At 32.0% G+C, this 57671-nt stretch carries 50 protein-coding genes (1 of these 50 running past the window's edge); 30 read left to right on the top strand and 20 right to left on the bottom strand.

The window, feature by feature from the left end:
- Together N5E64_RS05075 and tsaD are read right to left on the bottom strand one after the other, a co-directional pair.
- Positions 1 to 442: the 5' portion of a 16S rRNA (uracil(1498)-N(3))-methyltransferase gene (locus tag N5E64_RS05075; RefSeq protein ID WP_125350218.1), read on the bottom strand. Its footprint begins 266 nt before the window's first position; only the first 442 of its 708 coding nucleotides appear in the window; the start codon lies at positions 440 to 442; its stop codon lies beyond the left edge, outside the window.
- Entirely contained in the window at positions 442 to 1461 is a 1020-nt protein-coding gene (tsaD, locus tag N5E64_RS05070; protein WP_038336318.1) for a tRNA (adenosine(37)-N6)-threonylcarbamoyltransferase complex transferase subunit TsaD, read from the bottom strand. The genes N5E64_RS05075 and tsaD overlap by 1 nt, the downstream gene beginning before the upstream one ends.
- Positions 1462 to 1524: 63 nt before the next feature.
- Here tsaD and N5E64_RS05065 point away from each other — a divergent pair, with 63 nt between their 5' ends.
- From N5E64_RS05065 to N5E64_RS05035, 7 genes are all read left to right on the top strand, one after another.
- Entirely contained in the window at positions 1525 to 6120 is a 4596-nt protein-coding gene (locus N5E64_RS05065) for a translocation/assembly module TamB domain-containing protein (RefSeq protein ID WP_280036092.1), read from the top strand.
- Between the two features lie 212 nt (positions 6121 to 6332).
- Positions 6333 to 6803 carry an Lrp/AsnC family transcriptional regulator gene (locus N5E64_RS05060; RefSeq protein WP_038336320.1) on the top strand — a complete coding sequence of 157 codons (471 nt, stop codon included), beginning with the start codon at positions 6333 to 6335 and terminating at the stop codon, positions 6801 to 6803.
- A gap of 32 nt (positions 6804 to 6835) precedes the next feature.
- Entirely contained in the window at positions 6836 to 7537 is a 702-nt protein-coding gene (locus N5E64_RS05055; protein WP_038336322.1) for an NrtR DNA-binding winged helix domain-containing protein, read from the top strand.
- Positions 7538 to 7546: 9 nt separating this feature from the next.
- Positions 7547 to 8029, top strand: coding sequence for a hypothetical protein (locus N5E64_RS05050; protein ID WP_114999996.1), 483 nt, complete (start codon positions 7547 to 7549; stop codon positions 8027 to 8029).
- Positions 8030 to 8236: 207 nt separating this feature from the next.
- Positions 8237 to 9652, top strand: coding sequence for an L-serine ammonia-lyase (locus N5E64_RS05045; protein ID WP_180906376.1), 1416 nt, complete (start codon positions 8237 to 8239; stop codon positions 9650 to 9652).
- A 264-nt stretch (positions 9653 to 9916) separates the two neighbouring features.
- Positions 9917 to 11794 (top strand): DEAD/DEAH box helicase, encoded by a 1878-nt coding sequence (locus tag N5E64_RS05040; protein WP_125350223.1) that lies wholly within the window; start codon positions 9917 to 9919, stop codon positions 11792 to 11794.
- 115 nt (positions 11795 to 11909) lie between these two features.
- On the top strand, positions 11910 to 13607 hold the full coding sequence (locus N5E64_RS05035; RefSeq protein WP_219034202.1) for an AMP-binding protein: 1698 nt from the start codon (positions 11910 to 11912) through the stop codon (positions 13605 to 13607).
- Between the two features lie 66 nt (positions 13608 to 13673).
- On the opposite strand, the gene N5E64_RS05030 is transcribed toward N5E64_RS05035, so the two are convergent.
- From N5E64_RS05030 to N5E64_RS05020, 3 genes are all read right to left on the bottom strand, one after another.
- Complete coding sequence (locus tag N5E64_RS05030) at positions 13674 to 14000, bottom strand: hypothetical protein (RefSeq protein ID WP_115000004.1); 327 nt, start codon at positions 13998 to 14000, stop codon at positions 13674 to 13676.
- Entirely contained in the window at positions 13990 to 14334 is a 345-nt protein-coding gene (locus tag N5E64_RS05025; protein ID WP_115000006.1) for a phage holin family protein, read from the bottom strand. The genes N5E64_RS05030 and N5E64_RS05025 overlap by 11 nt, the downstream gene beginning before the upstream one ends.
- A 63-nt stretch (positions 14335 to 14397) precedes the next feature.
- On the bottom strand, positions 14398 to 14757 hold the full coding sequence (locus N5E64_RS05020; RefSeq protein ID WP_125350224.1) for a YtxH domain-containing protein: 360 nt from the start codon (positions 14755 to 14757) through the stop codon (positions 14398 to 14400).
- Positions 14758 to 14857: 100 nt separating this feature from the next.
- Here N5E64_RS05020 and N5E64_RS05015 point away from each other — a divergent pair, with 100 nt between their 5' ends.
- Positions 14858 to 16060 carry a pyridoxal phosphate-dependent aminotransferase gene (locus tag N5E64_RS05015; protein ID WP_280036080.1) on the top strand — a complete coding sequence of 401 codons (1203 nt, stop codon included), beginning with the start codon at positions 14858 to 14860 and terminating at the stop codon, positions 16058 to 16060.
- A gap of 13 nt (positions 16061 to 16073) precedes the next feature.
- On the top strand, positions 16074 to 17093 hold the full coding sequence (gene murB / locus N5E64_RS05010; protein WP_280036079.1) for a UDP-N-acetylmuramate dehydrogenase: 1020 nt from the start codon (positions 16074 to 16076) through the stop codon (positions 17091 to 17093).
- Positions 17094 to 17119: 26 nt separating this feature from the next.
- Here murB and N5E64_RS05005 read toward each other — a convergent pair whose 3' ends face one another.
- The 5 genes from N5E64_RS05005 to N5E64_RS04985 form a co-directional block, all read right to left on the bottom strand.
- A complete protein-coding gene (locus N5E64_RS05005) occupies positions 17120 to 17431 on the bottom strand; it encodes a hypothetical protein (RefSeq protein ID WP_219034206.1) in 312 nt (103 codons plus the stop codon).
- A 4-nt stretch (positions 17432 to 17435) separates the two neighbouring features.
- On the bottom strand, positions 17436 to 18227 hold the full coding sequence (locus tag N5E64_RS05000) for a cobalamin-binding protein (protein WP_219034207.1): 792 nt from the start codon (positions 18225 to 18227) through the stop codon (positions 17436 to 17438).
- A 97-nt stretch (positions 18228 to 18324) separates the two neighbouring features.
- Positions 18325 to 22392 carry a glycoside hydrolase family 2 TIM barrel-domain containing protein gene (locus N5E64_RS04995; RefSeq protein WP_280036075.1) on the bottom strand — a complete coding sequence of 1356 codons (4068 nt, stop codon included), beginning with the start codon at positions 22390 to 22392 and terminating at the stop codon, positions 18325 to 18327.
- 262 nt (positions 22393 to 22654) lie between these two features.
- A complete protein-coding gene (locus tag N5E64_RS04990; RefSeq protein WP_280036074.1) occupies positions 22655 to 24145 on the bottom strand; it encodes an aminoacyl-histidine dipeptidase in 1491 nt (496 codons plus the stop codon).
- 101 nt (positions 24146 to 24246) lie between these two features.
- A complete protein-coding gene (locus tag N5E64_RS04985) occupies positions 24247 to 24444 on the bottom strand; it encodes a hypothetical protein (RefSeq protein ID WP_038336338.1) in 198 nt (65 codons plus the stop codon).
- A 114-nt stretch (positions 24445 to 24558) separates the two neighbouring features.
- Here N5E64_RS04985 and N5E64_RS04980 point away from each other — a divergent pair, with 114 nt between their 5' ends.
- Both N5E64_RS04980 and N5E64_RS04975 read left to right on the top strand, forming a co-directional pair.
- Positions 24559 to 25077, top strand: a complete 519-nt coding sequence (locus tag N5E64_RS04980; RefSeq protein WP_038336341.1) for a hypothetical protein — start codon at positions 24559 to 24561, stop codon at positions 25075 to 25077.
- Positions 25078 to 25086: 9 nt separating this feature from the next.
- Positions 25087 to 25320 (top strand): hypothetical protein, encoded by a 234-nt coding sequence (locus tag N5E64_RS04975; protein ID WP_038336342.1) that lies wholly within the window; start codon positions 25087 to 25089, stop codon positions 25318 to 25320.
- Positions 25321 to 25400: 80 nt separating this feature from the next.
- On the opposite strand, the gene N5E64_RS04970 is transcribed toward N5E64_RS04975, so the two are convergent.
- Positions 25401 to 26426, bottom strand: coding sequence for a M28 family peptidase (locus N5E64_RS04970; protein WP_280036070.1), 1026 nt, complete (start codon positions 26424 to 26426; stop codon positions 25401 to 25403).
- Positions 26427 to 26566: 140 nt separating this feature from the next.
- On the opposite strand from N5E64_RS04970, the gene N5E64_RS04965 reads away from it, so the two are divergent.
- The 5 genes from N5E64_RS04965 (at position 26567) to N5E64_RS04945 (ending at position 34077) form a co-directional block, all read left to right on the top strand.
- Positions 26567 to 28474, top strand: a complete 1908-nt coding sequence (locus N5E64_RS04965; protein WP_280036068.1) for an amino acid permease — start codon at positions 26567 to 26569, stop codon at positions 28472 to 28474.
- Positions 28475 to 28592: 118 nt separating this feature from the next.
- Positions 28593 to 30350 carry an aspartate--tRNA ligase gene (gene aspS, locus N5E64_RS04960; RefSeq protein ID WP_280036067.1) on the top strand — a complete coding sequence of 586 codons (1758 nt, stop codon included), beginning with the start codon at positions 28593 to 28595 and terminating at the stop codon, positions 30348 to 30350.
- Between the two features lie 140 nt (positions 30351 to 30490).
- Positions 30491 to 31942: an MATE family efflux transporter gene (locus tag N5E64_RS04955; protein WP_280036064.1), complete on the top strand. Its 1452-nt coding sequence runs from the start codon at positions 30491 to 30493 to the stop codon at positions 31940 to 31942.
- 1 nt (position 31943) lies between these two features.
- A complete protein-coding gene (locus N5E64_RS04950; protein ID WP_038336082.1) occupies positions 31944 to 32180 on the top strand; it encodes a hypothetical protein in 237 nt (78 codons plus the stop codon).
- A 121-nt stretch (positions 32181 to 32301) separates the two neighbouring features.
- Positions 32302 to 34077: a long-chain fatty acid--CoA ligase gene (locus tag N5E64_RS04945; protein ID WP_280036061.1), complete on the top strand. Its 1776-nt coding sequence runs from the start codon at positions 32302 to 32304 to the stop codon at positions 34075 to 34077.
- Between the two features lie 57 nt (positions 34078 to 34134).
- Here N5E64_RS04945 and N5E64_RS04940 read toward each other — a convergent pair whose 3' ends face one another.
- On the bottom strand, positions 34135 to 34824 hold the full coding sequence (locus tag N5E64_RS04940; RefSeq protein ID WP_115001061.1) for a zinc metallopeptidase: 690 nt from the start codon (positions 34822 to 34824) through the stop codon (positions 34135 to 34137).
- Positions 34825 to 35029: 205 nt separating this feature from the next.
- Between N5E64_RS04940 and N5E64_RS04935 the strand changes: the two genes are divergently transcribed.
- The 6 genes from N5E64_RS04935 (at position 35030) to N5E64_RS04910 (ending at position 40617) form a co-directional block, all read left to right on the top strand.
- Positions 35030 to 36151 (top strand): GNAT family N-acetyltransferase, encoded by a 1122-nt coding sequence (locus tag N5E64_RS04935; protein WP_125350449.1) that lies wholly within the window; start codon positions 35030 to 35032, stop codon positions 36149 to 36151.
- A gap of 153 nt (positions 36152 to 36304) precedes the next feature.
- Positions 36305 to 37462 (top strand): M14 family zinc carboxypeptidase, encoded by a 1158-nt coding sequence (locus N5E64_RS04930; protein WP_038336088.1) that lies wholly within the window; start codon positions 36305 to 36307, stop codon positions 37460 to 37462.
- 35 nt (positions 37463 to 37497) lie between these two features.
- Positions 37498 to 38049, top strand: a complete 552-nt coding sequence (locus N5E64_RS04925) for a thioredoxin family protein (RefSeq protein WP_038336090.1) — start codon at positions 37498 to 37500, stop codon at positions 38047 to 38049.
- The gene (locus tag N5E64_RS04920; protein ID WP_052217853.1) at positions 38042 to 38659 is read left to right on the top strand and encodes a DUF4230 domain-containing protein; all 618 of its coding nucleotides are present in this window, start codon (positions 38042 to 38044) and stop codon (positions 38657 to 38659) included. Before N5E64_RS04925 ends, N5E64_RS04920 begins: the two co-directional genes overlap by 8 nt.
- 121 nt (positions 38660 to 38780) lie before the next feature.
- The gene (gene lpxK / locus N5E64_RS04915) at positions 38781 to 39821 is read left to right on the top strand and encodes a tetraacyldisaccharide 4'-kinase (RefSeq protein ID WP_125350446.1); all 1041 of its coding nucleotides are present in this window, start codon (positions 38781 to 38783) and stop codon (positions 39819 to 39821) included.
- Positions 39805 to 40617, top strand: coding sequence for a purine-nucleoside phosphorylase (locus N5E64_RS04910; RefSeq protein ID WP_280036054.1), 813 nt, complete (start codon positions 39805 to 39807; stop codon positions 40615 to 40617). The genes lpxK and N5E64_RS04910 overlap by 17 nt, the downstream gene beginning before the upstream one ends.
- A gap of 136 nt (positions 40618 to 40753) precedes the next feature.
- Here N5E64_RS04910 and N5E64_RS04905 read toward each other — a convergent pair whose 3' ends face one another.
- Together N5E64_RS04905 and N5E64_RS04900 are read right to left on the bottom strand one after the other, a co-directional pair.
- Positions 40754 to 41188 (bottom strand): hypothetical protein, encoded by a 435-nt coding sequence (locus N5E64_RS04905; RefSeq protein ID WP_280036051.1) that lies wholly within the window; start codon positions 41186 to 41188, stop codon positions 40754 to 40756.
- 147 nt (positions 41189 to 41335) lie between these two features.
- Entirely contained in the window at positions 41336 to 42277 is a 942-nt protein-coding gene (locus tag N5E64_RS04900) for an MBL fold metallo-hydrolase (RefSeq protein WP_221856530.1), read from the bottom strand.
- Positions 42278 to 42398: 121 nt separating this feature from the next.
- Here N5E64_RS04900 and N5E64_RS04895 point away from each other — a divergent pair, with 121 nt between their 5' ends.
- The 3 genes from N5E64_RS04895 (at position 42399) to N5E64_RS04885 (ending at position 47255) form a co-directional block, all read left to right on the top strand.
- Entirely contained in the window at positions 42399 to 45275 is a 2877-nt protein-coding gene (locus N5E64_RS04895) for a S9 family peptidase (protein WP_280036049.1), read from the top strand.
- Positions 45276 to 45421: 146 nt separating this feature from the next.
- Positions 45422 to 45952, top strand: coding sequence for a YqiA/YcfP family alpha/beta fold hydrolase (locus tag N5E64_RS04890; RefSeq protein WP_219035345.1), 531 nt, complete (start codon positions 45422 to 45424; stop codon positions 45950 to 45952).
- Positions 45953 to 46019: 67 nt separating this feature from the next.
- The gene (locus N5E64_RS04885; protein ID WP_115001047.1) at positions 46020 to 47255 is read left to right on the top strand and encodes a porin; all 1236 of its coding nucleotides are present in this window, start codon (positions 46020 to 46022) and stop codon (positions 47253 to 47255) included.
- A gap of 268 nt (positions 47256 to 47523) precedes the next feature.
- On the opposite strand, the gene N5E64_RS04880 is transcribed toward N5E64_RS04885, so the two are convergent.
- Genes N5E64_RS04880 through N5E64_RS04865 form a run of 4 tightly spaced genes read right to left on the bottom strand, consistent with a single transcriptional unit; the run spans position 47524 to position 51071 of the window.
- A complete protein-coding gene (locus N5E64_RS04880; protein WP_125350441.1) occupies positions 47524 to 47883 on the bottom strand; it encodes a hypothetical protein in 360 nt (119 codons plus the stop codon).
- Positions 47884 to 47900: 17 nt separating this feature from the next.
- A complete protein-coding gene (locus tag N5E64_RS04875) occupies positions 47901 to 49106 on the bottom strand; it encodes an alanine dehydrogenase (protein WP_280036045.1) in 1206 nt (401 codons plus the stop codon).
- A 6-nt stretch (positions 49107 to 49112) separates the two neighbouring features.
- Positions 49113 to 49517: a tRNA (adenosine(37)-N6)-threonylcarbamoyltransferase complex ATPase subunit type 1 TsaE gene (tsaE, locus tag N5E64_RS04870; protein WP_115001044.1), complete on the bottom strand. Its 405-nt coding sequence runs from the start codon at positions 49515 to 49517 to the stop codon at positions 49113 to 49115.
- On the bottom strand, positions 49518 to 51071 hold the full coding sequence (locus N5E64_RS04865) for a bifunctional response regulator/alkaline phosphatase family protein (protein ID WP_280036043.1): 1554 nt from the start codon (positions 51069 to 51071) through the stop codon (positions 49518 to 49520).
- Between the two features lie 277 nt (positions 51072 to 51348).
- Between N5E64_RS04865 and N5E64_RS04860 the strand changes: the two genes are divergently transcribed.
- From N5E64_RS04860 to efp, 5 genes are all read left to right on the top strand, one after another.
- Positions 51349 to 52539, top strand: a complete 1191-nt coding sequence (locus N5E64_RS04860; protein WP_280036041.1) for an HD domain-containing protein — start codon at positions 51349 to 51351, stop codon at positions 52537 to 52539.
- 87 nt (positions 52540 to 52626) lie between these two features.
- The gene (lpxD, locus tag N5E64_RS04855; protein ID WP_280036039.1) at positions 52627 to 53652 is read left to right on the top strand and encodes a UDP-3-O-(3-hydroxymyristoyl)glucosamine N-acyltransferase; all 1026 of its coding nucleotides are present in this window, start codon (positions 52627 to 52629) and stop codon (positions 53650 to 53652) included.
- 6 nt (positions 53653 to 53658) lie between these two features.
- The gene (locus tag N5E64_RS04850) at positions 53659 to 55047 is read left to right on the top strand and encodes a bifunctional UDP-3-O-[3-hydroxymyristoyl] N-acetylglucosamine deacetylase/3-hydroxyacyl-ACP dehydratase (RefSeq protein ID WP_280036037.1); all 1389 of its coding nucleotides are present in this window, start codon (positions 53659 to 53661) and stop codon (positions 55045 to 55047) included.
- A 16-nt stretch (positions 55048 to 55063) separates the two neighbouring features.
- Positions 55064 to 55849: an acyl-ACP--UDP-N-acetylglucosamine O-acyltransferase gene (gene lpxA, locus N5E64_RS04845; RefSeq protein ID WP_280036118.1), complete on the top strand. Its 786-nt coding sequence runs from the start codon at positions 55064 to 55066 to the stop codon at positions 55847 to 55849.
- Positions 55850 to 55868: 19 nt separating this feature from the next.
- Positions 55869 to 56435 carry an elongation factor P gene (gene efp / locus N5E64_RS04840; RefSeq protein ID WP_038336113.1) on the top strand — a complete coding sequence of 189 codons (567 nt, stop codon included), beginning with the start codon at positions 55869 to 55871 and terminating at the stop codon, positions 56433 to 56435.
- Between the two features lie 287 nt (positions 56436 to 56722).
- Here efp and N5E64_RS04835 read toward each other — a convergent pair whose 3' ends face one another.
- Both N5E64_RS04835 and N5E64_RS04830 read right to left on the bottom strand, forming a co-directional pair.
- Complete coding sequence (locus N5E64_RS04835) at positions 56723 to 57268, bottom strand: DUF2971 domain-containing protein (protein WP_115001037.1); 546 nt, start codon at positions 57266 to 57268, stop codon at positions 56723 to 56725.
- A 45-nt stretch (positions 57269 to 57313) separates the two neighbouring features.
- The coding region (locus N5E64_RS04830) for a hypothetical protein (protein WP_280036033.1) at positions 57314 to 57671 on the bottom strand (358 nt) is incomplete at its 5' end.

Below are 57671 nucleotides of genomic sequence, written 5' to 3'. Positions count from 1 at the left end.
CATTGAATTTTGTCAAATCATTTACTTTTGGCAAATACGCTTTCAACGATTGTTTGGTTGCAGATTGTACAATTTTTTCAATTCGCTCGATTTTAATATTTTTTCGTTCCGAATGAAAAGTCTGTAAAAAAGTAATTTCGTCAATACCAATTTCAGTTGCTTTTTCTAAGAAAAATTCCAAACGTTCCATTGTTTTTGTTGGTGCAATTGCAACATGTAAATAGTAATTTTTCTGCTCGAAATTTACTTTTAAGTCAACAACTTTTCCTTCAACTGCTTTTTTAGAAATTGATGTAATTTCAACTTCAGCCAAATTTCCTTTTCCATCTGTCACGTGCACCAAATCGCCTTCATTTCCGCGTAAAACTTTTGCAAAATGATGACTTTCTTCTTCGTTGAGAATAGCTGTGTCATGATGAATTTCTCCAAAAAATAATTTCATTAAATATGGTATTTAGCTACAGATTTCGCTGTGTTTTCTGTAAATAACTCTTGATCAAATTTTAAACTTCCAACCATTGCAATCATCGCTGCATTGTCTGTTGTATAAGCAAATTTTGGTATAAAAGTTTTCCAACCAAATTCAGTTTCTCCATCTTTTAATCGTTGACGAATTTCAGAATTTGCAGAAACTCCACCTGCAATTGCAATTTGTTTAATTCCAGTTTCGTCCGATGCTTTTTTTACTTTTTCCATCAAAATATTTACGATAGAACGTTGAATAGAAGCGCACAAATCATCAATATTTTCTTCTATAAAATTTGGATTTGCTTTGACCTCTTTCTGAATAAAATATAAAATTGACGTTTTGAAACCGCTAAAACTAAAGTTTAAACCATCAATTTTTGGTTTTGCAAATTTGAATTTTGTAGGATCTCCAATCTTAGATTTTTTGTCAATAATTGGACCTGCAGGATATGGTAAGTTTAAAATTTTACCTGCTTTATCAAAAGCTTCACCAGCTGCATCATCAATTGTTTCACCTAAAATTTCCATCTCAAAATAACTGTTGATTTTCACGATTTGTGTATGTCCACCAGAAACAGTCAAACATAAAAATGGAAAAGTTGGTTTTTCGTCGTTGGCATCTTCAATAAAATTTGCCAAAATATGTGCTTGCATGTGATTAACCTCAATCAACGGAATATCCAATGATTGACTGAAAGATTTCGCAAAACTTCCGCCAACCAAAAGCGAACCCATCAATCCTGGACCACGTGTATACGCGATTGCTTTAAGTTCTTCTTTGTTAATATTTGCCTGTTTTAAGGCTTGATCTACGACGGGAACAATATTTTGTTGATGTGCTCTCGAAGCTAATTCTGGTACTACGCCACCATATATTTCGTGAATTTTTTGGCTTGCTACAACATTAGAAATAATTTTATTTCTGTCAATAATTGCTGCGCCTGTATCATCACAAGAAGATTCTATGGCTAAAATGTAGTTTTTATCGCTCATAATTCCTTGTAGAATAAAATTTATAACTTATTTTTACCCTGCAAATATCGTAAATTTAAACCATTGAAAATAGTCAGACGAATAGGAAGATTTTTATTGTCGTTGATTATACTCGTTTTAACCCTTGTTTTAACAGTAGCAATCGCAATACAAATCCCTGCGGTACAGACAAAAATAGCTCACTTTGCCTTAGAAAAATTAAATAAATCGTTGAACACACAAATGTATGTAGATGCGGTTGATATTGATTTTTTTGGACGTATTTATTTCTATGGTGTACACATTAAAGACGATCACAAATATGATTTTTTGAAGTCGAAGACTTTAGAAACAACAATAAATGTTTGGTCGTTAATTCCAGGAATCAAAAAAGATCATATCAATTTGAGTGAAGTGAAATTGATTGAACCTGAAATTCGTGTGATTACGTACAAAGGCGATTCAATTTCGAATTTTATCAAATTTGTGAACGGTTTTAGTTCTGATAAACCAAAAGATCCGAAAAAGATTTTCAAATTGGATGGAGATTTTATTTTGGAAGATGGTAAAGTTTCAATTGTTAATCAAAATTCTGGGAATATCTGGTTGGATTCGAAGCAGTTGAACATGACGGTAAAAAAGTTTCGATTAGTTGATTCTGATATTACGGCCGATTTAGAAAATTTCTGCTTTGTTGCAACAAAAAATAAAGAAACGTATAACGTACAAAATTTCACAGGAAAAGTTCATTATTCGAAAAAAGAAATTCGAGTTGGGAATTTAAATTTACGAACGGATACGTCTGTTTTAAACGGAAATTTATTATTGAGTTACAATCAACCTTCGGATATGTCTGATTTTAATAATAAAGTTCGTTGGGACGTTTTTTTTGATCGAGGATCTAAAATTAATTTTAAAGAAATTCGCTATTTCACTGATTTATTTGATAAAAATTCTTCGGTTGATTTATATGGAAAAGTAAATGGAACCCTGAATAATTTAACATTTACAGATTTCGAATTGAAAGGAGAAGATAATTATGTTGGTGCTTCTCGTTTACAATTGCAAGATGTGACACATGGTTCTTCGCTAAATTTTTCGACAAGAAATGTAAAAATCAATACATCCTATCAAAAAATTGTAAAGTTACTTCCAACCTTTGTTTCTAAGAAAATTCCGAATATGTTGACTCGTTTTGGAAACTTAAATTATCGTGGTGATATTTCATTAAATCCAAATGAAATTCATGCGAATGGTTACGCAGTTTCTGGACTTGGTGATGCTGATATTAAAGCTCAAATTAGGAATTACAAAGATGTAAAATCGTTAATTTATAAGGGAACTTTAGATGCGAAAAATCTTAATCTTCGTCAATTAACAAATGCAAAAGATTTGGGTTATGTAAGCGGAAAATTTAGATTTGATGGAAAAGGAACTGATCTAAAAAATATCAATTTAAATTTAGATGGAAATCTTCGTTACATCGATTTGATTGGAAAAAGATATCAAAATATTACAGTAGATGGCTTGGTCAAAAATTATCAGTTTAATGGTTTATTTGATATCAAAGATCCTAATCTAAATGCACAATTGAACGGAAAAATTAACTTCAGTGGAAAACCATATGATTTTGATTTTACATCAAACATTCGTCAAGTTAATTTAGATTTTCTTGGAGTTACAAAAAATCTAAATGCAATAGTACGTGGCGATGTTGAAGGGAATTTTAAGCTGACAAATATTAATGATTTTAGGGGAAATATTGATGTCAAAAATCTTTATTTCCGTTCTAAAAAAGATACGTTAGAATTGTCACATGTCATGTTGAATTCTCAAATAGATGGTTCGCATAAAATTATGACATTAGATGTGCCAGATTATATGAAAGCCACTGTTGATGGGAAATTTAATATTACAGAAGTTGCAAATGTTATCAATAATTCGCTTGTAGATTTGGTGCCATCTTTTCGTCATAAAAAAGTTTCGCCAAATCAGGCTTTTTCGTTTGATGTTTATGTGCAAGAAAATTTATTACAATATATCGATCCATCGATTTCTATTGAGCCAGATACACATGTTAAAGGTTATATTGATGGTACGAAAAATCAATTGGAAGCGACATTGGATACTCCAGGTATAAAATATGCAGGAATTCAATTGTTTCAGTCGAATGTTAATCTAAATACAATTGCAGAACTACCAACACTTAATGCGAAAATTGATAGTATGAAAGTGAGTGGAGTTACGATTAATGCGATTAACGTAAATTCGATTCCGAAGAATGATACAATGATTGTCAAAACAGATTTTAATATTGGTCGTAAGAATCCAATTTTATTTAATCTAAATCTTTTTCACACAGTTCAGAATAATAATGATTTGATTTTTGGATTTTCACCTTCGACAATACAAATAGATTCGACACAATGGACAATTAATCATTTGAATGATGCAAATTCTAATCGGGTAATTTTTAATCGAATCAATAAATCATTAAAAGTTGAAGATTTGTCATTAGAATCGGAAGAACAATATTTAAAAGTAAGTGGTTTATTTAATAACAATGTAGATTACAATTTCAATGCTGATTTTAAAGATTTGCATTTAGAAAAAATCATTCCTAAAACATTATTGAATAATCTAAAAATTGTCGGTATAGCGAACGGTAAAGTAGATATTATTCGTACAAAAGAAAAGTTAGAACCAACACTTGAAGCTAAAATTGATAAGTTAGGTTTAAATGATTTTGAGCTTGGTAATTTGACTTTACAAGGAGGTTATAATGTAGCGGATAAACAATTTAATTTTGAAACAAGTTTACAGAAAGAGCAAATTCAATCGTTGGTTGCTTATGGTAATATTATTAATAAACCAACAGGTCCTGAAGTCGATGTAGATGCCAATTTTGATGAGTTTCATATCGATTTCTTAGAAGGATTCTTAAAATCTGTTTTCTCTAATATGCGTGGAACGTTATCTGGTGATTTAAAAATTACTGGACCAATTGATTTACCAAATCTTAGCGGAAATATGATTGCAAAAGATCTTGGATTAAAAGTTAATTTCTTAGGAACAGATTATTTATTTGAAGGAGAAAATGAATTACTTGTTTCGAAACAAGGAAAAGGACAAGGGATTATTATGTTGAATGATATTGCGTTCAAAGACACAACTTTCAATACAAAAGGAAAAGTTGATGGAGCAATTCTTTTCCGCAACTTATCTAAATGGGGTCTCAACTTAGATTTTGATACTGATAATTTATTGGTGATGAACACATCTATTAAAGACAATGAATTGTTTTATGGAAAAGTATTTGCGAAAGGAAATGTATCTATGTTTGGTGCGGTAGAGGAATTGGAGATTGCTGGAGATGCGACAGTGGTTGGAAATTCTGAGTTAACGATAAATACAGGAAGTACAACAATTGAGTCAGAAAATAATTTGGTACGTTTTGTTCCTAACCAACATCTAGATGAAAAATCGAAAAATAACGAGCCTCACGCACCAAAAGGAATGTCGATAGATGTCAACATCAATGCGTATCCAAATGCGATGGTGAATTTGATTTTTGATGCAGCTACAAATGATAAAGCAACAGCGCGAGGAACTGCAGAAAATCTTAGATTCTTAATGAATAAAGCAGGATTGAGTATTACAGGGGTATATAATATAGAAAGTGGAACATATGAGTTTAGACAATTTCCGCTGATTCCAAAAGATTTTAAAATCAAAAAAGGATCTTCGGTACAATTTGCAGGAAATCCACTTGATGCAACGCTTAATATTACAGCTGAATATCAACGTTCGGTGTCAAATGTTGGAGACTATTTAGGTGTAGGATATTCGCAAATTTATGATGCTCTCTTATCAATTAATATTTCTGAAACGTTGAAAAAACCTATTATCGATTTTGGATTAACAATTCCTAATGCAGGTTCGGATATCAATTCGCAGTTACAATCAAAATTCCGTTCAAATACAGAAGAACAGATGCTTCAGTTTAGTTATATCTTATTGACAGGTAAATTTGGTGATGCTTCGGCTGTTCAATCTGGTGTAACAAGTACAGCTGCTGATATTGGTTTATCGACAATTGCGGGTATGTTGTCTTCTATTGCGAACAATGTAGATATACAAATGGAGTATGTCGGTGGTAGTGCGCAATCGGAGACAAATGATAAAATTAGAACTTCTGTTTCTTATCGGGTTAATAATCGTTTAAGTTTACGTGGTTCGTATGGAATTGCGGTTACAAATAATAGAAATGTACAAGAGAACTTCGATGGGAATTTTGATGTTTCTTATGATATCTCGAAATTAAACAATGGATCTTTGGTCTTAAAAGCATTTACAAAACCTACAACTTTCGGTTTATTGCCAGGAATGGAAAATAACTTAAATCAAAGTTTCGGAGTAGGAATTCAGTACAACAAAAGCTTCGATACGTTTAGAGGATTTTTAGGTTTAGATGAAAATAAACGAAAAGCAAAAGCTAAAAAAGAAGAGCAACAGCAAGAAAGATTTGATTCGATTGTACTTCCGAAACAGTTTAAAAGTGAGGAAAGAAGAATAGATTCTACTCGTCAAACTACAAAAGATACGGTCAAAGTTACGTATCAAAAAAGTACTCAACCTAAAGTGGAACAAAAACGTCGTGGTTTAGTCAAAATTAAATAAAAAAAAATGAGTTTATTGTGGTTAGACAATAAACTCGCGCAAACAAACAAAAGTGATTAGTTCTTTCTTTTTTGAACTATTATTATAACAAAAGTAAAATATTAAATAAATCATTAAAAAATATTTTGAAGTTTGTTTGTTTTATTTATAATTTTGCTAAAAATTAATTCGATTTTTTATTAAAATAATAATAATAATCAAAAATTAGGAAAATGAATTACATAATTGATGATGTTGATAAGAAAATTTTGATGTATTTGATTGACAATACAAGAATGCCATTTACAGAAATTGCAAAGAAAATGAATGTTTCTGCTGGTACTATTCACGTACGTGTCAAGAAATTAGAGGAGGCTGGAATCATCAAAGGAACTACACTAATTACAGATTATGATAAAATGGGTTATCAGTTTGTTGCGTATGTAGGATTGTTACTTACAAAAACAAACAAAACTCAGAAAGTGATAGATGAATTATATAAAATTCCTAACGTAACAGTGGTTCACGTTGTGTCTGGGAAATATAATATTTTCTGTAAAATTCGTGCAAGAGATACTTCTGATGCGAAAGATGTTATCTACAAAATTGATCAAATTGATGATGTATTGAGAACAGAATCTATGATTTCGTTAGAAGAATCTTTCAACGATAAAAATAGATTGATGCATTCAATTTTTCATTAAAAATAATTTCAATTTATTAATCATCCCACAAAATGACAGACGAAGAAAAAGAAAAATATTTTCAGGTCGCTCTATGTTCAAGTCTCGTACTTTTCGGGTTTGATGGAGAAGATCTCAAAATATTGGTGTACAAAAAACTAAACGATCCTTTCAAAGGAGCATTGGTTTTGCCAGGAAAATATATTGCGCCAACGGTAAGTAACGATCAAGCAATTCACGAATTATTGATTGAGAAAATTGCTTACGATGAGCATCAAACATATATTGAACAATTGAAAGCCTTTACAAAAGTTTTTCGTAATCCATTAGGACGTGTTGTAAATGTTGCTTACTATGCTTTGGTTAAATTGACGCCTCAAATAGAGGAAAAAGTGAAAACACAAGGTGGAGAATGGTATGCTTACGACCGTGTTCCGGATTTGGCTTTTGATCACAATGAGATTGTAAAATATGCAAAAGAGCGTGTAAAACGTCGTGTGAAGCGTCGTCCAGTAGGGTTCAACTTACTTGGAGATGAGTTTACAATTGCGCAATTGCAAAGTTTGTATGAAAAAGCCTTGAATCGTGAGTTGGATAAACGTAACTTTAGAAAGAAAATCTTTAATTCAAATTTAATTATCGAAACTGGTAATACAACAGATCCTAAACAACATCGTAAAGTATCTAAATTGTATCGTTTTGATGAAGAGAAATACGAAAAATTGAGTTTGAAAGGATATGATTTCTTATTTTAAAATAAAGCTATGACAGATCAAAAAGTAGAACAAAATCAAGAACGTGACGATATTTTTGACACAAAAGTTTTAATGTCGGATAACACCAAAACAAAAGATTTGAAACACGAAGGAAACAAAACATCATTCCTTTTCAAGTCAATGATTTTTATAATGGTTTTCTTGATTTTGAGTATTCTTTATCGTGGTTATCAATTATTGGTGACAAATGATTATTTGTTTCGCCAAATGATGAACGAAGACGCACCAGAAATGCCAAAATGGTATCCAATTTCGACTCTTGTTTTAGGAGTCATTGCATTAATTGGTATCTTTTTAGTAAGATCTTATAAAAGAATTGGTGTGTACATGGTTGTAATATCGTTGTTCGTGTCAGCAGCAATGCAGCCCGAATTTATGGCAGATGGAACACTTTTTACCATGTTTACATTATTTGTGTTTATAGGTTATGGTTTAGCGATTATCTATCCATATTGGCACAAGTTTAAATAAAAACTTAATAAAGTATAGAAAAGAGGTTACAATTAGTTGTGACCTCTTTTTTTGATGCTGAATTATTTGTGTTAATATCATTCAATATGAATATTTTAAGCTTGTTAATTGTTTAAGTTGATAAAAAAACTGCTTAAATAAAGCGAATATGAGAATTTAACGGCTATATTTGTCTTGTGTGGAAAAAATATAAATTAAAAGTACAAAATGGATTGTATTTCAGTATTTGATATGCTCAAAATTGGCGTTGGTCCTTCAAGTTCGCATACTTTAGGTCCTTGGCGCGCTGCAGAAGCTTTTCTGAAAGAATTGGAAGCTGCATCTATCTTTAATAAAATTACTAAAGTTCGTGTAGATTTGTATGGCTCTTTATCGCTTACAGGTAAAGGACATGCAACTGATTATGCAGTAATGTTAGGGCTAAGCGGTGCTGATCCTGAATATATTCCTGTTGATGATATCTCGAATATTATTAATACGATCAATACAAATAAACAATTAAATTTTGGAAATAAATTTTTAATTGATTTTAATCCCGAAACTGATATCGTTTTCAATCGTGAATTTTTATCTTTTCACGCTAATGGAATGATGTTTACAGCTTTCTATGAGAACGAAGAATTTTCTTCTACGTTTTATTCGATAGGAGGAGGATTTATTACAAAAGAGGATGATAGTGCTACCAATACAGATGTCACTTGTGCCTTTCCATATTTATTTAATACATCAACAGAGTTATTAGAATTTTGTTCGAAAGAAAATAAATCGATTTCTGAAATCATGTTTGAGAATGAAAAAACAATCCGAACTGAAGATGAAATTCACCACGAATTAATGCGTGTTTGGAATACCATGTTAGAGTGTATGTACATTGGTTGTCATACAGAAGGTATTTTACCAGGCGGATTGAACGTGAAACGTCGTGCTTACGATATGCACAAGAATTTGGTTGGAACAACACCTTATTCTAATCCACAAGAATGGATTGCTTCAATCCGAAAAACCAAAGTATATTTTCGTCAAATTTTGAAATGGGTAAGTTGTTTTGCTCTTGCTGTTAATGAAGTAAATGCTTCATTAGGTAGAGTAGTAACAGCACCAACAAACGGAAGTGCAGGAGTTATTCCAGCAGTTTTGATGTATTATTTGGTGATCGAAAATCATAAAGCTGGTCAAAAAGAGATTGAACAATTCTTAACAACAGCAGGAGTTATTGGTTCTATCTTTAAGAAAGGAGCAACTATTTCTGCAGCAATGGGAGGTTGTCAAGCTGAGATCGGTGTATCTTCGGCTATGGCTGCAGCTGCATTATGCGAATTAATGGGAGGAACTCCTGCGCAAGTAACAATGGCTGCCGAAATTGCAATGGAACATCATTTAGGTTTAACATGCGACCCGATTGGTGGTTTGGTACAAATTCCTTGTATCGAACGTAACACAATGGGAGCGATTAAAGCGATAAATGCAGCAGAATTAGCATTGGATACAGATCCATTGACTGCGAAAGTTCCGTTAGATAAAGTCGTAAATACGATGTGGGAAACTGCAAAAGATATGAATAATAAATACAAAGAAACTTCTGAAGGAGGTTTGGCAGTTGCTGTAAATATTGCAGACTGTTAGTAATTTATTCATTATCAATAAAATAATATTATGTGTATTAATTGTAAGGATTATGAATGTGTGTTGTGTATTTCAAAAATAATCCTTACATTTGCACAGCCTTTTAGAGTTAAGGTACGGATGTTAAAGAATATTCATTTAGGGATTTTTTAGGCTGCTCAGCCATTTAATTTTATTCTTTCATATCTGTTGGTTAAATAATTTAAAATAAAACCGGTGATATGGAATATAAATGAATTTCATTATCTCGGTATCGTATCTAACATGATTACATTCAAAGAATTAGGACTTCAAGAAGAAATCCTAACTGCAATTGAGAAAATGGGCTTCGTTAACCCATCTCCAATCCAAGAAAAAGCTATTCCTCAAATCCTTTCATCAGATCAAGATGTTATTGCATTGGCGCAAACAGGTACAGGAAAAACTGCAGCATTCGGGCTTCCGGTTTTAAATCAATTAGACAGCAATTCAAAATCAGTACAAGCAATTATTTTGTGTCCTACTCGTGAATTATGTTTACAAATTGCAAAAGAATTAGAATCTTTTTCTGCAGATATGCGTGGAGTACGTGTACAGGCAGTTTACGGTGGTGCTGACATCGTTAAACAAATTAGAGGATTAAAAGATAATCCACAAATCGTTGTAGGAACACCAGGTCGTACAATGGACTTAATCAAACGTGGCGCATTAAAAATTAATGACATCACATGGACAGTTTTAGATGAGGCAGATGAGATGTTGAACATGGGATTCCGTGACGAAATCGATTCTATCTTAGAAACAACTCCAGAAGAAAAACAAACTTTATTATTCTCAGCTACAATGCCTTCTGAGGTTCGTCGTATCGCTTCAGAATATATGCACAATCCAGTTGAGATTGCTGTAAGTAAAGTAAATACTGCATCAAAAAATATCGAGCACCACGTTTACTTAGTACGTTCTTCTGATCGTTACTTAGCTTTAAAACGTTTGGCCGATTATTACCCAAATATTTATGGTATCGTTTTCTGTAGAACTCGTCGCGAAGCGAAAGATGTAGCAGATAAATTGATGCAAGATGGTTACAATGCAGACGCATTACACGGAGATTTATCACAATCACAACGTGATCACGTGATGGAAAAATTCCGTAACCAAAACATTCAAATCCTTGTTGCAACAGACGTTGCTGCTCGTGGTATCGACGTAAATGAGTTGACTCACGTAATCAACTTCAATTTACCAGATGATCCTGAAGTTTATGTACACCGTTCAGGACGTACAGGACGTGCGGGTAACAAAGGGATTTCTATCATTATCTCAGGAGGACGTGAAGCGCGTAAAATTAGAGATTTAGAAAAATTAATTGCTTCTAAAATTGAGCCTAAAAACGTACCAACTGGAGCAGAAATCTGTGAAAAACGTTTAATTTCTTTAATCGATAAAATCGAAAACATCGAGGTTGATGAAGAATTAATCGAGCCTTACATGGAAACTGTAAATGAAAAATTGGCGAACTTAGATCGTGACGATTTATTAAAACGTTTCATGACAGTTGAGTTCAATTCTTTCTTAGAATATTACAAAAACACGAAAGATATTTCTTCTGAAGGAGATCGTGGTGATAGAGGAGATCGTTCTTCTAACCGTCGTGGTGGACGTGATTTCTCTCGTTTCTTTATTAATATTGGTCAAAAACACAATTTACGTGTTCCAAACTTAATTGGTTTAATTAACGAGCAAACTCGTAATCGTAACATCGAAATCGGAAAAATTGAAATTTTACGTAATTTTTCTTTCTTCGAAGTTGATACACAATTCGAATCATTAGTGTTAGAATCTTTCAAAGATGCACAACGTGATGGAGTAGACTTAGATGTTCAAATCTCTAAACCAGAACCTAGACGTGGTGATGGTGAGCGTCGTGGTGGAGATCGTCGTCGTAATGACAGAGGAGATTCTCGCGGACGTGGTTTCAATAGCCGTCGTGATAATGACCGTGAAAGAAGTGGAGGTTATCGTGGTGGAGATCGTGATCGCGGAGGAGACAGAGGTGGATTCCGTGGAGGTGATCGTGACCGTGATTCTAGAGGTGGAGATCGTGGTGGTTACCGTGGAGGAGACCGTAATAGAACAGGAAACTCAAGAAGAGGTAGAGATTAATATATTCTCAATAAAAAATAACAAAAAGGATGATTTTATAAAATCATCCTTTTTTATTCATAAAACTTCTGTTTGAATAAATAATTTTTCTATATTTATTCAAAACCACAAATAAATGACAGTACAAGAATTGTTTAGCTCTATTCGATTATCCATCGAAGAAGAGAATTATACGCAATTAAAACAGATTAAAATTTTCAAACCAGAGAAATTCAATTGGGTGAAGGATATTTTTGAGCCTTATAATGTTGCTCAATTAGGAACTCAAAAAGGTTTAATTTGGAAGTATAATGAAGAACGAGAAGATTATACTTTTCAGAATTTAGCTGATAAATACAATCAATTTTTAAACTATTTAAGAAACAAAGGAATTGTACAAGGAGACAAAATGTTTTCTCAAGTTCCATTATTACCGATTACTTGGATTGGTTATTTGGCTTCTATCAAAGGTGGATTAATTATTATTCCAGCCGCAACAACTTTAGAAGCAAGGGATTTAACGTTTAGATTCGAGTCTTCTTTTCCAGAAGTTGCTTTAGCAGATCAAGCAAATGCATCGAAAATAGATGAAGCAGAAGCAAAATTTGATAAAAAGATTAAGGTAAAATTAATCACAGAAGGCGAGCGAGAAGGTTGGATAAATATCAATGAGTTATGGAAAGAATCTATTCAAGCTGAGGCTGCAGATACAAAACCAGACGATGATTTATTCTACTTTTTTACTTCAGGAACGACAGGAATGCCGAAAGTTGTGGTGCATACGCATTACACTTATCCGCTTGGAGGTTTCACGACTTCTTCTTGGGTTGGAATGAAAAAAGGTGATTTACATTATAATATTTCTCAACCAGGTTGGGCGAAATTCTTTTGGAGTAGTTTTTTTGCTCCATGGAATATGGGTGCGACAATTTTGGGTTATCATTCAGATAAATTTGTTCCGAAAGAACAATTACAAACCATTCAAGATTTGGGTGTAACAACTTTTTGCGCACCACCAACAGCTCTGCGTGTATTGATTTTAGAAGATTTGAAAAGTTATGATTTCAAACTTCGTCAATGTGTTGCAGCTGGTGAACCGCTTAATCCAGAAATTATAGATGTCTGGAAAGAAGGTACAGGAATTACGATTCGTGATGGTTATGGACAATCAGAATCAACTGCGATGATTGCGAATTTGCCAAATGAGAAGATTAAATATGGATCGATGGGAAAACCTGCGTTTTTATACGATATTGTGATTGCTGATGATGATGGAAATATTGTACAAGATTGCGAAGAAGGAAATATTTGTGTTGTGCATAATGAAGAAACCATCAATGGAATTTTCAAAACTTATTTGATTCAGAAAGATAAAATGGCGAAAGTTTTCAAGCATGGATTATATTATACAGGAGACAAAGCTTATAAAGACGAAGATGGTTATGTTTGGTTTGTTGGGCGTGATGATGATGTGATAAAAGCGTCTGATTTCCGTGTAGGACCATTTGAAGTAGAAAGTGCTTTGTTAGAGCATGATGCCATTATGGAAGCTGCTGTTGTGGCAAGTCCGCATGATTTGAGAAGTAATGCTGTAAAAGCTTTTGTTATTTTAGCACCTGGAAATGAAGCTTCGGAAGAATTAGCAAAAGATATTTTTAGATATACAGAAGAGCATTTAGCACGTTACAAAATTCCACGTATTGTGCAGTTTGTGGAGAGTTTACCAAAAACAATTTCAGGAAAAATACGTCGAGTGGAATTGCGTAACCAAGAAGCTGTTGATAAAAAGAATAAAACGATTATACCAAACGAATATTTTCACGAAAAATATTAGTCGAGCTTAAAATTAACACACAAAAAAACCACTTCAAACGAAGTGGTTTTTTAATATCAAATAATTTTATAATTTTTCTTCTATATATTCCTGAATTTTATTCGTAATAATTGGAACCGCTATCATAATCAATCCAGAAATTAAAATTTTTGTAATTCCCTTCATTGGATATTTTTTTGAAGCTTTATCTCCAGCCCAATTTAATGCACTTTCAACTTTAGAAGAAGTAAAACTTGTATCGGATTTTAAGTTTGTTACAAGATTAACTGCTTTATTTACAAATGAATTTTCATGTTTATTTTCAGCAACTTTCATTTGTAATTTTAGTTTACGTTTTGCCATTCGCAAATCGTCTAAATTTTTTATCGCAGACATTTGTTCTTTATTCTTCATCGTCGTCATCTTCCTGGTTAGACATAGCTTCCATCGCGTTTTCTACGGCAATATTTGTCAAGAAAAGTTTTAATTTCTTTCTAAATAGAATAGAAAAAACCATCATTAAGAAATAAATTCCAGTTACAGCAAGAAAACCTAATCCTGTATCATTAAAATAACCTCCCAAAATAAATCCTAATGCTAAACTTCCTAATAATAATAGAAACAAAGAAAATACGGCAATAATTAATACATAAATACCGCTCGCCAACATATTACTCAGCGAATCTACGAGATCGTATTTAGCTAAAGTTATTCTATTATTAATATAAACTTTTAGTTCATTAAACATAAAATTGATTTATTTCAGACAAAGTTAATTATAAATTTTAAGGAATGTTGTATTTCGAAGAAATTAAACTCCTACGTTTTCTTGAAATTCGTCTTTTAAATCTTCTTTTGTTTGGTTTGCTTTAGATTTTAAATCTTTTCCAGCTTCTTTCGCTTTTGCTACAAACTCGTCTTTTTGTTCTGCTAATTTTGATTTTACTTCGTCTAATTTAGCTTCTAATTCTTTTTTTGTTTTTTTCGCTTTATCAGAAAAATCATTCGCGTATTTGTCTAACTCTTTTTTGTATTTGTCAGCTTCTTTTTTTAATTTTTTGCGAGTGTCTTTCCCTGATTCTGGCGCATATAATAAACCTACTACTGCTCCGATTGCTGTTCCAATTGCTAAACCTGCTAATAATTTAGTTGCATTATTTAATTTACTCATAATAAAGTTTTTTTTGAGATTAAACGTTTTTTATATTTACACTTTAAAATTACAAAAACAATACCAAAGAATTCAAATCAAATTTTAAAAATTACAATAAATGTTAATATTATCTGAAAAATCACAAAATATGCCAGCTTCTCCAATCAGAAAGTTGGTGCCATACGCAGATGCAGCGAAAAAAAGAGGAACGAAAGTTTATCACTTAAATATTGGACAGCCCGATATTGAGTCGCCAAAAGCTGTTTTAGAAGGATTGAAAAATTTTCCTTCAAACATTATTTCTTATACGCACTCAGAAGGAACGTTGGAATATCGTCAGGCTTTGGCAGATTATTTTACAAATCGCGGAATTGAATTAACGCCAGAAAATTTTATTGCAACATTAGGAGGTTCGGAAGCTTTATTATTTATTTTCGGAATTATTGCAAATCCAGGAGATGAAATTATTATTCCAGAACCTTTTTATGCAAATTATAATGGATTTACATGTGAAAACGATGTAAATATTGTTCCAGTTCCATCTACAATCGAAAATAATTTTGCTTTACCATCTGTTGAGGAGTTTGCAAAAAAAATTACAGATAAAACACGTGCGATTTTAATTTGTAATCCAGGGAATCCAACAGGTTATGTATATTCGAAAGAAGAATTAAATCAATTGAAAGATTTGGTTTTAGAGCATGATATATATTTAATTGCGGACGAAGTTTATGCAGAATATTTATATACAGAAGAAGAATTTACATCTGTTTTAAGTTTCCCAGAACTGAAAGATAATGCAATTGTAATTGATTCTGAATCGAAACGTTTTTCTTTATGTGGAGCACGTTCTGGAGCTTTGATTACACGTAACGAGAAATTCTTAAAAGCTGCGATGTTATATGCTCAAGCGCGTTTAAGTCCAGTTGAAATTTCTCAGTACATTGCAACATTAGCACACAGAAACGTAGGAACTTATTTTGAAGATTGTCGTACAGAATATTTAAAACGTCGCAACACTTTGGTAAAAGGTTTACAACAAATTCCAGGTGTTGTTTGTCCAAATCCAAAAGGAGCATTTTATTGTATGATTCAATTACCTGTAGATAGTGCAGAAAAATTTGCAATCTGGTTATTAGAATCTTTCTCATCAAATGGAGAAACAGTAATGTTGGCACCAGGAGCAGGATTTTATTCAACTCCAAATTCAGGAATTCAAGAAGTTCGTTTGGCTTATGTTTTGAAAGAAGAAGATTTGGTTCGTTCTGTCGAAATCTTGAAAGAAGCTTTAGAACAATATCCAGGAACAATTAGATCATAAGAAAAATACGAAGATGGAAATCATCGAAAATTATTCATTAAAATTATATAACACATTTGGAATAGAAGCGAAAGCAAAATATTTTGCTGATGTTGCAACTATTCAAGATTTGCGAAAAGTTTTGGTTTTTCGTCGTCAAAAAGATTTACCTATTTTATTTATAGGAGGAGGAAGTAATATGCTTTTTGTAGACGATTTCCCTGGAATTGTGTTAAAACTGAATTTGAAAGGAATCGAAATTATCAATGAAGATGATGATTTTGTGTATGTAAAAGCGCAAGGAAGCGAGAATTGGCATAATTTTGTTGAATGGACGTTGCAAAATGATTTCGGAGGATTAGAAAATCTTTCGTTGATTCCTGGAAATGTTGGTACTGCACCGATGCAAAATATTGGTGCGTATGGCGTAGAGGTAAAAGATTATATCGAAGAAGTTCAGACATTAGTTCTGGAAACGGGTGATGAACGTACTTTTACAAATGAAGAATGTCAGTTTGGTTATCGCGAATCTGTTTTTAAAAATGAATTGAGAGGTCAATATGTCTTGGTGGCAGTTACGTTTAAACTGACAAAGAAAAATCATAAACTTCATGTTGATTATGGTGCAATAAAATCTGAATTGGAAAAGGAGCAAATTTTTGATCCAACGATTCAAGAAATTAGTGCAGCTGTGATCAAAATTCGTCAAAGTAAATTACCAGATCCTTCGCAAATAGGGAATTCGGGAAGTTTCTTTAAAAACCCTGTGATTTCGAATGAAGAATTTGCTGAGATTGAAAAACTTCATCCAGAAATTTCTCATTTCAAAACTGATTTAGGTGTAAAATTAGCTGCTGGTTGGTTAATAGAACACGCAGGTTGGAAAGGAAAACGTTTTGGAGATACGGGAGTTCACGACAAACAAGCTTTGGTCTTGGTGAATTATGGAAATGCAACAGGACGCGAAATATATGATTTGTCTGAACGAATTATAGAAGATGTGAAAGCCAAATATGGCGTAACATTGGTTAGAGAAGTCAATATTATACAATAAATTAAATCCCGCTTTCAGCGGGATTTTTATTCTTCTTCTTTATTGATTTTTAATTTAGAAATTCCAATTATTAATATAATTCCGAATGCTATGTATAAAAGTTTTTCGAGAATATTTGTTACTATATTTAGTTCATAAATTGAAACACCAAGATATTCTTTTATAGATAATCTTATTATTGATAATAGTAATATAGAAATTGTTATGAAAATTAGATAATTACTAAAACTTATTTTTTTTCCGTGAGCAACAATAGAAATAATTAATAATAAAATATCGAATACGAAGTGAAGGACTAAAATTACTTTAGTATACAAAATTAAAAAATCCGGATCCATATATTTATTTATAATTTGTAATAATCTCCACAATTTTATCCAAACCATCGGTTAAAGCAGCAGGACCAGGTTGTAAAATCAATTCAGATTTTATTTCGTATAAATGATTTTGTTGAACTGCTTTTACATTTTCGAAACCAATACGTTGTTTTACTTTTTCTGGTTTGAACATTTTACCACACCAAGAACCAATAATAATTTCAGGGTTACGTTCAATCACTTGTTCAGCCAACAAAATACGATCTTTAGCCAAAGCTTTATTTTTGAGTTCTGGAAAAGCTAATTTTCCTCCAGCAATTTCTATCAAATCATTTACCCAAGCGCTTCCCGAAATAATTGGTTCGTCCCATTCTTCAAAAAAAACTGTTGGATGATAGGGAAGGAGAGCAGCTTGTTGTTTTACTTCTTCGAGTTTCTTTTCATAAGATTCAACTAATTTTAATCCTTTATCTTGGCAACCAATCAATGAAGTAAATTGCACAATCATATTTAAAATTTCATCAACTGTTCGGTGATTAAAGATAAACACATTGATTCCTCTTCTAATTAATCCTGCTGCAATATCTGCTTGTAAATCCGAATATCCTACAACTAAATCTGGTTTCAAATTGATGATATCTTCAAATTTAGCATCTAAAAAAGTTGAAACTTTAGGTTTTTCTTTTCTTGCTTGTGGCGGACGATAGGTAAAACCACTAATTCCTACTAAACGATGTTGTTCATTAATGTTATACAGAATTTCAGTTCCTTCTTCGGTTAAGCAAACAATGCGTTGAGGATATCGATTTGATGACATTTTGGCTTGATGTTAAATTGATGTGAGGTATAAAAATAAGAAATTCATACCATTTGTATGATATGAATTTCTTTTGAAAAAACTATGAGTAAAAATGTTAGTTAACTAAAACTCCAAATTCGGATCCAGCAGCGTAATCTTGTCCATTCTGAGAACTTAAAGCTGTGAAACGGATATATCTTCCGCGAATTGGTTTGTCGAACAAAATTGTTTGCAGTTTAGTGTTTTTCTCGAAAGAACCTTCTTTGATAGGGTTACTCCAATTTTTTCCGTCTAAACTAATCTGAATTCTATAATCTTTTATATTTCCATTAGCTCCATCTTGACGAGGTAAATATGTAAATCCTTTAATCATCTTGAATTCTCCTGCATCAAAATCAACCCAATGAGGATATTGCGCAACAGTGACAGAATACATCGTATGCCAAATAGAGCTTGGATTACGATCTACAAGATTTGCAGCATCTCCTTCTCCAGTTTCTTGACTTGAAGCAAAAACAACTTGTAACGGAATCGTTTCTATTTTAGTAAATTTTGAAGAAACTTTAATGTTCGGATTATTTTTATCCCAAGTAACAATTGTATTCGCATCTCTCAATTTGAAAGGTTCTGTATACTTCGTTTCTTTTCCATTCCCGATTTTGTAATACAAATCTGCATGTTGATTTTGGCTCAAAATTGTAACTTCCCCAATTTTGTTTCGTGTAATAAGAAGTGGAGAATCTCCTGCTCCTTTTACTTTTGCTTGCGTTGAATAATTATTGCTTTGAACAGGACGAATAATAAATCCAAAAGTTGTTGCGTTTGGTTTTACACGATCTTGTTCTAATGGTGGTCCTTGCCCACAACTATTTCCTCCAAGCCCTGTAACACCAGCATCTAAATGCATATACGTTCCATTACTTTTTGGTAATTGATAGAAATGAGGCGTTTGCGTTAATTCTAATTCGCTCCAAGGCAAAACAGAAGTTGACATCAAATCTTTGCTTACAAAAACAACCCCATTTCCAGAAGTATCAGTTAAAGAACTCCATCTAACTTCCTCATTATTACTCATACTTTGCGGATTTGGCCACGGTACAAACTGATCTTTCACTGTACTTTTATGAAATTCAATATTCTGAGCGGTTTTACGATCTGCATAATTATTAATCGGACCGCGTCCGTAATAGTTGTAATTGCTCAAATTTTCTGGTAATTTCAATTCATAACCTAAACGCGCTAAAGCAAGCGATTCGTCATTTGAAGTAATACTTGACGATAATTCGATTGAACCATCTGGATAAATCGTCCAAACTTGATTTGAAGTAAATTTGAAATCATTTTCCCCAAATACTTGGTCTTTGTGTTCTTCGATCTTATATGTTCCAGAAGTACCTCCTAAAAGTGATGCGCTATTTGGCGCTTGTGATTCTACAACATACGATAATACAATTGCGCCATCTTTTCTTGTGTAAGAAGTTGATGATAAAACTTTGTGTTTTAAATTATGTAAACCTTTTTGAAACCATTGCTGATACGCCCAGTTGTCATTATCCATTGGTGCACGATAAGCATCTAATTTTGGACCGTCACCATCTTTAATAATCGTTTGGTTATTATAATTTAAACTATAAATAGTTCCAGTTTGATTATCAAATTTTACAGCGAAACCATTTCCACTAATTGTTTTTAGTTTTTCTGAATCTGTTATGGTAATTTGATTTGTTTTTTGAACTTCTTGAATTGTCGGAATTTGTTCTGCAGCTTTCACAAAAATTTGTTCTTCCATTTGAACATAATCTTTCTTCGCCCACAATTGATCATGATTTTGCTTGAATTGAATTTTTACAAAATACTCTGATGTAGGTTTTAATTTTGATTGATTAATTGGTAAACGAACGATTTGTTTTTCGCGAGGACTAATGATTTTTTTAGGCTCAATAAAAGCTGTACTTCTTTCAATTTCGATTCCATCTTCGTATAAAGCCCATTCTGGCGTGTAATCTTCTAACGAAATGAAATAATTTTTATTAAAAATTTCGATTTCACCATTCAAGATATTTGCAGGTTTTACACCAACATTTTGATAGACTTTTTTAACTTCCCAGTAAGAAGGTTTTTCCTTTAAATCAGCGAAAACTAATCCATTGTTTACAAACGTTCCGTCATTTGGTTTATCCCCGAAATTACCTCCGTAAGCGAAGAATTTTTCGCCTGTCTTTTTATCATAATAATACATTGCTTGGTCAACCCAATCCCAAATAGCACCTCCCATAAAGAAGTTGGTAGATTCCATTGCTTCCCAATAATCTATCAGATTTCCAGCTGCATTTCCCATTCCATGCGCATATTCAGAAATATGGAAAGGATATTTTAACTTATAATTTCCTTGTACAGCACCACGAACCCAATTGATAGAAGGGTATTGATTAGATCCCATATCAACAATTGCATTATTTCGCTCGTATTGAACAGGACGAGAAGTATCAATTTTTTTGATTGCATTGTAGGCTTCAACAAAATTATTTCCAGGACCAGCCTCATTTCCTAAAGACCAAATAACGATAGAAGGATGATTGATTGTTGCATGAACCATCTCTACATTACGTGCCACGTGCGCATCTCTCCACTCTTTTGGATGAGAGATTGAAGCTTCACCGTAGTAATATTGGTGACTTTCTACATTGGCCTCGTCCTCTAAATAAATCCCATATTTGTCGCATAAATAATACCAATAAGGATCATCTGGATAATGTGAGTTACGAACATGGTTAATATTTGCACGTTTCATCAACTTAATTTCTTCTTCCATCTGTTGACGTGTCACAACTTTTCCTTTTTCAGGATTTGTTTCGTGGCGGTTAACACCTTTCAGTTTTACTGTTTTTCCATTTACATAGAAATAACGTCCAGCCAAACCAAACTCATCATCTTCAGCTTTTGTATCTTTAATTTCAACCTTTCTAAATCCTACATTCGTCGAAACTGTTTCGATTGTTTTGTTCTTTACATCTTTTAATTCTCCAACTAACGTATAACGATAAGGACGCTCTGCTGACCAAAGATTTGCATTCTTTAGTTTTAGTTTTAGTTTGTAAATAGATGAAGAATTAGGATTGATTGTAACTGCATCAGAATTGATAATATATTCAGTTGTTGCAATTTTTTCAGTTTCGTCGCTGTATAATTTATTTTGATAAAGTGTATAAGCAATTTTATAACCTTTTGCGACTTTATTTGATAAATTTCTAATATCAGCCGAAATATTTAGTTCACCATCTTTATAGTTATTCGTTACATCAGGAATTACAACCAAATCTCTAACTTGGATTTTCGGTTTTGATGTTAATGAAACTGTACGAAAAATTCCTGGCAATCTAAACATATCTTGTGCTTCTAAGAATGAAGCGTCAGAATTCCTATAGACTTCAACTGCTACAGAGTTTTCACCTTTTTTATTTAGATAAGGTGTAATGTTAAATGAAGCTAAATTTCTAGAATTTTTAGAAAAACCAACATATTTTCCATTAATCCATAAGTAGAAAAATGAATCTACTCCATCAAAATTCATGTAAATATCACGTCCATCCCAATTTTTAGGAACATCGAATGTACGTTTGTACGAACCAACTTCATTTCTATAAATATATGTTGTCCAATCTTTATTTGGCTCTCGCATTACACCTCCTTTCCAATCATCAACTTTTACAGCATGCTGAAAAATAACTTTTTGATTGACATAAATTGGAACACCATATTTTAAATCTCCATTTTTCTGTATTCCAAAAATATTCCAACTCATCGGGACAGGAACATCAGCCCAAGAAGAGGTATCAAAATTGTTTTCGTAAAAATTTTTCGGTCTTTCGTTTGGGTTTTTAACCCAATTAAATTTCCAAGTACCGTTTAAATTCATCCAGTATGAGCTATTTTCTGGTAAAAGTTTTACAGCTTGATTTTGATTCTCAAAAGAGAAAAAATAGCTTTTAGGTAATTCTTTGTTGAAGGATAAATTCATTGGCGATTCCCATTCGTTACCGTCTGGAGAATCTTTCGTTCCGTAATTGAAGCCCCCTAAATTATGCGTAAAAGGATTTTCAATTGGCGGATTTGTTTGTGCAAAAGTTGTCTGAACAACAAGTGCAGAAACAATAACTTTACTGTACTTTGTTATAAGATTCATTTTTCAATAAGCATTTTTAATCACGTGTTAAACAAATATAGTCTAGATTATTAAATGATTATGCTTATTTGAAGAAGTAAAAATAAGGTGATAAAATTGTAAATAATTGTTTTTTAATCTTATGAATGATTAATGATTTTTTTTCTAAAATAAATAGAATTATAGAAAAATTTTAATTTGATTAAAAGAATTGTTTAAAAAGTATTATTGTAAAAAAAGACCACTTGCAAAAGTGGTCTTTGGATTAAGTTTTCAGCTTAAATTATATATTTTTTGAATTTGCACAGCTGTAATCAACTGAACCATCGTTTGGAATATCTTTTAAAATATCTAATAAATAATTCCAGAATTTTTGTACAGAAGCAATTTCTACTTTTTCGTCAGGAGAGTGAGCACCAGAGATGTTTGGACCAAAAGAAATCATATCCAAACCTGGATAATTTGTTCCAATAATTCCGCATTCTAAACCTGCGTGGCAAGCCACAACTTTTGGTTCTTCTCCAAATTTTGAAACATAAATTCCTTTCATCAATTCTAAAATTTCAGAATGAGTATTTGCTTTCCAACCTGGGTAAGAACCAGAGAATTTAACCTCAAAACCACCTAATTCGAAACCAGCTTTTAATGTTTGTGCTAATGCTTCTTTACCTGATTCTATAGAAGAACGCGTTAAACATAAAACACGAGCGTTTCCGTCAATAACTTCTACGCGAGCCACATTGTTAGATGTTTCTACTAAACCTTCAACATCTGGACTCATTCTGTAAACACCATTGAAAGCTGCCATAATTGTTTGAACAAAAACTTTAGAATCTTGTGCTGACATTGCAGAAGTCGCATTAGTAGATTCTAATGTAATTACCATTTTAGGCTCTTTTGTTTCGTATTCTTCAATGATTTCTGTACGTAAAGTTTCGTAAGACGCTTTGAAAGCATCTACTTTATCCGCAGGAATCACAACTTTAGCCCAAGATTCGCGAGGAATAGCGTTACGTAAACTTCCACCTTCCATGTGCGCGATTTGTAAACCAAATTCAGTTGCAGCATTTAATAAACGAACAATCAATTTGTTCGAATTTCCTAAACCTTCGTGAATTTGCATTCCAGAGTGTCCACCGTTCAAACCTTTTAATGTTAAGGTAAAAGCAGTTCCGTTAGTAGCTTCTGTAGTGTAAGCTTTTGTCGCCGTTACATCAACACCACCAGCGCAACCAATGTCTAATTCATCATCTTCTTCGGTATCTAAGTTCAACAAGATTTTCCCAGATAAGAATCCAGCTTTCAAACCTAAAGCACCAGTCATTCCAGTTTCTTCGTCAATTGTAAAAAATGCTTCAATAGCTGGGTGAGGAATATCTTTCGATTCTAAAATAGACATAATTGTCGCAACTCCAATTCCGTTATCTGCACCTAAAGTTGTTCCATTTGCTGTAACAAATTTATCATCTTCAATGTACATTTCAATTCCTTGTGTTTCAAAATCGAATGTTACATCGTTATTTTTTTGACAAACCATATCCAAGTGCGATTGCATGATCACTTTTTTACGGTCTTCCATTCCTGGATAAGCAGCTTTTTTGATTAAAACATTTCCTACTTCGTCCGTTTCGACAGGTAAACCTAAATCTTCACCAAATTTGATGATAAACTGACGAACTTTTTCTTCTTTTTTAGAAGGTCTTGGAACTGAGTTCAATGCTGAAAAGTTTTTCCAGATTGCTTTTGGTTCCAAATTAAGAATATCGTTATTCATTGTTTGTTTTTTTATTGTTCCTCAAAGTTACGGAATTGCAACAATATAGTTTTTAAAAAAATGATGATATTAAACTTACATGTGTAAGTATCTAGAGTTAATTACTTTTTGCTTTTCTCATTTAATTCAGATAACAATTCATTATTCCTTGTAAGTTCTTTTTCAATTTTAGTAAGTTGATTATTTTTCTCTATTTCAAATTGATAAACAGCATTTTGTATTGCATATTTAATTACAAAATATAGTATAACTATACTAATTAATAATCCAACTAAAATATAAATTATTGTATCTCCCATGTTATTATATTAAAATTCAAAATTAATTGAATTATTAATATAATAATTACGGTTTTACGTAAATTCAATTATTGCTTTATAAGTATGTTTGTAAATTAATTATATAAACAAATTATGAAGAAGAATCTATTATTTTTAGTAACATTTTTTATCAGTTCAATTGCTTTTAGTCAAGATATTATTAAAACTCATAAAGATGAGGTTATAAAAGGAAAAGTGATTGAGGTTAGTGATAAAGAGGTTAAATTTCAATATGAAGGCGAAAGTATGATAAATACTTTATCTAAAAATTTAGTTTCTGAAATTGATTTTGAATCAGGTAGAAATCAAAAAATATCAGACAAAGTAATTATTAATGATGAAAAAGATTGGGAGAAAGTTATAATTACAAATTTAGAATCTGATGTAAATGGATTAACAAGAGGAGAGGAGATTATGGCTAAAGCAAGTAGTGGTTGGAGTACAACTGGTGAAGGGAAAATGCAAAAGCTAGCTATGGATAAGCTAAAAAAAGAAGCTGCTAAAAAAGGTTACCACGTTGTATTGATTTTAACTTCTACAAGTAAAGGAGGTAGTTATGGAATCAGTGGAGGTACTAAAGCGAGTGTTACAGGAGTTGGATATAAATATTAAAAAAGTATAATGACAAAACCTTATAATCCTAGAAATCCATATTCTAATAGTAGTTATTCTAAAAGGCGTAGAAGAGAAGAATCTCAAAGAAGAATTCAAGAGTTTAGAGATAAAGGTATTGATGTAGATAATACTGATATGACAGGAGCTTATATTCTAATAGGAGGGCTATTCTTAATAATTCTTGGTTTTATATATTTAATAGGAGGTTCAGAAGCTGTAATTGATTGGTTTTTAATGTAAAATATCATTGATTAATTTCGTTATACTACACAAAAAATCCCTTCAATTGAAGGGATTTTTTGGCTTTATATTCTCAATAACTATCTTGTCGAAGGCATTGGAGATTCTTTGTCTACAACTGGTCTATTTTCGGCGTTTGCTAAAATCCAAATTGTATTGAAAGCCAATTTTGTACGACGCGTCAATAAATCATATTCAATTTTATCTGGCGTATCGCCTGGTTTGTGGTAATCATCGTGCACTCCGTTAAAAAAGAAAACAGATGGAATGTTATGTTTTGCAAAGTTGTAGTGATCCGAACGGTAATAAAAACGATTTGGATCATCTGGCGTATTGTAACGCATATCTAAATCAATTCCTAAACCATTGTTTGCAGCTAAAACAGCTTTGTGTAAGTCAGAAGACAACATTTCAGATCCAATAACATACACAAAATCTCTTGTTTTTTCGTTGTGCTCATAATCTACGCGCCCAATCATATCAATATTAACATTCGCAACCGTGTTTGCAAGAGGAAAAATTGGATGCTCCGAATAATATTTAGAACCTAATAAACCTTTTTCTTCACCAGAAACATGTAACAATAAAACCGAACGTTTTGGACGGATTCCTTTTTTCTCAGCTTCGCGGAAAATACGACCAATTTCCATCACAGCAACAGTTCCAGAACCGTCATCATCAGCGCCAGCATATAATTTTCCGTCTTTTATTCCTTCGTGATCATAATGAGCAGAAATCACCACAATTTCTTCTGGTTTTTCTGATCCTTTGATGAATCCCATTACATTTCTCATTTGACCTTTTACACGGCTAAAAGTACCTGCAGGAATAATTTGGAAATAATTATTATTTGGTCCATTAATTCCTAACTCTTTGTAATAATTAGAAATATAATTCCCCGCTTTTATTTCGCCTTCACTTCCAGCATTTCTACCTTCCATATCAGGCGCAGCAATGATGTAAAGCTGTTTTTTCAATTCAGCTTCAGAAATTTTGTCTGTATATTTTACAAGACTCTTTTGATATTTCTCCTGAGAAATTGGTTTTGTAGAATCACAACTTACTAAAGTAGCAGTTAAAGCAATTGCAAATAAAAATTGTTTCATGTTAATTTTTTGAATTAAATTTAAAATTAATCTAACCAAGCAGAATAAAAAAGAAAATTTGAATAAAAAACCAATATTTATACGGATTCTATCCGAATTTGGGATTGTCTTTTTTATATTTGCCCGTTTTTAAATAAATTATGTCACAATTATTCAGAAAAAAATCTGTCGAATCCATTTTAGCAGAATCTGCAAAGAACACGACTACAATGAAAAGAACGTTAGGTGTTCGAGATTTAACAGGTTTTGGTATCGCCGCAATTGTTGGAGCTGGTATTTTTAGTACTATTGGTCGAGCAAGTTTTGAAGGTGGACCAGCAGTTATCTTCTTATTTATTTTTACAGCAATAGCCTGTGGTTTCACAGCATTTGCTTATGCAGAATTTGCTTCGTTAGTACCTGTTTCGGGTAGTGCGTATACATATAGCTATGTTGCATTTGGAGAATTATTTGCTTGGGTAATTGGTTGGGCATTGATTATGGAATATGCGATTGGAAATATTGTTCTCGCGATTTCGTGGAGTGATTATTTTACCACCTTGCTCTCCGGAATGGGATTGCATCTGCCAGAATGGATGACAATGGATTATTTCACTGCGAGAGAAGGTTTTGAGTTTGTTTCGAATGAATTAGCGAAAGGTAAAACATTAGAAGGAATTGCGAATTCGCCTTATGCGCAAGAGATTCCAAAATATTTAGCCTTTAAAGATGCTCCATATTTAGGATTTAATTTAGTGGTGGATATTCCTGCATTAATCATTACTTTTTTGATTACAGCTTTGGTTTATCGTGGAATTAATGAATCGAGAAAAGCAAGTAATGCAATGGTTGTGTTAAAATTAGCTGTGGTACTTTTGGTAATTGTGGTTGGTGCTTTTTATGTGAATCCAGATAATTGGAATCCTTTTGCACCGAATGGAGTAGGAGGTGTTTTGGCTGGAGTTTCGTCTGTTTTTTACGCTTATATTGGGTTTGATGCGATTAGCACAACTGCGGAAGAATGTAAAGATCCGAAGCGAGATTTGCCTCGTGGAATTTTTGCGTCTATCATTATTTGTACTGTTTTATATGTGCTGATTGCTTTAGTAATTACGGGAATGGTTCATTATTCTGAATTGAATGTTGGAGATCCTTTGGCGTATGTTTTTGATAAAATTCAAGATTTAAAGTGGTTGGCAGGAATTATTGCTTTTTCGGCTGTAGTAGCGATGGCGAGTGTATTTATTGTTTTTCAAATTGGGCAACCTCGTATTTGGATGACAATGTCTCGTGATGGTTTATTACCAAAGAAATTTTCTACTATTCACCCGAAATTTAAAACACCTTCTTTTGCAACTATTTTTACTGGATTTGTAGTTGGAGTTCCTATTTTATTTACAGATTTGGAATTGGTTGTTGATGCTTGTTCTATTGGAACTTTGTTTGCTTTTGTGTTAGTTTGTGCTGCTGTACTTCGTATGGATGCCGATCCAAATGCGAAAAGAGGAAATTTTAAAACGCCTTTTATCAATGCAAAATACATTATGCCAATTGTAACTGCCGTGATTGTATTTTTATGCGCAACAACATTTAAAGATGATTCGATTGATTTCTTTACGAATAAACCGCAACCTATGCCAATTGAACATTTTGTAAATTCGTTATCGCCAAAAGAATTAAAAGATTCTTATGCAACAATTAATGAATTAACAGGATCTGAAATTGAATTTTTGGATGATTATTTGGCACAATTATCTCCAGAACAATATAAATCTACTTTGAGCAAATTACCAGTTTACGAAGATAAGAAGATGGAAAAAGGATGGGATGTTTTCAAACACAAAATTCCAATGATTCTATTCTTAATGATTTATGTTTTTATGGTAGTTAGAACATTTTTCAAAAGAACTTCTATTATTCCGTTAGCTGGTATGTTGTGTTGTTTTTATATGATGGCGCAATTAGGATTGAAAAACTGGATGATTTTCTTGATTTGGATTGTAATTGGTTTGACAATTTATTTCACCTACGGTTATAAACATAGTAAGTTGAGAAATCAAAATTCATAATAGTTAAAGCGATTCAATTTTGAATCGCTTTTTTCTTAAAATTATTTCATCAAATAAGTTATATAACTTCTTTATTTCACCTCAAAACTCTACCTTTGTCTTATAAATTTGACGACAAATGTTTAGAACTCATACTTGTGGTGAATTAACACAAGCCAACATTAATGAAAAAGTAACGTTAAGCGGTTGGGTATCAACGCTACGTGACAAAGGTTTTATGATGTGGATCGATTTACGTGATCGCTACGGAATCACACAAATCATCTTAGATGAAGAACGTTCTTCGAGAGAATTATTTGAAACTGCTCGTCATTTAGGACGTGAGTTCGTAATTCAAGTTACAGGAACTGTAATCGAAAGAGCTTCAAAAAATCCAAACATTCCAACAGGAGATATCGAAATCTTAGCAGAGAACATTACAATTTTGAACGCATCTGCATTGCCTCCATTTACAATCGAAGATAATACAGATGGTGGAGAAGATATCCGTATGAAATATCGTTATTTAGATATTCGTCGTAATCCAGTAAAAGAAAAATTAATCTTCCGCTCTAAAGTTGCGCAGGAAGTTCGTAAATATTTAGATGCACAAGAATTTGTAGAAGTTGAAACTCCAGTTTTAATCAAATCTACACCAGAAGGTGCACGTGATTTTGTGGTTCCTTCTCGTATGAATCCAGGTGAATTTTATGCATTACCACAATCACCACAAACATTCAAACAATTATTAATGGTAGGGGGTCTAGACCGCTATTTTCAAATTGTAAAATGTTTCCGTGACGAAGATTTACGTGCAGACCGTCAACCAGAGTTTACACAAATTGACTGTGAAATGTCGTTTGTTGAACAAGAAGATATCATGAATGTTTTCGAAGGTTTAGCAAAACATTTATTACATACTTTCAAAGGATTAGAATTTGAACAATTCCCACGTATGACATTTGCAGAAGCAATGCGTCGTTATGGAAATGATAAACCAGATATTCGTTTTGGAATGGAATTCGGTGAAATCACAGACTTAGCTAAAGGAAAAGATTTCAAAATCTTTGATGAACAAGAATTAATTGTTGGTATTGCTGCGGAAGGTTGTAATGCTTACACACGTAAAGATATTGATAAATTAATCGAATGGGTTCAACGTCCACAAATTGGGGCAACTGGTCTTGTTTGGGCGCGTTATAATGAAGATGGAACATTTAAATCTTCTGTAGATAAATTTTATTCGCAAGAAGATTTAGCAGCTTGGGCAGAGCGTATGAACGCAAAACCAGGAGATTTAATGTTGGTGATGTCTGGTAATACAAACAAAGTTCGTGCGCAATTATCGGCTTTACGTATGGAAATCGCAGAGCGTTTAGGATTACGTAATCCAGAAGTTTTTGCTCCATTATGGGTTGTAGATTTTCCTTTATTAGAATGGGACGAAGAATCTGAAAGATATCACGCGATGCACCATCCATTTACTTCTCCAAAACCAGAGGATATGGAATTAATTGCGACTAATCCAGGTGAAGTTCGTGCAAATGCATATGATTTAGTTTTAAATGGGAATGAAATCGGTGGAGGTTCTATTCGTATTTTCGATAAAGAAGTTCAAGCAAGAATGTTCGAATTATTAGGATTTACGCCAGATCAAGCAGAAGCGCAATTTGGTTTCTTAATGAACGCTTTCAAATATGGTGCGCCACCTCATGGAGGTTTAGCATTCGGTTTTGATCGTTTTGTATCGATTTTAGATGGTTCAGAAACAATTCGTGATTACATCGCATTCCCTAAAAATAATTCGGGTCGCGATGTCATGATTGATGCACCTTCTCCAATTGATCAAACACAAATGGATGAACTGAATATTGCGTCAACATTTGTTGCAAAATAAAAAGAAAAATTTTCTATAAATATTAAAGACTACTTATTTAAGTAGTCTTTTTTTATTGATTAATTTTAAATTACATCACAATTTCTAAATGTAGAAGCAAAACCTTTGCTGTATCTTTGCAATTGTAAATAGAGAATAAATTGGAATTAAAAGAGCATTTAAGGCGTAATATCAAATTAGCATTTCCTGTAATGATTACTCAAATGGGGCAAATTTCTGTCAACATTATTGATAACATTATGGTTGGTGGTTTAGGTGGAAAATATGATAATATAGAAGATGAGGTTTTGGGTAAAACAGCTCTAGCAGCAGCTTCTTTAGGAAATTCATTGTTTTTTGCAGTTTTAGTATTTGCTTTCGGATTTAGTTTTGCGTTGTCACCATTGATTGCAGCAGAAGATTCGAAAGGTGATAAAAAAATGGCTGCAAATTATTTTTCGCACAGTTTGGTCTTAAATATTACGTTATCAATCGGTTTATTCTTATTGATTACATTCCTAAAACCGCTGATGTTCTACATGGGACAACCCGCTGATGTAGTAGAAAAATGTATTCCATATCTTACGATTATGACATTTTCGATGATACCGTTGATGATTTTTCAAACGTTTCGTCAATTATCAGAAGGTTTATCTTTAACGATTCCTGTTACAATTGCAACTGTATTGAGTAACGTGATTAATATTACGTTAAATTATGGTTGGATTTATGGAAACTGGGGATTCCCACGTTTAGAAGTCGCTGGTGCAGCTTGGGGAACATTCGTTGCGCGTTTGGTGATGATGATTTTCTTAATTCTTGTTTTATTTAATTTTAAGAAAACGAAATCAGTTTTGCAAGAAGTTCAATTTAAGGCAAGTAATTTTCAGAAAACTATTTTCAGAAAAATTGCTGGAATTGGAATTCCAACCGCGTTAACTTCTTTCTTCGAAATGAGTGCATTCTCTTTGGCAGCCTTTGTTTGCGGTTATACATTTACAAATTCTATTGCAGATCAAGAATTAGCTAAAGTAAATTTAGCAGCGCATCAAATTGCGATAAATTTAGCTTCCACAACTTTTATGATGTGTACAGGAATTGGAGTTGCAGCAACGGTTCGTATCGGAAATCAATTAGGTTTAAAAGATTATAAAACCTTAAGAGAGGCAGGTTGGTCTTGTATTTTAATGGTTTTATCATTTATGATTTTGTGTGGAATTTTGTTTATTATTTTCCGTTATCAGTTACCAACAATTTATTTAGACAATCCAGATGTTATCAATTTAGCTGCATCCTTATTAATCATTGCTTCGCTTTTCCAAATGTCAGATGGCGTACAATTGGTATTACTAGGTGCTTTGAGAGGAATGACTGATGTTAAAATCCCTTCTATTCTAACGTTTATTTCATATTGGTTAATCGCAATTCCGATTGGTGTAGTCTTAGCTATTGTATTTGAAATGCGAGCATTTGGGATGTGGATTGGTTTAGGAACTGGATTAACAGCTTCGGCAGTGTTTTTGATGATTCGTTACAATCGTCAAACGAAGAAAATGATTAGGGAAAATCCTAATGCAGAAATAATTTTAGAAGATAAATTAAAAAACATATAAAATGGAATTACCAAAATTTTTATTGGCTGATAACTCTACAATGCCAGACAAAATCTTTATTTTACATACAGATTATCCTCGATTTTTATTAGATGTAGAAACTGACGATATTGAATGGTTTGAAGATATTTCTGAAGAAGAAGATAACGAAGAATTTAATACTGAAATTGCTAATTTAATTGAAGACGCTTTAGATTTTTATGATCAAGAAATGTCTTTGTTAGATGACGAAGAATAAGTCTTAAATTAATAAAATTTCCATGTTTTTATTGGTGTAAGATTTACACTAAAATAATTTTATATGCTTGCATTATAATTTTTTTATTAGTATTTTGCAACTAAGAAAATTATTCAAAACCATGGAAATAAAAAGATTATTTGATTTTCCACAAAATCAATTAGAAAATAATCCTCGAGAAGATGCATTGGTGTCTAAGGTGAACGGAACTTGGGTGAAAACATCTACGCAAGAATACGTTGCCAAAGCAAATGCATTTAGTCGAGGATTATTACAATTAGGAATCAAGCCACAAGATAAAATTGCAATAGTCACTTCAACTAATCGTACCGAATGGAACATCTGTGATATCGGTATTCAGCAAGTTGGAGCGATTTCCGTTCCATTATATCCAACACTTTCCGAAGACGATTTTGATTATATCTTAAACAATGCTGAATGTAAATTTATCATTGTTTCTGATAAAGGTTTATATGATACGGTTGCAGCCGTAAAAGATAAAGTGTCAACATTGGTTGGTATTTATAGTTTTGATGAAATTGCTGGAGTTCCAAATTATAAAGAAATTTTAGATTTGGGTGAAGATAATTCAACGCAACATGAAGTGGATAGTATCAAAGAGATGATAAAACCATCTGATATGGCGACTTTGATTTATACTTCTGGAACAACAGGTCGTCCGAAAGGTGTTGTATTAACGCACGAAAATATCGTTTCTGATGTTTTAATGTCCGTTGATCGCATTCCAGATTTTCCAAATCATGCGATTGCATTGAGTTTTCTTCCGATTAATCACGTTTTCGAACGTATGTTGATTTATTTGTATCAACATTTGAGTATAGGAATTTGGTATGCAGAAAGCATTGATAAATTAGGAGATAATATGAAAGAGGTGAAACCGCATGTAATGACGGTTGTACCACGATTAGTAGAAAAAGTTTACGATAAAATTTACAATACAGGTGCTTCTGCAGGAGGTCTTAAAACGAAAATTTTTATGTGGGCTTTAAGCCTTGTTGAAGATTACGATCCTTACAATCCAAAAGGTGGATTATTTGGTTTGAAACATTCAATTGCGAAAAGTTTGGTTTTCAGTAAATGGAAAGAAGGAGTTGGTGGTAATTTAGTATGTATGGTTTCGGGATCTGCGCCTTTAGCAGCACGTTTGAATCATATTTTCTGGGGTGCTGGAATTCCTATTTTAGAAGGTTATGGTTTGACAGAAACTTCTCCCGTAATTTCGGTGAATTGTATGAAGAAAGACGGTTTTGGAATCGGAACTGTTGGTGCTCCATTAAAAGGAATCGAGGTTAAAATTGCAGAAGACGGAGAGATTTTAGTCAAAGGTCCTAACGTTACACAAGGTTATTACAAAGATCCTGAAAAAACTGCTGAAGCATTCACGCCAGATGGTTATTTCAAAACGGGTGATATTGGAGTTCTTGAAAGAGGTTTACTTAAAATTACTGATCGTAAAAAAGAGATGTTCAAAACTTCTGGAGGAAAATATATTGCACCTCAAATTATTGAAAATAAGTTTAAACAATCTCGTTTTATCGAGCAAGTAATGGTTGTTGGAGAAGGAGAGAAGATGCCTTGTGCGATTATTCAACCTAATTTTCAAGTGTTGAAAGATTATTTACGTATCAAAGGAATTGCTGAACCTGCAACGAAGGCAGATTTAATTAAAGAGCCTGCAATTTTAGATATTATAGGTCGTGAAATTGAAAAAATGAATAAAGGTTTAGGACATTGGGAACAAATCAAAAAGTTTGAATTAACTCCTGATGAATGGACAATTGATGATGGATTATTAACGCCAACATTAAAATTGAAACGTAAAAATGTCTTGGCTAAATATCAAGATTTATACAATAAATTATACGATAAGAAATAATAAAAAATCCCTTCAAAAATTTTTGAAGGGATTTTTTAATTTTATAATAATTAAGTTTTAATCTCGTCGTCCGCCCATTGCCATCATTACAAAATAAAGTAATTGCGCTAATGAACCAATCGCCGCTACTACATAAGTTCTTGCAGCCCATTTTAATGAATCTTTTGCGCCTTCATATTCGTTTGGCATTACCATATTGTTTCCTTTTAACCAAGCTAACGCACGGTTGGAAGCGTCATATTCTACAGGTAAAGTAACAAATGCGAAAACTGTTGTTACCGCAAATAAGAAAATACCAATCCACAATAAAGTTGCATTTTTAGATGAAGCCATTACGATTAATCCTAACATCAAAATCCATTGATTTAAGCGAGATGCAACGTTTACCATTGGAACCATTTTCGAGCGTAATTGCAACATATTATATCCAACCGCATGTTGTACTGCGTGACCACACTCGTGCGCTGCAACTGCCGCCGCCGCTGCATTTCGTTCGTGGTAAACAACTTCCGATAAGTTTACCGTTTTATCAGCAGGATTGTAATGATCCGTCAATTGTCCAGGAGTAGATATAACACGAACATCGTGAATGTTATTATCAGAAAGCATTTTTTCGGCAATCTCTTTTCCTGACATTCCGTTTGCTAAATGTACTTTCGAATAATACTTAAATTTACTTTGCAGTCGGTTACTAACAAACCAACTAATCAGCATAAATAACCCAATAATAATGTAATAACCTGTCATCTATTTTCTATTTTATTTTTTAATCAATTTTAATATTTATTCAAAATTCAAAAAGTATTCCAATAAGTGAATAGAGACAAAAATAGCAGAAAAGTTAGTTTTTTTGGCAGAGTTCTGTATTAAATCATATAAAAATGAACAAAAACTGACATTTTGCTCAAAAATTTTTGAATTGAAATTACAAAACTCATTACCTTTGTAAGCTATGAGTATTCGCATAATAGAAGTACAATCAAAACACGATTTGGAAGCATTTATTAAGTTTCCGATGAATTTGTATAAGGATAATCAATATTACGTTCCACCCTTTATTAATGAGGAGAAGGAAACATTAGATGTTTCTAAAAATCCCGTTTTTAAAGATGCTGAAGCGCGTTATTTTCTTGCTGAAAAAGAAGGTAAGATTGTGGGACGTGTTGCGGCAATTATCAATTGGCAAGAAGTCAATAATCAACAAAAACGTAAAATGCGTTTCGGCTGGTTTGATATGATTGATGATATCGAAGTCACGAAAGTACTTTTGGCAAAAGTCACGGAAATAGGTAAAGAAAATCAATTAGAATATATAGAGGGACCAGTTGGTTTTTCGAATTTGGAAAAGGCAGGTTTGCTAACTTTCGGATATGATAAATTGGCTACAATGGTTGGTTTATATAATTTTCCGTACTATGCGCAACACTTAGAATCATTAGGTTTTGAAACGGCTAATGAGTGGGTGGAATATGAATTGGCTGCACCAACAGAATTGCCAGAAAAGGTTATCAAATTTAATAAAATTATTCGAGAACGTTACAAATTACGAGAATTGAAGTTTACAAAAACTTCTGAAATTATTCCGTATGTCGACGAAATGTTCGATTTGTTAGATAAAACTTACAGCGAATTGGATACTTATGTGCCAATTGCGGATTACCAAATAGAATATTACAAAAAGAAATATATTCCGTTTATCAATCCAGATTTTGTGAACTGTATTGTTGATGAAGACGGAAAAATGGTTTCGTTTGCAATTACGATGCCTTCTTACTCGAAAGCGATGCAAAAAGCGAAAGGTAAAATTTTTCCTTTTGGTTGGTGGCATTTGATGAAAGCAAGTAAAAATAATGATTCTGCTCAATTTTATTTGATTGGAATTGATCCGAAATTTCAAGGAAAGGGAGTTACAGCATTGATTTTTAATGCAATGTTTGATACGTTTAGAAACAACGGGATCAAATTTTTGGAAACAAACCCTGAATTAGCGGACAACGAAAGTATTCAAGTTTTATGGAAAGCTTATGATCCTGTAAATCACAAACGTCGCAAAACTTTCAAGAAATCAATTTAGTATAAATAATAATGTTATATATTTTGAATTAAAATTTGTCAATTCGAGTGATTTTTAGAAAGATTATTTCTGAAAATTATATCGAGAATTAAGATGAATTATATTTTCTAAAAATTTATAGCATAGAACTTATAAACGTATAACGTAAAAAATATGTTTGATATTCATCAATTAGAGAAAGAATATTCAACTTTCAGACAAGAAGGTTTTGATTCGAAATGGTTAAATTTTGAAGCTTTAAATCAATATTTTTCATTAAAATCAACTCAAAAAGAACAAATTGGAACATCTTTTTTAGGAAACGAGATTTATAAATTAAGTTTCGGCACTGGAGAAAAACGTTTATTAATTTGGTCTCAAATGCACGGAAACGAATCTTCTGGAACGCGTGCAATGTTTGATGTGATTAATTTTTTTGAACAAAAATCTGAATTAGCTCAAACCATTTTATCTCAATTGACGATTGATTTTATTCCGATGCTAAATCCTGATGGTGCAAATGTTAATACACGTAGAAATGCGGTTGGAATTGATATTAACCGTGATTTTTTAGCAAAAGAATCAACAGAAATTCACGTTTTGTTAAATCAAGTGGAGAAAGGAAATTATCAAACCTTATTCAATTTACATGATCAACGTACGATTTTCAATGTTGGACAAACCGCTAACCCAGCGACTTTATCATTTTTAGCTCCTTCTTATAATGTTGAAGAAGATGTAAACGAAGTTCGCGAGAAAACTATGGGAATTATTCAGGCAATGAATACAGAATTGCAAAAAGTAATTTCTGGTCATGTAGGTCGTTATACATCAGAGTTTTATCCGATGTCAACTGGAGATAATTTTACAAAAATGGGTTATCCTTGCGTATTATTTGAAGCGGGACATTTTCCGAATGATTATCAACGAAATACAACAAGAAAATACAATGCATTGGCTATTTTAGCAGGATTGAATGCTTTAGCTACGCAAGAAAATTTTCCGTTTGATGAATATTTATCGATTCCTCAAAATGGACAAAAATATTTGGATGTTGTCATTCATAATGTTCAAATCCAAAATGGAGAAAATTCTTCTGTTGTTGATTTGGGAATTTATTTTGAAGATGAATACAACGAAGAAAATAATTCGGTAGTGCAAATCGCGAAAATTATTGAAATTGGTGATTTACGAAAATTTATTGGTCATCTCGAAATTGATGCTGAAAAACAAGTTTATAAAGGAATAACTAAAAATTATCCTTTTTTGAATCAATTGGCGACTTTCGAAATTGGCTCAATTAAAGTTGAAAATGGTCAAATCATTTCATAATTATTTATACATTTAACCTATAAACTAAAAATACAATGAAAAAAATATTGGCAATTGCACTTGTGGCAATGTTAGGATTTTCTACACAATCTTTTGCTCAAAATAAAGTGTTGAATCGTACGATTACAGCTGAAAATGGGAAGAAAATGTTGACAGGAGAATTCACTAGAAAAGCGTTGGAAGAAGATGATTTTAAGGAATGGTACCACCACGAATATGACACGTACGAAGTTGAAAAAAGTAAATTAAAAGGTTTAAAAGATTTACGCAATTATCGCTTGGAAGTTTTTGTAGGAACTTGGTGTCCAGATTCTCGTCGTGAATTGCCACGTTTGTATAAAATTTTAGATGATATTAAATTTCCTCAAAATCGTTTGAAAGTGATTGGTGTAAATCGTCAAAAGAAAAGTTTCAACGGAGAAGAAATCAATAAAAATGTGACTCACGTTCCGACAATTATCGTATATAATAATAAAAAAGAAGAAGTTGGTAGAATTGTAGAATCTCCAGTTTCTGGCTATTTAGAAGAAGATTTGGCACAGATTGTGAATGGTACGCCATTGACTCCAAATTATGCAAATGAATAATTTAAAGAAAATAATTCTAGTCGTTGTAGCCTTCATTTTTGGTGTGATGATAACGTATTTCATCATGGATAAATTCAAATCTGAAAGTTATACCGAACAATCTCATGTGATTGCGTATCAAATCGAACGAATGAATAAAATGATTGTTGCAGAACAAACCTATTCAGATTTATACAATCACACGTCAAAGAAATCGTTGCCAGGTTTAACTGATATTTTTTCTGCGGATAAAAAGGTGACACTTTTGGTGAAAGCCAAAGCACAAGCAACGTATGATTTGAAAAAAATGGATATTGAATTGGATTCGGTGAATAAAAAAATTATCATCAAATCTATTCCTCCAGTTGAAATCCAAGTGTATCCAGATGTTAGTTTTTATGACATGGATCAAAGTGTTTTCAATAAATTTAGTAAAGATGATTTGAACGGAATTAAGAAACGTGCTGTAGAGCATGTAGAAAAAACCGTTGATCAAACCAAACTAAAACAAGAAGCACATCAACAATTAATTCAAAATCTTGGCGATTTGTATTTCCTTGCCAAAACCTATGGTTGGAAGATAGAGGATAAAACGAGTTATGCCAACGAATTGAATAAATTATACGATTAATAAATAATTAAAAACCTGTTCCGATAGAATAGGTTTTTTTTCGCTGAATAAAGAAATGAAGTGTTTCTTTTTTTAGAATTAAAATTGAAAATAGTATTTTCGCTTAATATTAAAAATAAAAATGAATTGGCGTAGATTTTTACTTCCATTTTCTGGTTTATATTGGATTGGAACTTCGGTTCGAAATCTGTTTTACAATATAGGAATGATGCGTTCATCATCATTCAAAATTCCAATTATTAATGTTGGAAACCTGTCTGTTGGCGGAACGGGAAAGTCACCTCATATTATGTATTTAATTGATTTGTTGAAAGACGAAAAATTAATTGCAACATTGAGTAGAGGATATGGACGAAAAACAAAAGGTTTTTTGATTGCAAATTATTCATCCAAAGTTTATGATATTGGAGACGAACCAATGCAGTTTTTTCAACGTTTCAAGAATAGAATCTTGATTGCAGTTTGTGAGGACAGAGCTTTTGGTGCGCAAAAATTAATTGATCATTATAATGCGGAAGCAATTTTGTTGGATGATGCTTATCAACATCGTGGAATTAAAGCTGGTTTCAATATTTTGTTGACAGATTTTAATAATCCATATTATAAAGATTTTTTATTGCCAGCAGGTGATTTGAGAGAGAGTAGAAGTGGAGTTCGTCGTGCAGATATTATAATTGTAACGAAATGTCCAGACAGAATTTCGGAAGAAAAACACAAAGAAATTTCGAAAAAGATTAACTTAAAATCTCATCAGCAATTATTTTTTTCGAAAATTGTTTATGATAACAAATTGATTGGGAAATTGGATAATGTTGAGAAATCGACTTGGAAAAATCTGAATGTTATTTTAGTTACAGGAATTGCTAAAACAGATGGTTTGGTAAAATTTGCGGAAGAAAACTTTGCAAATGTCTTGCATTTAGAATATCCAGATCATCATAATTTTAGTCAATCAGAAATTGAGTATATTTACAAACGATACGAAGATACGGAAGGTAGAAAGCGTTTTGATAAAATTATCATGACAACGGAGAAAGATTATATGCGTTTGATGGAAGAATCCATGATAAAAGACGATTTATACTACATTCCGATTAGTATCGATATTAACGATAAAGAAAAATTTAATCAAACTATTTTAGAGTATGTTGGACAGAATTAATGAGGCTGTAAAGTACATCAATAATTTATTGCCAGATCAACCAGAATTTGTAATTGTGTTAGGGTCTGGATTAGGAAAATTAGAAGACGAAGTAGAAAATAAAGTTGTTATTAGCTACAAAGATATACCAAACTTTCCTCAAGTAACAGTAGAAGGGCATAAAGGTCATTTAGTATACGGAACTATTTTAGGTAAAAAAGTTTTGATGATGGCTGGTCGTTTTCATTACTACGAAGGATATTCGATGGAAGAAGTAACTTTCCCAATGCGTGTTTTCAATGGATTAGGAATTAAGAAAGTTGTTTTATCGAATGCTTCTGGAGGTGTTAATCCAAATTTCCAAGTTGGAGATATTTGTTTGGTAAAAGATCATATCAATATGATGCCAGAACATCCTTTACGTGGAAAAAATATCGATGAATTAGGACCTCGTTTTGTGGATATGTCTAAAGCATATGACAGAGAAATGTTGAATGAAGCGGCAGAATTTGCAAAAGCAAATGATATTTTGGTTCATCAAGGAGTTTATGTAGGATTACAAGGGCCAACTTTCGAAACACCATCAGAATACGGATTGGTTCGTTTTATTGGTGGAGATTGTGTTGGTATGAGTACAGTTCCTGAAGTTATTGTTGCTCGTCACATGGATATGCGCGTTTTCTGTTTATCTATTATTACAGATTTAGGTGGGCCAGAAATTTCGTTTGATGTTTCGCACGAAGATGTATTAAATGCAGCAAATACAGCAATGCCAAATGTAATTCGCGTGGTAAAAAGCGTAATCGAGAATTGTTAATTTTTGATTTGATGATAAAAGAAAAAACCAACTGAAAAGTTGGTTTTTTTATTTTATAAAAATCGGTGAATTCGAAAGAATAATAAGGTCAAATAACAAGACGAATTCACCGACAAGTTTTGAAGTATTCGATTGATTAGATCTCAACTTCTCGTTCAGAATTTGCGCAATTGCTATGAACGATATAATCGATTAGTTTTCCATTTTCAAAACATAACATCAAATCCTCTTCATAAATTGATGTATGTGTCAATTGATTAAATTGTAATAATTTTCCTTGAGGAATTTTAATAATTCCAGAATACCAGCTCGCAAAAACTTCTTCTCTTTTTGGAAATAAATAATTCAATTCAACTTCATCCAAACCATCCAAATATCCTCTGAAATTAATTAAAAACAATTCGTCATTTCTCAATTCCCATTTCCCATAATATCCTCTCCAGCATGTTGGCGAAGGTGGAGTAAAATAAGGTGGATGATTTAATTCTCTAAAATAATGATGTAATGGTTGTTCGGCTATAATATATTGTTGGTTGTCGATTAATAAAATTTCTCCTATTTGCGCGATCATTTTTTTATGGTTTATTCAAATGTAAAATAGCCATTCGAATAAATGAAAAATCAACAGTGCTAATTTATCAAAATAATAAAAATTGACCGACTAAAATAAATAGTTGAAAATTATTCTGTCTTTAAATGATAAATTCGTATTTATTATTTATTTAAGAGTTATTCTTTCACCTTGTTTAGGGAAAATATAATTGATGTTATATGGATTATCTTTTAACAATTCGTCTTTAATTTTTTGCTCATAATCATCTTTTGGCTTGATATGAGTAACGATAATTGTTAAACCTTTCAACCTACTTTTTCCAACTTCTTTCGCTAATTCGCCTAATTCTTCGTTCATTAATTTTGGGGTTAAATGACCAAATAATAATTTTTCGGGTTGAGAATTCGGAAAAGAAACTTCTAACATCATTGTTTTTAATTTTCCTGATTTAATTTTAGGTGAAATTGCTTTCCAAATAGTTGATAAGTTTTGAGTTTTTTCGATACGATCAGCTCCTGTATCACCAAAATATAAGACTGCATTTGAACCATTTTCGACTAATATTGCTGAACTTTTTAAAGGGTTTACATGACTCAATTCGTAAATAGTTCCTGTGAAATTAGTACCTTCTATTGTGAAAGGTATTCCTATTTCTGCGTATTTGTAGTAATATTTATTCAAAATTGGCGATTCACCTTCATTGGCAAAATTTGCCCAAGCATCATTGGTAAAATATTTATTTTTTAAAACTGAAATTGTTTCAGAAATACCATAAATAGGCTTGTTAGAATCTTCTGGAGAATTAATAATCATGCCTGAAAGATGATCCAAATGTCCATGTGAAATAAAATATCCTTTGATATAGTTTTTCAGAATTTTATTGTTTTGTTCTTCAAAAGTACCTTTCTCTATTGCTTTATTGATTCCAGAAAGAATTGTTCCTGCATCCAATGCTAAATAGCTGTTTGTTGTTTCTTCACCAATCAAATAAGATGAAAGATTGCTTTCATTGCTACCTCCATAAACACCAAGTGGAACAATCTGAATATTTTGTGCTGATGCAATCATCGAAATTCCGAATCCAATACTTAATAGATATTTTTTCATAAAAAGAATTTTAACAAAAATACAACTGAAAAGTATTATTAAACTAAAATATCCCCATAGTTTCTAAAAACTTTAGTATTTTCACATTTCTTTAAAAATTAACGCATAAAAATTAGTTAGAATGAAATCGAAATTATCTACTAAAATATTGAAAAATTATGCGACTCAACTGATGACAAAAAAAGCAATGTATGCTGCGGCAATCGCTTTATTGGCAACAAATGTTGATGCGCAAAAGAAACCATTAGATTTGACTGTTTTTGATGAATGGCAATCAATTGGAATGAAAGAATTATCGAATAATGGTTCGTGGGTTGCTTATCAAGTCAATGCACAAGAAAGTGATAATACATTGAATTTTTTTGGTTTGAAAACGGATAAAAATCTAAGTTTTCATCGTGGTGAACAAAGTGTTTTTACAGCAGATTCTAAATTTGCCGTTTTTAAAATTCGACCTTTTTATAAAGATTTGAAATTGGTTCGAATCAAAAAGAAAAAGGAACATGAAATTGCTAAAGATTCAATCGGAATATTAAATCTTGCAACAAATCAAGTCGAGAAATTACCAAATATAAAATCATTCAAAACACCGAAAAAAGGAGGTTCTCTTTTAGCTTATTTATTAGAAAAAGAAGAAACGAAGAATGATAAAAAAGACAAGTCAGATTCTACAAAAACGAAGGATAAAGTTGCAAAATCAGCTGGAAAAGATAAGAAAGATACGCCGTTAGAATTGGTGTTGAGAAATTTGATTTCAGGTCAGAGAAAATCATTCAAAAATGTGATGAATTATGAGTTTAGCGAGAATGGTAAGCAATTAATTTTTTCGACTAAACAAGAGAAAAAAGATAGTTTAGATAAAACTAAATATGGTGTTTTCTTAGTGAATACAGCAACGTTTGTTCAAAAACAATTGGTAGATACAATTGGTGATTTTAAACAATTTGCGTTTGATGAATTAGCAAATAAAGTCGCTTTTGTTGGAACTTCTGACGAAGAGAAAAAGGAAAATAAAACATATTATTTATATTATTCTACAACAAATAATCCGCAACAAATCAGGATATCTGAATTGTTAGGATTGAAAAAAGATTGGCAAGTTTCAGAAAATCGTCAACCAAAATTTAGCAAAGATGGAAATTCTTTGTTCATTGGTTTGATGCCGAAATTAGCAGAAAAAGACACAACTTTGATTGCTGATGATCATGCAAAAGTGGATGTTTGGAGTTACAAAGACGATTTTATTCAACCACAACAATTGAAGAATCTTGAGCGAGAGAAAAAACGTTCGTACCTATCTGTGATTGATTTATCGAATCCTGTAAAAGTGACACAATTAGCGGATTTGGATATGAATCAAGTCGAGATTTTGAACGAAGGAAATTCAAATTTTGCTTTAGGAACTTCTGATAATGCCTATCGATTAAGCTTGAATTGGGATGTAACAGGTCGTAAAGATTATTATATCATTAATACGAAAACGGGAGAGCGTGAATTATTTGCAAAAGCTTTGGCTGGAAAAGTGGAAATGTCGCCGAATGGAAAATTTGCTGTTTTTTATAATGCCGAAAATGGATTATGGTCGAGCTATAATATCGAAACAAAGGAAACAAAAGTTCTGAATAAAAAGCTGAAAGTGAAATTTTATGACGAAGAAAATGATTCACCAACTTTAGCGCAAGAATATGGAGTTGCCTATTTTACTGATAATGACGAAACGGTTTTAATCAAAGATCGATATGATATTTGGGAGTTTGATTTGGTTGGAAAACGTCGTCCAGAAAATATGACAAATGGTTTCGGTCGTAAACATAATATTACGTTTGATATCAATCAATTAAATGATGATATTAAAACAATTAATCGAGATAATTTAGTTTATTTAGGTGCTTTTAATAATCAGAATAAACAATCAGGGGTTTATCAAACAATCATTTCGAAAGCAAAAAATCCTGAAGAAGTTGTCATGTCGAATACTTGGGGAACGCAAAAAATGAAGAAAGCGTTGAATGCCAACGAATTTATTTATACAAAAGAATCGTTCCGAAATTCGCCTGATGTTTATGTTTCAACAAATTTTAAAGATGAGAAAAAGATCTCTGCAATCAATCCGCAACAAAAAGATTATTTATGGGGGAATGGTGAGTTGGTAACGTGGAAAACGTATTCAGGTAAAGATGCAACAGGAGTTGTGTATAAACCAGAGAATTTTGATCCAAATAAAAAATATCCGATGATTGTTTACTTCTACGAAAAACTTTCGGATAATTTGAATCGTTATCAAGCGCCTGCGCCAACGCCTTCTCGTATTAATCACACATATTTTGTAAGTAACGATTACATTGTGTTTACACCAGATATTTCATATACAATTGGTCATCCTGGTAAATCTGCCGAAGATTATATCAATTCTGGAGTAGAAGCGTTGAAGAAAAATACGTGGGTAAATGGAAGTAAAATCGCTATACAAGGACAAAGTTGGGGAGGTTACCAAGTTGCACATTTGATCACTGCAACCAATATGTATGCTGCTGCTTGGACGGGTGCGCCTGTTGTTAATATGACTTCTGCTTATGGTGGAATTCGTTGGGGAACGGGTATGAGTCGTCAATTTCAGTACGAACAAACGCAAAGTAGAATCGGTAAAACGCTGTGGGAAGCGCCGGAATTATACATCGAAAATTCGCCTTTGTTTAATATGCCAAAAGTTACGACGCCAGTTGTAATCATGCATAACGACGAAGATGGTGCTGTTCCTTGGTATCAAGGAATTGAGATGTTTATGGCATTGCGTCGTTTAGGAAAACCAGTTTGGATGTTAAATTATAACGGAGATGATCATAACTTGATAAAACGTGCGAATAAAAATGATATTCAACAACGACAAGTTCAATTTTTTGATCATTATCTGAAAGATAAACCTGCTCCGAAATGGATGACAGAAGGTGTTCCTGCAATTAATAAAGGTATTGATTGGGGCTTTGATCTAGAGAAATAATTATAGTTAATATTTAAAAGCGACCAATTTGGTCGCTTTTTTTGTCAAAAGAATTTCTTACAACACAATTATATTGTTAAATTTACATTTCATGTATAATTAACTTCTTGAAAAAGTTTTAATTTAGAGGGATAATTGCACTGAATATGAATACTAATAATCGACAAATTGTTTATATCCATGGACTAAATAGTTCGGCAAATTCAACCAAATTCAAAACTATTCTAAAAAATTATCCTTCAGCTATTTGTATTGAATGGAAAACGGAGGACAATATTGCAACTATTTTATTTGAAGCTTACGAACATTTAAAAGGTTTGGTAAATGATTTGGCAATTATAGGAAGTTCTACTGGAGGGAATTTTGGTTGGCAATTGCAACAAAAATTAAAGGAAAATGGAAAATCGAGTGAATTAATTTTGTTAAATCCTTTGGTTGATGTGTCGATGAAAGTCGAAAATAATTTTCCAGAAAATCTTTCGCAATATTTAGTGGATATGAATCGTTTCGAAAATACAACGGTTTTTCTTTCTGTACATGACGAAGTTTTGGATTTTGAAAAACTAAAAACTTTCTTTGAAATTCAACAAAATATCTTTCCACAACAAATCGAAATCATAGAAATTGATGACAATCATCGAATACGTAACTTCGAGTCATTGTTAACGTTAATTTAATTTACGCATTACAATTATTTAATTTTATTAACTGCATTTTTGCACACGAATCAAGAAATAAATAAACATGAGGCAATTTTTAATATTAATACTTATTGTATTTTCAATCAGTTCGTATGCGCAAGTAAAAGATTCTACAGAATCTAAAAAGAAAACTGTACAGGATTTTAAGAATATGATGTCGCCTTATTACAGCTATGGTAACGGATTGGGAATTACTTCTCCAGATAGTCTTTATCAGGTCAATATTAGATTTCGTATGCAAAATCGCATTAGTTATAATCATAATGATGGAGAAGAAGATAATATTGATGGACAAATTCGTCGTTTAAGATTGCGTTTTGATGGATATATCGGAGATCCAAAATTTGGTTATTCGATGCAATTATCTTTTGCAGCAGGTGATGTTGGAAAAGCAGAAGAGGGGAAGAATACGAATATTATTCGTGATGCGATGATTTTCTATTACCCAAATAAACATTGGAGTTTAGGATTTGGTCAAACAAAACTTCCGGGAAATAGACAACGTGTTAATTCTTCTGGAGCATTACAATTAACGGATCGATCTATCAATAATGCAGATTTTAATATCGATCGCGATTTTGGATTTCAGGTTTTATACAATAAAAGAAATCAAGAAAAATTCTCATATATTTTGAGAGGAGCTATTTCTACTGGTGAAGGACGAAATTGGACAAATTTTAAAGATACTGGTTTAGCTTATACAGGAAAAGTTGAGTTGTTTCCACTTGGAGAATTTACAAAAGGTGGAAGTAATTATGAAGGTGATTTAGTTCACGAACAAACACCAAAATTGATGATTTCGGGAGCTTATAGTTACAATGATAGAGCACATAGAACAGCAGGAATGTTAGGAGATGATATTGTAGGTGGAGGAACAGCTAATATAAAATCATTGTTTTTGGATGCGATGTTAAAATATCGTGGATGGAATTTGATGTATTCTTATATGAATCGTAATTCTGATAATGTGTTATTTTATAACCCTACAGATATTTCTGATTTTAATTATATCTATAATGGAGAAGGAATGGATTTTCAAGGTTCATACACATTCCCGAAACACTGGGAGGTGATAGGACGTTATTCAACTCAAACAGTAGATAAAGAAATTTTTGAGTTTACACCGAATACAAATCAATACACATTAGGTTTGACAAAATATATTTGGGAACATGCTTTCAAATTACAAGCAGAATTTACGTATGAACAACAAAAATTCTATAATTTAGAAAAGAAAAACAACTGGTACGCGCGTTTTCAGATAGAAATTGGGATTTAAGATATCTTATTGTAAATTAAATATTTTAGAATAAAATAAAGGTTTGATATTTGATAATATTTAATAAATTTGCAGTCAAATATCAACCTATGCAATCCAATAAAAAAAGAAAAAGTTTAAACCGAAACGTAGAGTTCGGAACAAAAAAAGTACAGTTTAAAGATGTAATTATTGTCGCAATACTAATCTTTGTAATTGCCTTAACAATTTTGAAATTTATAAATTAATCATATAAAAAAACCACTTCAAACGAAGTGGTTTTTTTGTTTTATTTCTTTTTGATGGAAACTAATTTCGAATCTTCTTTGCAAATTTCTAATACAAAATCATAATCTTTCGTATTGTCTTTGCTTTTATAGTTTGCCAAATATTCTCTACAAGGAACTTGATCTTTTTTCGAGTGATCAAAATCAACTTTACTTCTTTTGAATAATTCTTTTTTCAAGAATGTAGAATCTAAATTTTCTGCTTTTAAAAATGCTTGAGCTTCTGGTGAAATAGCTAATCTTTTTGAAAAAGCTTCATCCAAAACTCTTGCATTTGGAAAGTAATTACATGAGAAAGCACGAGGTCCAAACGCCATAGCGACGAAAACTAACCCAATTCCAACTCCCATCAAATAATTCATAAATCTTTGCGTAAACGTCATATAATCAATAAATTAATGTCGTGAAATGGTAAATCAAACCAATCACATAAGTTCTTTTTTACAATTCTTCCTTTGTACAAATATACGCCATTTCTTATAGTTTTATCCGATTGTACCACATTCGCAAAACCAGATTCTTCTGAAATTTGGAATAAATACGACAAGAAATAATTGCTCAACGCTTTGGTAGAGGTGCGTGCGACGCGAGAAGTGATGTTAGAAACCGCATAATGAATTATATCATTCTTAATAATGATAGGGTGATCATGAGTTGTTAATTCAGATGTTTCGAAACATCCACCTTGATCAATGCTCACATCAATAATTACAGCGCCAGCTTTCATATTTTGTACCATCATCTCAGTTACAACACAAGGTGTACGCGTTTCTCCGCGAAGTGCACCGATTGCTAAATCGCAACGTCGTAAAGCTTTTCCTAATTCTTTTGGATCTAATGTAGAAGTAGAAACTCGTTGTCCTATATTTTGTTGTAATCGTCTTAATCTTGTTAATGAATTATCAAAAACACGCACCGAAGCACCTAAACCTAAAGCTGTTCTTGTCGCATTCTCTGCAACCGTTCCAGCTCCAAGAATCACAACTTCTGTTGGCCGAACACCTGTTACACCACCCATCAAAATTCCGTTTCCTCCGTTTGTAGAAGACATCAATTCACTTGCAACCAAAATTGCCGTTGTTCCTGCAATTTCACTTAATAAACGAACGACTGGTAAATGATTTTGTTCATCACGAATAAATTCAAATCCAACTGCGTTTACACGCTTTGTAATTAATTTCTGAAAATATTCGCGTCTTAAAGTATTCGCCGGAACAGATGAAATAATTAACGCATTTGGTTTTATCCAATCAATTTCATCTAAAGTAAGTGGACCAACTTTTAGAATAATAGGTTTCTCGAAAACAGCTTGCGTATTGTAAGAAATTTGCGCACCAGCTTCCGAATATTCTTTATCCGAATAATTTGCACCTTCTCCTGCTCCAGTTTCTATCGTAACTTGGTGTCCATTATTGACCAAAATTTCGACTGCATCAGGAGAAAGACAAATTCTTTTTTCTTGATTATTTGTTTCTTTTGGAATTCCAATATCAAAGCGTTCTTTCTTATGAGGAATCTCTAAACGCTCGGGTTGAGGAATAAGATCTTCCTGAGAAAAAGGCGTAAAAATATTTTTTCCGTCCATATACTATTAGCTAAAATTTAAATGACGAACGCCATCTACATTTTCCAATGTAATCGTGTGATGTTCATCTGGTATAAAGTTAGCAATTTTATTTGGCCATTCCATTAAACAATATTGATTAGAATATAAATATTCTTCAATCCCAAAATCTAAGGCTTCATCTTCGTGATTTAGACGATAAAAATCGAAATGATAAACTTTTCCTTTATCTGTTTCATATTCATTAACAATCGAAAAAGTAGGACTCGAAACTTCATCATTTGTTCCCAAAGCTTTTACAAACTCTTTGATAAAAGTTGTTTTTCCAGCTCCCATTTCTCCTTCGAAAGTGATTAATTTATACTGAAGTTGATCGATTATTTTTTGAGCAACTTCTGGTAATTCGTCTAAATTATTGATGATAAATTCCATTTAATTTTTTGGTGTTAAAACAACCATTGGGATAATTATTTCCTCCAACGAAATTCCACCATGTTGGTAAGTGTTTTTGTAATAATTAACGAAATGATTGTAATTTTTTGGATACGTTAAAAATAAATTTTCTTTTGCAAAGATATACTTTGACGTAACATTAACCTTAGGTAAAAGGAATTTTTCTGGTTGCTCAACCGCCAAAACATCTTTCGGATCATATTGCAATTGTTTCCCCAATTTATAACGCAAATTTGTACTTGCTTCTTTGTCACCAATTACTTTTGTAGGTTCCTTTACGTAAATTGTTCCGTGATCGGTTGTTACAATAATTTTCATTTTTTCTTGCGCCGCTTTTTTCACAATTTCCATTAAATATGAATTCTCAAACCAATGTTTTGTGATCGAACGATACGTTTTATCATCACGAATAATTTCGCCAACAATTCTGTTGTCCGTTTTTGCATGCGAAAGAATATCGATAAAGTTGTAGACAATTACATTCAAGTTATTCTTTTTGTAATTATTAAAATCATCTGCAATTTTTTTCTCGAAATCAGAATTTAAAATTTTAAAATAATTATACGATAAATCACCCATTCCAAGACGTTTTAATTGTTCTCCTAACAATTCTCTTTCGTACATATTTTTATTTCCTTCGTCGGTATCATTCAACCAATATTCAGGATATTTTTTCTCAATTTCCAAAGGCATTAAACCCGAAAAGAACGCATTTCTCGCATATTGAGTTGCCGAAGGTAAAATACTGTAATATAAATTTTCGGCTTCCGAATTATAATAACGATTGAAAATTGGCTCAATAACTTTCCATTGATCGTAGCGTAAATTATCAACCATAATCAATAAAACATTTTTATCTTTTCCAAGATGAGGTCGAACTAATTGATTGAAAATTGTGTGCGATAAAACGGGACGATCTTCATCATTATGCAACCAATCTTCGTAATTACGTTCTATAAATTTGAAGAAAGCTGCATTTGCTCCACTTTTTTGATTTTCGATGATTTGAGAAAGTGCTGTATCTTCGATATTTTCAAGTTCAAGTTCCCAAAAAACTAATTTTTTATAAATTTCTTGCCAATCCTCATAATCGCGCGCATTCATCATATCCATTGTGATATTTCTGAATTCCTGTTGATAATTGATAACTGTTTTTTCTGAAATAATTTTAGATGCATCCAAAATCTTTTTCAAACTCAATAAAATTTGATTTGGATTAACTGGTTTAATCAAATAATCTGCTATATGTGAACCAATTGCATCTTCCATGATATGCTCTTCTTCACTTTTTGTGACCATAATAACAGGAAGGTTTGGACGCAATTCCTTAATTTTTGGTAAGGCTTCCAATCCACTCAAACCTGGCATGTTTTCGTCGATTAAAACAGCTGCAAAGTTCTCTTTTTCTATTTCTTCTAATGCATCAGTCGCATTATTTATCATTGTTGTATCGTATCCTTTTTTCTCTAAAAAAAGTTGGTGTGGTTTCAATAAATCGATTTCATCATCAATCCATAAAATTTTTATAGCCATTTGTTATATTTTTATTTTTTATATTGATTTCTACATTTTAGAATTATTCCAAATATAGCGATAACGGAAATGTTAAAATCAAAATTGTATGTTAAACAAAATTGGAGTTTTCCCAAAGTTTGCGATGATTATTTAGCATAAATAATTCCAAAAATGATTTTTATCTAAAATATTTTATAAAAACCATTCTTAATCAAAAAAGTAACGTTCAGAATGAGTAAAAATTCTTATCTTTGCCGATAAAATAGTACGTTTGAATCCATTAAACAATAATAAGTTGAAGATAGTAAATGATCCAGTTCATGGATTTATTACGATTCCAAACGAGCTTATTTATCAGATTATTCAACATCCATATTTTCAACGACTTCGCAGAATTTCGCAAACGGGTTTAACAGAAATGGTTTATCCAGGAGCGAGACATTCTCGTTTTCATCACGCTTTAGGTTGTATGCATTTGATGCAAAAAGCCTTAAATATTCTCAAAAGAAAAGACGTCGACATCACTCCAGAAGAAGAAAATGGAGCTTTAATCGCGATTTTATTACACGATTTGGGACATGGACCTTTTTCTCATTCTCTTGAACATTCTATCATTAATGGTTCGCATCACGAAGAAATTTCGCTTCGTTTGATGGAAGAATTGAATCAATTTTTTGATAATCGATTAACTTTAGCTATTCAGATTTTTAAAGGAAATTATCCGAAAAAATTCTTGTCGCAATTGGTTTCGAGTCAGTTGGATTGTGATCGCATGGATTATTTGAAGCGAGATAGTTTTTACACAGGAGTGGTAGAAGGAAATATCAATCCAGAAAGAATTATCTCGATGATGAATGTCTCGAATGATGAGTTGGTGATAGAAGCAAAGGGAATTTCGTCGGTCGAGAAATTTTTGATGGCGCGTATGTTTATGTACATGCAAGTGTATATGCACAAGAAATCGTTTACAGCAGAGAATTTTTTGATTAGCGTTTTGAGAAGAGCGAAAGAATTGACAAAAGCGGGAGAAAATCTTTTTGCAACGTTTGCTTTTAAATACTTTTTAGAAGAAAATGAAGTTGGAAGTTTATCAAAAGAAGGTTTAGAAATTTTTACGCGTTTGGACGATTCGGATGTTTTATCAGCGATAAAAGAATGGCAGTTTCATGATGATTTAATTTTGAGTAAATTATCAAAAAATATCATTCAGCGTACATTACCAAAATCATATTTGATGGATACAAAATTATCCGAAGAAGAAATTTTGGTTGAAAAAAATAGAGTAGAAAATGCTTTAGGAATTGATGATGCAAGTTATTTTGTGGAACAAACAACGATAAAAATTGTTCCGTACGAAAAATCAAAAAGTCCAATAAAGGTTTTATATAAAAATGGTGAGGTAAAAGAAATTTCGAGTTCAGAAAAAAGTTTGTTAACGCAATTTTTGCAACAAGAAATTACAAAATATCATTACCATAGCGTTTAAATATCGATTTGAAGAATTTGACAAAAAAGTTAAATAACTTAAATAATCATTTTATAAATTTAAGAATAATTATTAGTTTTGCAGACTATGAAATTTAAAGCTGCAGAGATTGCGCAATTATTGCAAGGAACCGTAACAGGTGATGCAAATGTAGAGGTTTCCACATTATCGAAGATAGAGGAAGGAAAAGAAGGTTCGATTTCGTTTTTGGCTAATCCGAAATACGAGCATTTTATCTATACAACAAACGCTTCTATTGTGATTGTGAGTAAGGATTTTGTGGCAACAGATTCTATTTCGTCTACATTGATTGTGGTTGAAGATGCATATCAAGCCTTTACAAAGCTGTTGCAGTATTACAATACGATAAAAAATAATAAAGTTGGAATAGAAGAATATACGAAAGTAAATTCTACTGCGCAACTAGGAGATAATGTATATGTTGGAAGTTTTTCTTATATTGGAGCTAATGTTTCGATTGGGAATAATGTAAAAATATATCCAAATGTAACGATTGGCGATCATGCTAAGATTGGTGATAATACCGTTTTACATTCAGGCGTACAAGTGTATGAAGAGTGTGAAATTGGTCAAAATTGTATTATTCACGCCAATGTTGTTGTAGGGTCTGATGGTTTTGGATTTGCACCAAATCCTGACGGGACTTTCGAGAAAATTCCTCAAATTGGTAATGTAGTTATCGAAGATAATGTGGAAATTGGATCAGGTTCAACAATCGATCGTGCTACAATGGGTTCTACTTATATCCGAAAAGGAGCTAAATTGGATAATCAAATTCAAGTAGCACATAACGTAGAAATTGGTGAAAACACAGTTATTGCTTCTCAATCAGGAATTGCTGGATCAACAAAAGTTGGTCGTAATTGTATGATTGGTGGACAAGTTGGAATTGTAGGTCACTTAAAAATAGGTGATTTTGTACAAGTTCAGGCTCAGTCTGGAATTAATGCTGATGTAAAAGATGCACAACAAATGTATGGATCTCCGGCAATTAACGCGATTGATTTTAAGAAATCTTACGTTTATTTCCGTAAATTTCCAGAAATTGTGAAAAGATTAGATCAATTAGAAAAAGAAAACAAACAAAAGTAAAAGTTAATGTCTGATAAGCAAAAAACTTTAGCGAAAGAAACCGTTCTTTCAGGTGTTGGGTTACATACAGGAAATAATGTTACTTTAACTTTTAAACCTGCAAATCCAGATACTGGTTTCGTATTTGTAAGAACAGATTTAGAAGGTACTCCACATGTAGAAGCAGATGCACAATATGTTGTAAGCACTGCTCGTGGAACAACTTTAGAAAAGAAAGGAGTTAAGGTACATACTACAGAGCACGTTTTAGCGGCTTTAGTAGGTATGGATATTGATAACTGTATTATAGAAATTGACAATGCAGAACCTCCGATTATGGATGGTTCATCTAAGTTTTTTGTCGAGGCTATTGAACAGGCTGGTATCGTAGAACAAGATAAAGAACGTGAGTATTACAAAATTAAAGAAATCGTTACTTATGTTGATCCAGAAACTGGTTCAGAAATTACAGCTATCCCTGCTGATGAGTATCAAGTTACAACAATGGTTGATTTCGGTACTAAAGTTTTAGGAACGCAGAATGCAACATTAACTTCAATTAAGAATTTTAAAAGAGATATCTCAGACTCTAGAACATTTTGTTTCTTACACGAGTTAGAGCAACTTTTAGCTGCAGGTTTAGTAAAAGGTGGTGATTTAGATAATGCAATTGTGTATGTTGATAAAGAAATTACACCAGAAACTAAAGAAAGATTATGTAAAGCATTTAACCGTGAGGATGTAGCGATACGTCCGAATGGAATTTTAGATCACTTAACATTACATCATCCAAACGAAGCAGCACGTCACAAATTATTAGATGTAATTGGTGATTTGGCATTGATTGGAACTAAGTTAAAAGCAAAAATTATTGCAACTAAACCGGGTCATCAAATCAATACGAATTTTGCAAAAAAATTAAGCAAACAAATTAAATTAGCTCAGCGTAATAAAATTCCTGAGTTTGATTTGAATGCAGAACCGGTATACGATATCAATGATATCATCAAATTATTACCTCATAGACCTCCATTCTTATTAATTGATAAAGTTATTTCTAAAACAGAAACCGAATTGATTGGTGTGAAAAATGTTACAATGAACGAACCTTTCTTTGTTGGTCATTTTCCAAAAGAACCAGTTATGCCAGGTGTTTTACAAATAGAAGCAATGGCACAATTAGGTGGTTTATTGATTTTAGGTGAGTTAGAAAATCCACAAGAATATTCTACTTACTTTATGAAAATTGAAAATGCTAAGTTTAAAAGAAAAGTTGTTCCAGGAGACACTTTAGTTTTTAAATTAGAATTACTAGAGCCAATTAGACGTGGTATCGTACATATGCAAGGTTATGGATATGTAGGAAATCAGATTGCTGTTGAAGCAGAAATGATGGCTGTTATTACTAAAGAATAATAAACAAATGGAAGTTATGAATTATCCGATGGCTTATGTACATCCAACAGCTAAAATTGGTGAAAATGTAACAATAAGCCCTTTCTCTTCTGTTTACGAAGATGTAGAAATTGGTGATGGAACATGGATTGGTCCTAATGTAACAATTATGTCAGGAGCGCGTATTGGAAAAAATTGTAAAATTTATCCAGGTACAGTAATTTCTGGTGAGCCTCAAGATTTGAAGTACGAAGGTGAAAAAACTTTAACATATATTGGTGACAATACAACGATTCGTGAATGTGTTACTGTAAACAAAGGAACTAATGCATTAGGTTATACTAAGATTGGTGACAATTGTTTGATTATGGCAACTGCGCATATCGCGCACGATTGTGTTGTAGGAAATAATGTCGTAATCGTAAATGCGGTTGGTTTAGCAGGACATATAGAAGTTGGAGATTTCGCTTTTATTGGTGGTTATAGTGCGGTTCATCAATTTACAAAAATTGGAGAACATGCTTTTGTAGCTGGTGCGACACAAATTCGTAAAGATGTTCCTCCGTACGTTAAAGCAGCAAAAAATCCTGTTGCTTATGCGGGAGTTAATGCAATTGGATTGAGAAGAAAAGGTTTCACATCTGAAGAAATCTTCGAAATTCAAGGTATTTATAGAATCTTATATCAACAAAAAAATAACGTATCTCAGGCTGTAGAACAAATCTTAGAAAAATTCCCAGATTCACATTATCGTGAAGTAATCCTTGATTTTATCAATACAAGTGATCGTGGAATTATGAAAGGATATAGCTCGGGAGTTTAATAAAATAACAATAGAATAAATGGCAACAACTTCTGATATCAGAAAAGGTTTATGTATTATTTTTAATAATGATACGTATAAAATTATCGAATTTTTACACGTAAAACCAGGTAAAGGACCTGCTTTCGTTCGTACAAAATTAAAATCATTAACTAACGGAAAAGTATTAGACAATACATTCTCTGCTGGTCATAAAATTGAAGAAGTTCGTGTAGAAACACGTAACTACCAATATTTATATGAAGATGATAATGGTTTCCACTTCATGAATAATGATGATTTCTCTCAAGTTTATTTAAACAAAGATTTGATTGATAATTCACAATTTATGAAAGCTGGTGACGAAGTAAAAATCTTGTTCCGTGCTTCTGATGAAACAGCTTTAGCAGCTGAGTTACCAACTACAGTTGTAATGGAAATTACATACACAGAGCCAGGTCTTAAAGGTGATACAGCTACAAATGCTACAAAACCTGCAACGACAGAAACTGGTGCTGAAATCCGTGTTCCTTTATTCATCAACGAAGGTGATAAAGTAAAAATCAACACAGAAGATGGTTCTTACGTAGAAAGAATTAAAGAATAATTATTCTGAAATATTATAAAAAAATCCCTCTAATTAATTAGAGGGATTTTTTTATTACTTGTTTAGGTAATCTTTTATATTAAGATTTACTTCAAATAGATTTAAAGTAAAAGGATTAATATCTATCTTATAAAATTCAGGAATATGTTTTTTTTCAATGAATAAATTAATAATATTCATGATATCATTTTTATCTGACTTTAATCCAAAGATAACTTTACTAATGTATTCAGTTTTAAACTCTATATCAGCATTAGCATCGTTGTTTACGAATTTAATATCTTTTTTTATACAAAACTCTTTATGAAATAATAATCTAACTTCATCTTCATATTCCCATATCTTTTCTTTGTATGTTGAAAAAATAAAATTCTATTATCTGAAAAATCATTAATTAAACTATCCCTTTTCTCAGCTAAATTATCTACATATTTTATAATAAATGGAGCTAGTTTAAATTTATGAGAAATATCAATTATAACATCTTTTTTTATTTCAAAACAGCATCCTTTGTGAGAATCTCCATAGTGTGCCCACATAAGTTTGTTATTGTCTTTTAAATAAGATTTAGAAAAACAGGATGAGTAATTTTTAGATTGTAATTTTACAAATGCTTGATTAGCAATGAATTTAATTATATCTTTATTTTTTGTATTCTTATATAATTCATTCCAATCAAGAGGAGTTAAATAAGGGTTAGATTCAAATGGGTCATTAAAATAATCACCTCTTGTAAATCTCAATGTTTTATTTTCAATAACTAATTTTAATGAATGTATACTTATAAATTTATAAATATTATCGAAATATAAATTTTCACTGCTTTGATCCAAAATGTTTTTTTTAACGTTGAAATATAATTAAAATACCCAATTATTTTACAATTTTATTGTAACTTTTTCACTAGAACATGTCGTTTCTTTATCTATTTTCTTGACAAAAATTGTAAAACCTAATGATTCATTTTTGATAGTGATAGTTGATGAATCACTTCCTTTGTAAACCGTTTTATTCTCTTTTGGATCAAAATTGTAAAGTCTATTTCCTTTTTCATCCAACCATTCGAATTTATATTTTTTATCGTCAGTATTTTTTAAAGAAAGGATAATTGTTCCGTCTTTTTTATTCTGTTTGATACTAACTTTTTCAGAAAAATTAATTTTTTCTAAAACAGTAATTTGAATTGCTTTTCGTTCAGATTTTTTGTTGTTCCAATTACTTTCAACATAATAAGTC

The organism is Empedobacter sp. GD03739 (assembly GCF_029843245.1).
Lineage (GTDB): Bacteria > Bacteroidota > Bacteroidia > Flavobacteriales > Weeksellaceae > Empedobacter > Empedobacter falsenii_B.
Note: the sequence above shows the minus strand (reverse complement) of the source record. Positions and strands in the feature narration are given on the sequence as shown.

Coding starts and splice junctions, on each gene's coding strand:
- N5E64_RS05050 (WP_114999996.1), top strand. CDS start 7,547: ATGACAGATCAAAAAGTAGAACAAAATCAAGAACGTGACGATATTTTT.
- efp (WP_038336113.1), top strand. CDS start 55,869: ATGGCAACAACTTCTGATATCAGAAAAGGTTTATGTATTATTTTTAAT.
- N5E64_RS05015 (WP_280036080.1), top strand. CDS start 14,858: ATGTTAATATTATCTGAAAAATCACAAAATATGCCAGCTTCTCCAATC.
- murB (WP_280036079.1), top strand. CDS start 16,074: ATGGAAATCATCGAAAATTATTCATTAAAATTATATAACACATTTGGA.
- N5E64_RS05055 (WP_038336322.1), top strand. CDS start 6,836: ATGACAGACGAAGAAAAAGAAAAATATTTTCAGGTCGCTCTATGTTCA.
- N5E64_RS05035 (WP_219034202.1), top strand. CDS start 11,910: ATGACAGTACAAGAATTGTTTAGCTCTATTCGATTATCCATCGAAGAA.
- N5E64_RS04875 (WP_280036045.1), bottom strand. CDS start 49,106: ATGGACGGAAAAAATATTTTTACGCCTTTTTCTCAGGAAGATCTTATT.
- N5E64_RS04970 (WP_280036070.1), bottom strand. CDS start 26,426: ATGAAACAATTTTTATTTGCAATTGCTTTAACTGCTACTTTAGTAAGT.
- N5E64_RS04880 (WP_125350441.1), bottom strand. CDS start 47,883: ATGAATTATTTGATGGGAGTTGGAATTGGGTTAGTTTTCGTCGCTATG.
- N5E64_RS04920 (WP_052217853.1), top strand. CDS start 38,042: ATGAATAATTTAAAGAAAATAATTCTAGTCGTTGTAGCCTTCATTTTT.
- N5E64_RS04980 (WP_038336341.1), top strand. CDS start 24,559: ATGAAGAAGAATCTATTATTTTTAGTAACATTTTTTATCAGTTCAATT.
- N5E64_RS04865 (WP_280036043.1), bottom strand. CDS start 51,071: ATGGCTATAAAAATTTTATGGATTGATGATGAAATCGATTTATTGAAA.
- N5E64_RS04995 (WP_280036075.1), bottom strand. CDS start 22,392: ATGAATCTTATAACAAAGTACAGTAAAGTTATTGTTTCTGCACTTGTT.
- tsaD (WP_038336318.1), bottom strand. CDS start 1,461: ATGAGCGATAAAAACTACATTTTAGCCATAGAATCTTCTTGTGATGAT.
- N5E64_RS04895 (WP_280036049.1), top strand. CDS start 42,399: ATGAAATCGAAATTATCTACTAAAATATTGAAAAATTATGCGACTCAA.
- N5E64_RS04950 (WP_038336082.1), top strand. CDS start 31,944: ATGGAATTACCAAAATTTTTATTGGCTGATAACTCTACAATGCCAGAC.
- N5E64_RS05005 (WP_219034206.1), bottom strand. CDS start 17,431: ATGGATCCGGATTTTTTAATTTTGTATACTAAAGTAATTTTAGTCCTT.
- N5E64_RS04890 (WP_219035345.1), top strand. CDS start 45,422: ATGAATACTAATAATCGACAAATTGTTTATATCCATGGACTAAATAGT.
- N5E64_RS04905 (WP_280036051.1), bottom strand. CDS start 41,188: ATGATCGCGCAAATAGGAGAAATTTTATTAATCGACAACCAACAATAT.
- N5E64_RS05040 (WP_125350223.1), top strand. CDS start 9,917: ATGATTACATTCAAAGAATTAGGACTTCAAGAAGAAATCCTAACTGCA.
- N5E64_RS04975 (WP_038336342.1), top strand. CDS start 25,087: ATGACAAAACCTTATAATCCTAGAAATCCATATTCTAATAGTAGTTAT.
- N5E64_RS05030 (WP_115000004.1), bottom strand. CDS start 14,000: ATGAAGAATAAAGAACAAATGTCTGCGATAAAAAATTTAGACGATTTG.
- N5E64_RS05025 (WP_115000006.1), bottom strand. CDS start 14,334: ATGTTTAATGAACTAAAAGTTTATATTAATAATAGAATAACTTTAGCT.
- N5E64_RS05060 (WP_038336320.1), top strand. CDS start 6,333: ATGAATTACATAATTGATGATGTTGATAAGAAAATTTTGATGTATTTG.
- N5E64_RS04940 (WP_115001061.1), bottom strand. CDS start 34,824: ATGACAGGTTATTACATTATTATTGGGTTATTTATGCTGATTAGTTGG.
- N5E64_RS04885 (WP_115001047.1), top strand. CDS start 46,020: ATGAGGCAATTTTTAATATTAATACTTATTGTATTTTCAATCAGTTCG.
- N5E64_RS04945 (WP_280036061.1), top strand. CDS start 32,302: ATGGAAATAAAAAGATTATTTGATTTTCCACAAAATCAATTAGAAAAT.
- N5E64_RS04850 (WP_280036037.1), top strand. CDS start 53,659: ATGTCTGATAAGCAAAAAACTTTAGCGAAAGAAACCGTTCTTTCAGGT.
- N5E64_RS04985 (WP_038336338.1), bottom strand. CDS start 24,444: ATGGGAGATACAATAATTTATATTTTAGTTGGATTATTAATTAGTATA.
- N5E64_RS04990 (WP_280036074.1), bottom strand. CDS start 24,145: ATGAATAACGATATTCTTAATTTGGAACCAAAAGCAATCTGGAAAAAC.
- lpxA (WP_280036118.1), top strand. CDS start 55,064: ATGAATTATCCGATGGCTTATGTACATCCAACAGCTAAAATTGGTGAA.
- aspS (WP_280036067.1), top strand. CDS start 28,593: ATGTTTAGAACTCATACTTGTGGTGAATTAACACAAGCCAACATTAAT.
- N5E64_RS04910 (WP_280036054.1), top strand. CDS start 39,805: ATGTTGGACAGAATTAATGAGGCTGTAAAGTACATCAATAATTTATTG.
- N5E64_RS04965 (WP_280036068.1), top strand. CDS start 26,567: ATGTCACAATTATTCAGAAAAAAATCTGTCGAATCCATTTTAGCAGAA.
- N5E64_RS04900 (WP_221856530.1), bottom strand. CDS start 42,277: ATGAAAAAATATCTATTAAGTATTGGATTCGGAATTTCGATGATTGCA.
- N5E64_RS04925 (WP_038336090.1), top strand. CDS start 37,498: ATGAAAAAAATATTGGCAATTGCACTTGTGGCAATGTTAGGATTTTCT.
- N5E64_RS05020 (WP_125350224.1), bottom strand. CDS start 14,757: ATGAGTAAATTAAATAATGCAACTAAATTATTAGCAGGTTTAGCAATT.
- N5E64_RS04935 (WP_125350449.1), top strand. CDS start 35,030: ATGAGTATTCGCATAATAGAAGTACAATCAAAACACGATTTGGAAGCA.
- tsaE (WP_115001044.1), bottom strand. CDS start 49,517: ATGGAATTTATCATCAATAATTTAGACGAATTACCAGAAGTTGCTCAA.
- lpxK (WP_125350446.1), top strand. CDS start 38,781: ATGAATTGGCGTAGATTTTTACTTCCATTTTCTGGTTTATATTGGATT.
- lpxD (WP_280036039.1), top strand. CDS start 52,627: ATGAAATTTAAAGCTGCAGAGATTGCGCAATTATTGCAAGGAACCGTA.
- N5E64_RS05045 (WP_180906376.1), top strand. CDS start 8,237: ATGGATTGTATTTCAGTATTTGATATGCTCAAAATTGGCGTTGGTCCT.
- N5E64_RS05000 (WP_219034207.1), bottom strand. CDS start 18,227: ATGTCATCAAATCGATATCCTCAACGCATTGTTTGCTTAACCGAAGAA.
- N5E64_RS04930 (WP_038336088.1), top strand. CDS start 36,305: ATGTTTGATATTCATCAATTAGAGAAAGAATATTCAACTTTCAGACAA.